General features: G+C 71.6%; 54 protein-coding genes (1 of these 54 running past the window's edge). 47 read left to right on the top strand and 7 right to left on the bottom strand.

All coding sequences use genetic code 11. The features are described 5' to 3' along the window. Positions 1-1,065, top strand: partial view of a signal peptide peptidase SppA gene (gene sppA / locus QC818_RS15855; protein ID WP_309653832.1) — the 3' portion only. Its footprint begins 24 nt before the window's first position; 1,065 of the gene's 1,089 nt are visible here — the last part of the coding sequence; its start codon lies off the left edge, out of view; the stop codon is at positions 1,063-1,065. Positions 1,066-1,142: 77 nt separating this feature from the next. Here the strand turns inward: sppA and QC818_RS15850 are convergent, their stop codons facing one another. After that, complete coding sequence (locus QC818_RS15850) at positions 1,143-1,730, bottom strand: Maf family protein (protein ID WP_309653831.1); 588 nt, start codon at positions 1,728-1,730, stop codon at positions 1,143-1,145. A 127-nt stretch (positions 1,731-1,857) separates the two neighbouring features. On the opposite strand from QC818_RS15850, the gene QC818_RS15845 reads away from it, so the two are divergent. The 16 genes from QC818_RS15845 to QC818_RS15770 all read left to right on the top strand — a co-directional run bounded on the left by QC818_RS15845 (position 1,858) and on the right by QC818_RS15770 (position 15,677). After that, positions 1,858-2,388, top strand: a complete 531-nt coding sequence (locus QC818_RS15845; protein WP_309653830.1) for a YceD family protein — start codon at positions 1,858-1,860, stop codon at positions 2,386-2,388. A gap of 29 nt (positions 2,389-2,417) precedes the next feature. After that, positions 2,418-2,588: a 50S ribosomal protein L32 gene (gene rpmF, locus QC818_RS15840; RefSeq protein ID WP_309653829.1), complete on the top strand. Its 171-nt coding sequence runs from the start codon at positions 2,418-2,420 to the stop codon at positions 2,586-2,588. Between the two features lie 40 nt (positions 2,589-2,628). Continuing rightward, entirely contained in the window at positions 2,629-3,747 is a 1,119-nt protein-coding gene (plsX, locus tag QC818_RS15835; RefSeq protein WP_309653828.1) for a phosphate acyltransferase PlsX, read from the top strand. A gap of 11 nt (positions 3,748-3,758) precedes the next feature. Beyond that, the gene (fabD, locus tag QC818_RS15830) at positions 3,759-4,730 is read left to right on the top strand and encodes an ACP S-malonyltransferase (RefSeq protein WP_309653827.1); all 972 of its coding nucleotides are present in this window, start codon (positions 3,759-3,761) and stop codon (positions 4,728-4,730) included. Between the two features lie 31 nt (positions 4,731-4,761). Beyond that, entirely contained in the window at positions 4,762-5,505 is a 744-nt protein-coding gene (fabG, locus tag QC818_RS15825) for a 3-oxoacyl-ACP reductase FabG (RefSeq protein ID WP_309653826.1), read from the top strand. A 126-nt stretch (positions 5,506-5,631) separates the two neighbouring features. Beyond that, on the top strand, positions 5,632-5,865 hold the full coding sequence (acpP, locus tag QC818_RS15820) for an acyl carrier protein (protein ID WP_008956801.1): 234 nt from the start codon (positions 5,632-5,634) through the stop codon (positions 5,863-5,865). A gap of 195 nt (positions 5,866-6,060) precedes the next feature. After that, positions 6,061-7,299 (top strand): beta-ketoacyl-ACP synthase II, encoded by a 1,239-nt coding sequence (gene fabF, locus QC818_RS15815; protein WP_309653825.1) that lies wholly within the window; start codon positions 6,061-6,063, stop codon positions 7,297-7,299. Between the two features lie 50 nt (positions 7,300-7,349). Beyond that, complete coding sequence (gene pabC / locus QC818_RS15810; RefSeq protein ID WP_309653824.1) at positions 7,350-8,153, top strand: aminodeoxychorismate lyase; 804 nt, start codon at positions 7,350-7,352, stop codon at positions 8,151-8,153. Then, positions 8,150-9,154 (top strand): endolytic transglycosylase MltG, encoded by a 1,005-nt coding sequence (mltG, locus tag QC818_RS15805; RefSeq protein ID WP_309653823.1) that lies wholly within the window; start codon positions 8,150-8,152, stop codon positions 9,152-9,154. The genes pabC and mltG overlap by 4 nt, the downstream gene beginning before the upstream one ends. Positions 9,155-9,182: 28 nt before the next feature. Next, positions 9,183-9,836 carry a dTMP kinase gene (gene tmk, locus QC818_RS15800; RefSeq protein ID WP_309653822.1) on the top strand — a complete coding sequence of 218 codons (654 nt, stop codon included), beginning with the start codon at positions 9,183-9,185 and terminating at the stop codon, positions 9,834-9,836. Then, on the top strand, positions 9,833-10,822 hold the full coding sequence (locus tag QC818_RS15795) for a DNA polymerase III subunit delta' (protein ID WP_309653821.1): 990 nt from the start codon (positions 9,833-9,835) through the stop codon (positions 10,820-10,822). Before tmk ends, QC818_RS15795 begins: the two co-directional genes overlap by 4 nt. 59 nt (positions 10,823-10,881) lie before the next feature. Further along, positions 10,882-11,217 (top strand): PilZ domain-containing protein, encoded by a 336-nt coding sequence (locus QC818_RS15790; RefSeq protein WP_309653820.1) that lies wholly within the window; start codon positions 10,882-10,884, stop codon positions 11,215-11,217. 65 nt (positions 11,218-11,282) lie between these two features. Then, the gene (locus QC818_RS15785; RefSeq protein ID WP_309653852.1) at positions 11,283-12,113 is read left to right on the top strand and encodes a TatD family hydrolase; all 831 of its coding nucleotides are present in this window, start codon (positions 11,283-11,285) and stop codon (positions 12,111-12,113) included. A gap of 29 nt (positions 12,114-12,142) precedes the next feature. Continuing rightward, positions 12,143-12,688 (top strand): DUF1285 domain-containing protein, encoded by a 546-nt coding sequence (locus QC818_RS15780; protein ID WP_309653819.1) that lies wholly within the window; start codon positions 12,143-12,145, stop codon positions 12,686-12,688. Beyond that, positions 12,679-14,856 (top strand): ATP-dependent helicase, encoded by a 2,178-nt coding sequence (locus tag QC818_RS15775; protein ID WP_309653818.1) that lies wholly within the window; start codon positions 12,679-12,681, stop codon positions 14,854-14,856. Before QC818_RS15780 ends, QC818_RS15775 begins: the two co-directional genes overlap by 10 nt. Continuing rightward, positions 14,853-15,677 carry a sulfurtransferase gene (locus tag QC818_RS15770; protein ID WP_309653817.1) on the top strand — a complete coding sequence of 275 codons (825 nt, stop codon included), beginning with the start codon at positions 14,853-14,855 and terminating at the stop codon, positions 15,675-15,677. Before QC818_RS15775 ends, QC818_RS15770 begins: the two co-directional genes overlap by 4 nt. Positions 15,678-15,881: 204 nt before the next feature. Here QC818_RS15770 and QC818_RS15765 read toward each other — a convergent pair whose 3' ends face one another. Continuing rightward, on the bottom strand, positions 15,882-17,549 hold the full coding sequence (locus QC818_RS15765; RefSeq protein ID WP_309653816.1) for an electron transfer flavoprotein-ubiquinone oxidoreductase: 1,668 nt from the start codon (positions 17,547-17,549) through the stop codon (positions 15,882-15,884). 356 nt (positions 17,550-17,905) lie between these two features. On the opposite strand from QC818_RS15765, the gene QC818_RS15760 reads away from it, so the two are divergent. After that, the gene (locus QC818_RS15760) at positions 17,906-18,658 is read left to right on the top strand and encodes an electron transfer flavoprotein subunit beta/FixA family protein (protein WP_309653815.1); all 753 of its coding nucleotides are present in this window, start codon (positions 17,906-17,908) and stop codon (positions 18,656-18,658) included. Then, positions 18,655-19,581, top strand: a complete 927-nt coding sequence (locus QC818_RS15755) for an electron transfer flavoprotein subunit alpha/FixB family protein (protein ID WP_309653814.1) — start codon at positions 18,655-18,657, stop codon at positions 19,579-19,581. Before QC818_RS15760 ends, QC818_RS15755 begins: the two co-directional genes overlap by 4 nt. Positions 19,582-19,808: 227 nt before the next feature. Here QC818_RS15755 and QC818_RS15750 read toward each other — a convergent pair whose 3' ends face one another. Beyond that, on the bottom strand, positions 19,809-20,207 hold the full coding sequence (locus QC818_RS15750) for a hypothetical protein (RefSeq protein WP_309653813.1): 399 nt from the start codon (positions 20,205-20,207) through the stop codon (positions 19,809-19,811). 151 nt (positions 20,208-20,358) lie between these two features. On the opposite strand from QC818_RS15750, the gene QC818_RS15745 reads away from it, so the two are divergent. From QC818_RS15745 to QC818_RS15720, 6 genes are read left to right on the top strand one after another with little or no spacing between them, the layout of a single operon-like run. Continuing rightward, positions 20,359-21,126, top strand: a complete 768-nt coding sequence (locus QC818_RS15745; protein ID WP_309653812.1) for a DUF3450 domain-containing protein — start codon at positions 20,359-20,361, stop codon at positions 21,124-21,126. Beyond that, complete coding sequence (locus QC818_RS15740; RefSeq protein ID WP_309653811.1) at positions 21,123-22,496, top strand: MotA/TolQ/ExbB proton channel family protein; 1,374 nt, start codon at positions 21,123-21,125, stop codon at positions 22,494-22,496. The genes QC818_RS15745 and QC818_RS15740 overlap by 4 nt, the downstream gene beginning before the upstream one ends. After that, positions 22,477-23,013: a MotA/TolQ/ExbB proton channel family protein gene (locus tag QC818_RS15735; RefSeq protein WP_309653810.1), complete on the top strand. Its 537-nt coding sequence runs from the start codon at positions 22,477-22,479 to the stop codon at positions 23,011-23,013. Before QC818_RS15740 ends, QC818_RS15735 begins: the two co-directional genes overlap by 20 nt. Further along, a complete protein-coding gene (locus QC818_RS15730; RefSeq protein WP_309653809.1) occupies positions 23,006-23,413 on the top strand; it encodes an ExbD/TolR family protein in 408 nt (135 codons plus the stop codon). The genes QC818_RS15735 and QC818_RS15730 overlap by 8 nt, the downstream gene beginning before the upstream one ends. Then, on the top strand, positions 23,413-24,147 hold the full coding sequence (locus QC818_RS15725; RefSeq protein WP_309653808.1) for an energy transducer TonB: 735 nt from the start codon (positions 23,413-23,415) through the stop codon (positions 24,145-24,147). The genes QC818_RS15730 and QC818_RS15725 overlap by 1 nt, the downstream gene beginning before the upstream one ends. A gap of 5 nt (positions 24,148-24,152) precedes the next feature. Further along, positions 24,153-25,319 carry a hypothetical protein gene (locus QC818_RS15720; protein ID WP_309653807.1) on the top strand — a complete coding sequence of 389 codons (1,167 nt, stop codon included), beginning with the start codon at positions 24,153-24,155 and terminating at the stop codon, positions 25,317-25,319. Here the strand turns inward: QC818_RS15720 and xthA are convergent. Continuing rightward, positions 25,286-26,101 carry an exodeoxyribonuclease III gene (gene xthA, locus QC818_RS15715; RefSeq protein WP_309653806.1) on the bottom strand — a complete coding sequence of 272 codons (816 nt, stop codon included), beginning with the start codon at positions 26,099-26,101 and terminating at the stop codon, positions 25,286-25,288. The two genes, QC818_RS15720 and xthA, sit on opposite strands and share 34 nt — an antisense overlap. Positions 26,102-26,104: 3 nt before the next feature. Next, positions 26,105-26,341: a hypothetical protein gene (locus QC818_RS15710; RefSeq protein ID WP_309653805.1), complete on the bottom strand. Its 237-nt coding sequence runs from the start codon at positions 26,339-26,341 to the stop codon at positions 26,105-26,107. Between the two features lie 167 nt (positions 26,342-26,508). Between QC818_RS15710 and rhlB the strand changes: the two genes are divergently transcribed. The 5 genes from rhlB (at position 26,509) to QC818_RS15685 (ending at position 31,968) form a co-directional block, all read left to right on the top strand. Continuing rightward, positions 26,509-27,789 (top strand): ATP-dependent RNA helicase RhlB, encoded by a 1,281-nt coding sequence (gene rhlB / locus QC818_RS15705; protein ID WP_309653804.1) that lies wholly within the window; start codon positions 26,509-26,511, stop codon positions 27,787-27,789. 140 nt (positions 27,790-27,929) lie between these two features. Then, on the top strand, positions 27,930-30,074 hold the full coding sequence (dinG, locus tag QC818_RS15700) for an ATP-dependent DNA helicase DinG (protein WP_309653803.1): 2,145 nt from the start codon (positions 27,930-27,932) through the stop codon (positions 30,072-30,074). Positions 30,075-30,130: 56 nt separating this feature from the next. After that, positions 30,131-30,580 carry a hypothetical protein gene (locus QC818_RS15695; RefSeq protein WP_309653802.1) on the top strand — a complete coding sequence of 150 codons (450 nt, stop codon included), beginning with the start codon at positions 30,131-30,133 and terminating at the stop codon, positions 30,578-30,580. 90 nt (positions 30,581-30,670) lie between these two features. After that, complete coding sequence (locus QC818_RS15690; RefSeq protein ID WP_309653801.1) at positions 30,671-31,540, top strand: Nmad3 family putative nucleotide modification protein; 870 nt, start codon at positions 30,671-30,673, stop codon at positions 31,538-31,540. Next, a complete protein-coding gene (locus QC818_RS15685) occupies positions 31,537-31,968 on the top strand; it encodes a GNAT family N-acetyltransferase (RefSeq protein WP_309653800.1) in 432 nt (143 codons plus the stop codon). Before QC818_RS15690 ends, QC818_RS15685 begins: the two co-directional genes overlap by 4 nt. Before the next feature lie 68 nt (positions 31,969-32,036). On the opposite strand, the gene QC818_RS15680 is transcribed toward QC818_RS15685, so the two are convergent. Beyond that, the gene (locus QC818_RS15680) at positions 32,037-33,116 is read right to left on the bottom strand and encodes a 3-deoxy-7-phosphoheptulonate synthase (protein WP_309653799.1); all 1,080 of its coding nucleotides are present in this window, start codon (positions 33,114-33,116) and stop codon (positions 32,037-32,039) included. A gap of 314 nt (positions 33,117-33,430) precedes the next feature. Here QC818_RS15680 and rpoE point away from each other — a divergent pair, with 314 nt between their 5' ends. The 12 genes from rpoE to acpS all read left to right on the top strand — a co-directional run bounded on the left by rpoE (position 33,431) and on the right by acpS (position 44,498). Then, positions 33,431-34,036, top strand: a complete 606-nt coding sequence (gene rpoE, locus QC818_RS15675) for an RNA polymerase sigma factor RpoE (RefSeq protein ID WP_309653798.1) — start codon at positions 33,431-33,433, stop codon at positions 34,034-34,036. 193 nt (positions 34,037-34,229) lie between these two features. Continuing rightward, the gene (locus QC818_RS15670) at positions 34,230-34,898 is read left to right on the top strand and encodes a sigma-E factor negative regulatory protein (protein ID WP_309653797.1); all 669 of its coding nucleotides are present in this window, start codon (positions 34,230-34,232) and stop codon (positions 34,896-34,898) included. Between the two features lie 23 nt (positions 34,899-34,921). Then, a complete protein-coding gene (locus tag QC818_RS15665) occupies positions 34,922-35,908 on the top strand; it encodes a MucB/RseB C-terminal domain-containing protein (protein WP_309653796.1) in 987 nt (328 codons plus the stop codon). Continuing rightward, the gene (locus QC818_RS15660) at positions 35,905-36,339 is read left to right on the top strand and encodes a SoxR reducing system RseC family protein (RefSeq protein ID WP_309653795.1); all 435 of its coding nucleotides are present in this window, start codon (positions 35,905-35,907) and stop codon (positions 36,337-36,339) included. Before QC818_RS15665 ends, QC818_RS15660 begins: the two co-directional genes overlap by 4 nt. A gap of 69 nt (positions 36,340-36,408) precedes the next feature. Then, positions 36,409-37,827: a DegQ family serine endoprotease gene (locus QC818_RS15655; RefSeq protein WP_309653794.1), complete on the top strand. Its 1,419-nt coding sequence runs from the start codon at positions 36,409-36,411 to the stop codon at positions 37,825-37,827. Between the two features lie 152 nt (positions 37,828-37,979). Beyond that, positions 37,980-39,800, top strand: a complete 1,821-nt coding sequence (gene lepA / locus QC818_RS15650) for a translation elongation factor 4 (RefSeq protein ID WP_309653793.1) — start codon at positions 37,980-37,982, stop codon at positions 39,798-39,800. 15 nt (positions 39,801-39,815) lie between these two features. Continuing rightward, positions 39,816-40,622 carry a signal peptidase I gene (gene lepB, locus QC818_RS15645; RefSeq protein ID WP_309653792.1) on the top strand — a complete coding sequence of 269 codons (807 nt, stop codon included), beginning with the start codon at positions 39,816-39,818 and terminating at the stop codon, positions 40,620-40,622. A 43-nt stretch (positions 40,623-40,665) separates the two neighbouring features. Next, positions 40,666-41,355 (top strand): ribonuclease III, encoded by a 690-nt coding sequence (gene rnc, locus QC818_RS15640; protein ID WP_309653791.1) that lies wholly within the window; start codon positions 40,666-40,668, stop codon positions 41,353-41,355. Continuing rightward, entirely contained in the window at positions 41,352-42,251 is a 900-nt protein-coding gene (era, locus tag QC818_RS15635; protein WP_309653790.1) for a GTPase Era, read from the top strand. The genes rnc and era overlap by 4 nt, the downstream gene beginning before the upstream one ends. A 195-nt stretch (positions 42,252-42,446) precedes the next feature. Beyond that, complete coding sequence (recO, locus tag QC818_RS15630) at positions 42,447-43,145, top strand: DNA repair protein RecO (RefSeq protein ID WP_309653789.1); 699 nt, start codon at positions 42,447-42,449, stop codon at positions 43,143-43,145. A gap of 172 nt (positions 43,146-43,317) precedes the next feature. Further along, the gene (gene pdxJ, locus QC818_RS15625; protein WP_309653788.1) at positions 43,318-44,124 is read left to right on the top strand and encodes a pyridoxine 5'-phosphate synthase; all 807 of its coding nucleotides are present in this window, start codon (positions 43,318-43,320) and stop codon (positions 44,122-44,124) included. Continuing rightward, the gene (gene acpS, locus QC818_RS15620) at positions 44,121-44,498 is read left to right on the top strand and encodes a holo-ACP synthase (protein ID WP_309653787.1); all 378 of its coding nucleotides are present in this window, start codon (positions 44,121-44,123) and stop codon (positions 44,496-44,498) included. The genes pdxJ and acpS overlap by 4 nt, the downstream gene beginning before the upstream one ends. Here acpS and QC818_RS15615 read toward each other — a convergent pair. After that, positions 44,438-47,146: an ATP-binding protein gene (locus tag QC818_RS15615; protein WP_309653786.1), complete on the bottom strand. Its 2,709-nt coding sequence runs from the start codon at positions 47,144-47,146 to the stop codon at positions 44,438-44,440. The genes acpS and QC818_RS15615 overlap by 61 nt on opposite strands. A 119-nt stretch (positions 47,147-47,265) precedes the next feature. Between QC818_RS15615 and cysM the strand changes: the two genes are divergently transcribed. The 5 genes from cysM to ppc are packed head-to-tail and all read left to right on the top strand — an operon-like array spanning position 47,266 to position 55,368. Next, positions 47,266-48,162: a cysteine synthase CysM gene (cysM, locus tag QC818_RS15610; RefSeq protein WP_309653785.1), complete on the top strand. Its 897-nt coding sequence runs from the start codon at positions 47,266-47,268 to the stop codon at positions 48,160-48,162. Position 48,163: 1 nt separating this feature from the next. Then, complete coding sequence (locus tag QC818_RS15605) at positions 48,164-49,597, top strand: TRAM domain-containing protein (RefSeq protein WP_309653784.1); 1,434 nt, start codon at positions 48,164-48,166, stop codon at positions 49,595-49,597. Next, complete coding sequence (relA, locus tag QC818_RS15600) at positions 49,590-51,869, top strand: GTP diphosphokinase (protein WP_309653783.1); 2,280 nt, start codon at positions 49,590-49,592, stop codon at positions 51,867-51,869. The genes QC818_RS15605 and relA overlap by 8 nt, the downstream gene beginning before the upstream one ends. Continuing rightward, positions 51,866-52,723, top strand: a complete 858-nt coding sequence (gene mazG / locus QC818_RS15595; protein WP_309653782.1) for a nucleoside triphosphate pyrophosphohydrolase — start codon at positions 51,866-51,868, stop codon at positions 52,721-52,723. The genes relA and mazG overlap by 4 nt, the downstream gene beginning before the upstream one ends. Next, positions 52,720-55,368, top strand: coding sequence for a phosphoenolpyruvate carboxylase (ppc, locus tag QC818_RS15590; RefSeq protein WP_309653781.1), 2,649 nt, complete (start codon positions 52,720-52,722; stop codon positions 55,366-55,368). Before mazG ends, ppc begins: the two co-directional genes overlap by 4 nt. Positions 55,369-55,664 lie beyond the last annotated feature (296 nt).

Below are 55,664 nucleotides of genomic sequence, written 5' to 3'. Positions count from 1 at the left end.
TGGACGCAGGGGCCGGAGCTCAGCGCCGAGCAGGCGCGACGCGAGCGGGAGCGGCGTCAGGCGTCCCCGGAGGCGGCGTCGCCCGAGGGAGGCGAGGACGCCGAGACGCTGCGCGAGCGCCAGCGCCTGGCCCAGCTGGCGATGCTCGATCGCTGGATCGACGGGGTGCTCGTCGAGCAGCGCCGTTCCCGGCGCTGGAAGCTGTTCTTCCGTTTCCTGCTGGCCTTCCTGATCCTGGCCTCGCTGACCACGACCCTGTACGGGCTCTTCGTGGTGCCCGGGAGCGGGGCGGTGGAAGGTCCCCACCTGGGCGTCGTGCGGGTCGAGGGCGTGATCGATCGCGAGTCCCGGGCCAGCGCCGAGCGTGTCATCGAGGGCGTCCAGCGCGCCTGGCGGGCGCCCGGGGCCGAGGCGGTGGTGCTGCACATCGACAGTCCCGGCGGCAGCCCGGTGCAGTCCCAGCGTATCCATGACGAGCTGATGCGGCTGCGCGAGCAGGGCGACAAGCCGATCATCGCCGTGGTCGAGGACATCGGCGCCAGCGGCGCCTACTATATCGCCGCCGGCGCCGACGAGATCATCGCCGCCCCGGCCAGCCTGGTGGGCTCGATCGGCGTCATTCATGCCGGCTTCGGCTTCCAGAAGGCCCTCGACGGCCTGGGCGTCGAGCGCCGGGTGTTTACCGCCGGCGAGAACAAGGCCTTCCTCGACCCCTTCTCGGAGATTTCCCCCGAGCAGCGCGACTTCTGGCAGCGGGTGCTGGCCACCACCCATCGCCAGTTCATCGAGGACGTCAAGGCCGGCCGGGGCGGGCGCCTGGCCGACGACGAGCGGCTGTTCAGCGGCCTGATCTGGACCGGCGAGCAGGCGCGCGAGCTGGGTCTGGTGGACGCCCTGGGCAGTCTGGATACCCTGGCCCGGGAGCGGCTGACCACGCCCCGGGTCCGGGACTACACCCCGCGGCTGGATCCCCTCGAGCGCCTGGCCCGACGCTTCGGCCGGGTCGCCGCCGAGTGGGCGGGGCTGCCCTCCGCCGCCTCGCCGGTGCGTTACCAGCTTAACTGAAGAGATCAGGATGAAGAGCGCCGCTTCGCGGCTGAAAGAGGGAAGACGGGTAGCCATCCTGTCTTCCCTCTTCCCTCTTACTGTTCGCCGAGCGGGTCGAGCCCGGCCTCGCGCAGCAGCTGGCAGAGCCGGATCAGCGGCAGGCCGATCAGGGCGTTGGGGTCGTCGCCCTCGAGGCGCTCGAACAGCGCGATGCCGAGGCCTTCCATGCGGAAGCTGCCGGCGCAGTCCAGGGGGCGCTCGCGATCCACATAGCGGGCGATCTCCGTCTCGCCGAGCTCGCGGAACACGACCTCGAAGCGCTCGTGGCAGACCCGGTGGCTGCCGTGGCGGGTGTCGATCAGCGCCAGCCCGGTGACGAAGCTCACCCGGCGGCCCGAGAAGCGTGCCAGTTGGGCGCGGGCGGCGGCCTCGTCGGCCGGCTTGCCGAGGGTCTCGCCCGCGAACACCGCCACCTGGTCGGAGCCGATGATCAGGTGGTCGTCCCAGTCGCCGGCCAGGCGCTCGGCCTTGGCCAGCGACAGCCGGTGCACCAGGGCCTCGGGGGATTCCCCCGGCCGGGGCGTCTCGTCGATGTCCGGGCTCTCCCAGGCGTAGGGCAGGCCCAGGCGGTCGAGCAGCTGGCGGCGATGGCGGGAGCCCGAGGCGAGGATCAGGCGGGGCATGGAGTCTCTCCGTGTGGGGGTGACGGGTGCGCTGGGCAGGCATTCTGCGCCGCTGCGCGCGCCCGCGCCACCCCCGGGCGATGGCGGCTTTGACAGGGGCAGGGGGAGTGCCTATCATTGCGCGCCTATGTTGACCTCACGACTCCCTGGCAGGGTCGAGCCCTACAAGCTCGCCGCCCATGCCGAGCATCTCGAAGGCCTGGTGACGCTGGATGACATGCCGCGCCTCACCGAGGAAATCGGCGCCCAGCAAGGCGAGGCTCGGGTGTGGCTGGACTTCGCCATCGATCCCCAGGGGCGTCGCGAGATTCGCGGCCACCTGGAAGCCGAGCTGCAGCTTCCCTGCCGGCGCTGCCTGTCGCCCCTGGCGGAGTCGGTGGCCAGCGACTTCCTGCTGGGCATGGTGACCAGCGATGCCCTGGCGGCCGACCTGCCGAGCACCCACGAGCCGGTGCTGGTGGAGGACGAACAGCTGAACCTGCTGGCGGTGGTCGAGGATGAGCTCATCCTCAGCCTGCCCCAGGTGGTTTACCACGACGAGGCCGACTGCGCGGTCTCGCGCGACCAGCTGAGCAGTGGGGCGGGCTCCGAGGCCTCGGACGCGCCCACCGCGAGCCCCTTCGAGGTGCTCAAGCACCTGAAGGGCAAGACCCGATAGTTCATCGTTTCACTCTGGAGTGACTTCCCATGGCAGTTCAACAGAACCGCAAGACCCGTTCCAAGCGCGGCATGCGTCGCAGCCACGACGCCCTGACCGGCCAGACGCTGTCCCAGGACAAGGAGACCGGTACCACCCACCTGCGTCACCATGTCTCCCCGGACGGCTTCTACCGCGGGCGCAAGGTCGTCGACGCCTGAGGCGACGACGACTCCTCTGCCGTGACGCCTGCCCGCTGACATGCGGATCGCCATAGACGCCATGGGCGGGGACCTGGGTCCTCGCGCCAGCGTGTCGGGCGCCGCCAGTGCCGTCATGGCCGACCCCGGTCTCGAGATCCGGCTGTTCGGCCCCGCCGCCCGGCTGGAAGACGAGATGTCCCGGCTGCCGCGGCCCCTCGCCGCGGCGTCGTCGCATCTGAGCATCGAGAACGCGCCCGGCGTGGTGCGCCAGGACCAGCGGCCGGCCCAGGCGCTGCGCCACGGCGGCGATACCAGCATGGCGGCCATGCTGGGCTGCCTGGCGCGTGGCGAGGCCGACGCCGGCGTCAGCGCCGGCAATACCGGGGCCCTGATGGCGCTTTCCCGGCGTGCCCTGGGCACCGTCGGCGGGGTGCCGCGCCCGGCCATCAGCACCGCCATCCCGACGCACCGGGAGGGGCGGTGCTACCTGCTGGACCTGGGTGCCAACGTCGAGGCGGAAGCGCCGCGGCTGGTCGACTTCGCCCTGATGGGCGAGGCCATGGCCCGCCACCTGGACGGGCTCTCGCGCCCGCGCGTGGCCCTGCTCAACGTCGGCGTCGAGGGCACCAAGGGGCCCGCCAGCGTGCAGCGGGCCGACGAGGCGCTTCGGCGCCTGCCCGCGGTGAACTACACGGGCTTCGTCGAGGGCGACGGCATCTTCGCCGGCGAGGCCGATGTCGTGGTCTGCGACGGCTTCGTCGGCAACGCCGTGCTCAAGGCCAGCGAAGGGCTGGCGAAGATGCTGGTGCGCCGCGTCCAGGCGACCTTCGAGGCGCACTGGACCAGCCGTCTGGTGGGCCTGCTGGCGCGTCCGGCGCTGGGGCGGCTGCGCCGGGAGCTCGACCCGGTGCGTTACAATGGGGCCAGCCTGCTGGGGCTCGACGGCATCGTGATCAAGAGTCACGGCGGCGCCGATGCCCGGGGCTTTCATTTCGCCATCGCCCGGGCCGCCGAGGAGGTGCGCCACGGCCTGCCCGGGCGGCTGGCCGCGGAACTCGAGCAGCGGCGGTCCGCCGCCGACTCGGCCGTCGCCGACGACCGACTCGACAGCGGATCGAGGATTCGCGCCGCCGCCGGCATGGAGCCGGGCGGCGACGCGACAAGCCAACAAGAGTAAAGGTGATCGACATGACACAATCCCTTGCCCTCATCTTCCCCGGGCAGGGCTCCCAGCAGATCGGGATGCTGCGCGAGCTGGCCGAGCGCTACAGCGTGGTGCGCACGACCTTCGAGGAGGCGGCCGATGCGCTGGGCTACGATCTCTGGCAGGTGGTCCAGGAGGGACCCGCCGAGGCGCTCAACGCCACCGCCTGCACCCAGCCGGCCCTGCTCACCGCCAGCGTCGCCATCTGGCGCGTCTGGCAGGAGCTGGAAGGCCCGCGCCCCGGTGCCATGGCCGGCCATAGCCTGGGCGAGTACAGCGCCATGGTCTGCGCCGGCACCCTGCCGTTCGCCGACGGCGTGCGGCTGGTGAAGCTGCGTGGCGAGGCCATGCAGGATGCGGTGCCGATGGGGCAGGGCGCCATGGCCGCCATCCTGGGCCTCGACGACGCCACCGTGGAGGCCTGCTGCGCCAAGGCCGCCGACGGCGAGGTGGTCGCCGCGGTGAACTACAATGCCCCGGGGCAGGTGGTCATCGCCGGCGGCAAGGCCGCGGTGGATCGCGCCATCGCCGCCTGCCAGGAGGCCGGCGCCAAGCGCGCCATGCCGCTGCCGGTTTCGGTGCCGTCCCACTGCGACCTGATGCGGCCGGCCGCCGAGCGCCTGGCCGCGGCCATGGACGAGATCGAGCTGAAGGCGCCGCGCTACACCGTGGTCCAGAACGTCGACGCCGAGGCTCACGCCGACGTCGAGACCCTGCGCACGCGCCTGATCGAGCAGCTCTACCAGCCGGTGCGCTGGACGGCCTGCATCGAGTCCATGGTGGGGCAGGGCGCCGAGGTCTTCATCGAATGCGGGCCGGGCAAGGTGCTCACCGGCCTGAACAAGCGAATCGCCCGGGGCAGCCGGGGGCTGGCGGTCAATGATCCCGACAGCCTCGCCTCGGCGCTGGAGCTGGCCCGCGAGGCGGCCGGCCTGTCACCGTCGGCCAACGGCTGACCCCCACTCCTGGACGAGAACGGAAGAGAGCATGTCAAGCGAGTCTAGAGTCGCCCTGATCACCGGGGCCAGCCGCGGCATCGGCCGCGCCATCGCCCACGAGCTCGGCCGCCAGGGTCGCATCGTGATCGGCACCGCCACCAGCGACGCCGGCGCCGAGCGCATCGATGCCGACCTCAAGGCGCACGGCTTCGAGGGCGCGGGGCGCCGCCTCGACGTCACCGACCAGGCCAGCGTCGACGGCCTGGTCAAGGCCATCAACGAGGAGTTCGGCGCCCCGACCATCCTGGTCAACAACGCCGGCATCACCCGCGACAACCTGCTCATGCGCATGAAGGAAGACGAGTGGGACGCGGTGATCGACGCCAACCTCAAGTCCGTCTACCGGGTCAGCAAGGCGTGCCTGCGCGGCATGACCAAGGCCCGCTTCGGGCGCATCGTGTCGATCAGCTCGGTGGTCGCCACCATGGGCAACCTGGGGCAGGCCAACTACGCGGCCGCCAAGGCCGGCATGGAGGGCTTCACCCGGGCGCTGGCCCGCGAGGTCGCGACCCGCGCCATCACCGTCAATGCCGTGGCGCCGGGCTTCATCGCCACCGACATGACCGAGGCCCTGCCGGAGGATCAGCAGAAGGCGCTGCTCGGCCAGATTCCCCTGGCGCGGCTCGGCCAGCCGGAGGAAATCGCCGCCGCGGTGGGCTTCCTGACCAGCGAGCCGGCGGGCTACATCACCGGCGAGACGCTGCACGTCAACGGCGGCATGAACATGCGCTGATGCCGCGTCATGCGGCGGTTGCGTCGGACCTGAGCGGTCTATAAACTACCCCGCAGCTTTTTGGCTTGCGGATCTGAAGCGGCTGGTTAGCAGTCGGCTTAACGTGAACGACTGGAGTACGTCATAATGAGCACCATCGAAGAGCGCGTGAAGAAGGTTGTGGCCGAGCGCCTGAACGTCAAGGAAGAGGACATCCAGAACTCTTCTTCTTTCACCGAGGACCTCGGCGCGGATTCCCTGGATACCGTCGAGCTGGTGATGGCGCTCGAAGAGGAATTCGACACCGAGATTCCCGACGAGGAAGCCGAGAAGATCACCACCGTTCAGGAAGCCATCGACTACGTCAACGCCCACCAGTAAGACGGGCGACAGACGCCGCTTGCTGAGGTGTTTCCGGGGCCGCCGAGCCCCGGTGGGAGCCGTCCTGCCGCGCAGGGCGGCTCTCGTGCTGTCTGGAGGCGGCCGCATCGACCACAGCCGGCGTCGACTCGGGTATAATGCGCGCAACGACGGCCCGCCGGGCCGTGCCACCATTCTGGATCTGGAGGAAAGCGGATGGCTCGTAGAAGGGTTGTGGTGACCGGGCTCGGCCTGGTCACGCCAGTGGGGAACACCGTGCAGGAGAGCTGGGACGGCATCCTGGCCGGCAAGAGCGGCATCGCCCCCATCGAGCACTTCGACGCCAGCAGCTTCAACACGCGGTTCGGCGGCTCGGTCAAGGACTTCGACATCAGCCCCTACCTGAACCCCAAGGATGCCAGGAAGATGGACCTGTTCATCCAGTACGGGATCGCGGCGGGCAGCCAGGCGATCAGCGACGCCGGCATCGAGTGCACCGACGACAACGCCCACCGCATCGGCGTGGCGATCGGCTCGGGCATCGGCGGCCTGCCGATGATCGAGCATAACCACAATGCCCTGCAGAAGGGCGGGGCGCGGCGCATCTCGCCGTTCTTCGTGCCGGGCTCGATCATCAACATGATCTCGGGCAACCTGGCCATCCAGCACGGCTATCGCGGGCCCAACATCGCCATCACCACCGCCTGCACCACCGGCACCCACAACATCGGCTACAGCGCCCGTACCATCGCCTACGGCGATGCCGACGTGATGGTCTGCGGCGGCGCCGAGATGGCCACCACCCCGCTGGGCCTGGGCGGCTTCTCCGCGGCGCGCGCCCTGTCGACCCGCAACGACGACCCGGCCGCGGCCAGCCGTCCCTGGGATCGCGACCGGGACGGCTTCGTGCTCTCCGACGGCGCCGGGGTGCTGGTGCTCGAGGAATACGAGCACGCCAAGGCCCGGGGCGCGACCATCTACGCCGAGCTCTCGGGCTTCGGCATGAGCGACGACGCCTACCACATGACCGCCCCGCCCGAGGACGGCAGCGGCGCCGCCCTGTCGATGGAGAACGCCATCCGCGACGCCGGCATCGATCCTGGCGCGGTGGACTACATCAACGCCCACGGCACCTCCACCCCGGCCGGCGACCTGGCCGAGAGCCGTGCCGTGGAGCGCGTGCTGGGCGAGGCGGCGCGTGACGTGGCGGTCAGCTCCACCAAGTCGATGATCGGCCACCTGCTGGGCGCGGCCGGCGCCGTCGAGGCGGTGTTCTCGGTGCTGGCGATCCGCGACCGGGTCGCGCCGCCGACCATCAACCTGGACAACCCCCAGGACGGCTGCCGCCTGGATTACGTGCCCCACAGCGCCCGGGAGATGGCGATCGACGTCAGCCTGTCGAACTCCTTCGGCTTCGGCGGCACCAACGGCACCCTGGTCTTCTCCCGGGTGTGAGCGGCGCCGCCGGCGACAGCGCCCTCCCGGGCGGCGCGCCGGGGGAGGGCGTGCCCTTCGACGACCGCGGGCTGGCCTACGGCGACGGCCTCTTCGAGACGGTGCTGGTGCGCGACGGCGTGCCCTGCCTGTGGGACGAGCACCTGGCCCGCCTGGCCCGCGGCGCGGCGGCGCTGGGCATTCCCATGCCCTCCCGCGAGATCCTCGAGGCCTTGCCGCCCCGCGCCGGCGACGGCCTGGCGGTGCTCAAGCTGGTGCTGACCCGCGGCAGCGGCGGCCGGGGCTATCTGCCCCCGGCGCCGGCCGAGCCACGGCTGCGCTGGCGGGCGGCGCCCTTCGCCCCGGCGGCGGAACGCTGGCGCGAGGGCGTGCGGGTGCGCCACTGCCGGCTGCGGCTCGGCGTCCAGCCGGCCCTGGCCGGGCTCAAGCACCTCAACCGCCTGGAGAACGTCCTGGCCCGGGCCGAGTGGTCGGCGCCGGACATCGCCGAGGGGGTGCTCTGCGACGCCGAGGGTCGGCTGGTGGAAGCCACCTGCATGAACCTCTTCTGGTGGCGGGACGGCGCCTGGTGGACGCCGCGGCTGGATCGCTGCGGCGTGGCCGGGACCCTGCGCGAGGCCCTGCTGGCCCGCGGCGAGATCCGCGAGACCGCGGCCGGCCCCGAGGCCCTCGACGCCGCCGAGGCGATCTGCCTGGGCAACTCGGTTCAGGGGCTCTGGCCGGTGGTGCGCCTCGACGACGCCGAAGGGCGCCCCCGGGGCCGCTGGCCGATCGGCGCGCGCCACCGGATGCTGCAGGCCCGGGCCCACGACCTGCTGGGCTATCCCGTTGACGCAATGAAGGACGTCCCATGAGGCGAGTGATCAAGTTCCTGCCGCTGCTGGTGATCCTGGCGGCCCTGGTGCTGGGCGGCGGGTACCGCTACTGGCAGTCGCGGCTCGAGGCGTCCTTGAGCCTGGAGGCCGCGACCCTCTACGAGGTGCCGGCCGGCGCCGGCTTCCACCGGGTGATCCATGAGCTCGACGATCGCGGCATCGTCGCCGACGGCTGGGCCTTTCGGCTGCTGACCCGGCTCGACCCGGAGGCCGTGCCCGACCTGCGGCCCGGCGAGTATCGCCTGACGCCCGGCATGAGCGGCCGGGACCTGCTCGAGCGCCTGGACCGCCACGAGGTGGTCACCTACCCGTTGACCGTTCCCGAGGGCTGGACCTTCGCCCAGATGCGCGCGGCCCTGAACGCGGCGGAAAAGCTCGAGCATCGCACCGCCGGGCTGTCCGACGCCGAGATCATGGCGCGGCTGGGGCGCGAGGGCGAGCATCCCGAGGGCCGCTTCTTCCCCGATACCTACCGCTACCGCAAGGGCGTCAGCGACCTGCAGATCCTGCGCCAGGCCATGGAGCGCATGGACGCCCTGCTCGCGGAGGCCTGGGCCGAGCGCGACGAGGGCCTGCCGATCGAGACTCCCTACGAGGCGCTGATCCTGGCCTCCCTGGTGGAGCGCGAGACCGGGGCGCCCGAGGAGCGCGAGCGCATCGCCGGGGTCTTCGTGCGGCGCCTGGAGCGCGGCATGCGCCTGCAGACCGACCCCACCGTGATCTACGGCATGGGCGAGGACTACGACGGCAACATCACCCGCGCCGACCTGCGCGAGGCCACCCCCTACAACACCTATGTGATCGACGGCCTGCCGCCGACCCCCATCGCCCTGCCGGGGCGGGCGGCGCTGGAGGCGGCGGTGACGCCCGCCGAGGGCGAGGCCCTGTACTTCGTGGCCCGGGGCGACGGCACCCACCACTTCTCCCGCTCGCTGCGCGAGCACAACAACGCCGTCAACCGCTACATCCGTAATCGCTGACTCACTCACCAACCACCGGGACACCATGATGTCGAGGCGCGGACGCTTTATCACCCTGGAAGGCGGCGAGGGCGTGGGCAAGTCCACCAACCTGGCCTGGGTCGCCGACCACCTGTCGGCCCGGGGCCTGGAGGTGGTGCGCACCCGGGAGCCGGGCGGCACCCCGCGGGCCGAGGCGATCCGGAGCCTGCTGCTCGACCCCGCCGACGAGGAGCCGCTCGACGTCGACGCCGAGCTGCTGCTGGTGTTCGCCGCCCGGGCCCAGCACCTGGCCCGGGTGGTGCGCCCGGCGCTGGAGCGCGGCGCCTGGGTGGTCTGCGATCGCTTCACCGATGCCACCTTCGCCTACCAGGGGGGCGGGCGCGGCATCGCCGCGGCGCGCATCGCCGAGCTCGAGGCCTTCGTGCAGCAGGGCCTCCAGCCCGACCTGACGCTGCTGCTCGACATGCCCATGGCGGCCGCCCAGCGCCGGCTGGAGGGGCGCCTGGACCGCGACGGCGGCGCCCGGGATCGCTTCGAGCGCGAGCGCGGCGCCTTCTTCGAGGCCGTGCGCCGAGCCTACCTGGCCCGGGCCGCCGAGGCGCCCCGGCGCATCGCCGTGGTCGATGCCGACCGCCCCCTGGCGCAGGTACAGGCCGAGTTGGCGCGGCGCCTCGACGCCTGCCTGGAGCGTTGGGGATGAGCGAACAGGCGCGTCCGCTGCCCTGGCTCGCGCCACGCTGGCGGGAGCTCGTGCGCCTGGCCGATGCCGGGCGCCTGCCCCATGCGCTGCTGTTCTCCGGCCCCCACGGTGTCGGCAAGGCCTCGCTGGCCGAGGCGCTGATCGCCCGCACCCTGTGCCAGGCGCCCGGCGAGGTCGCCTGCGGCACCTGCCATGCCTGCCAGATGCTGGCCGCCGGCTATCACCCTGACCTGCTGCGGGTGGCGCCGGAAGACGGCAAGCGCCAGATCCGCATCGGCCCGATCCGCGAGATCAACGCCTTCGTCTCCCAGACCGCCCAGCAGGGCGGCCATCGGGTGATCGTCATCTCGCCGGCCGAGGCCATGAACGTGGCGGCCTCCAACGCCCTGCTCAAGAGCCTCGAGGAGCCGGGCGGCCGCACGCTGTTCGTGCTGATCTCGGACATTCCCTCGCACCTGCTGCCGACCATCCGCTCCCGTTGCCAGCAATGGGGCCTGAGCGTGCCCGACGAGGCGGCCTGCCTCGACTGGCTGGCCGAGCGGCTCGGCGGGGAGGAGGACGCCCGCTTCTGGCTCAGGGCCGCCGGCGGCCTGCCGCTGCAGGCCCTGGAGCTGGCCGACCCCGAGGCCAGGGCGCTGCGCCAGCGGCTCCACGAGACCTTCGACGCCCTGGTGCGCGGCGCCGAGCCGGTGAGCGAGGCCGCGCGGCTCGATCGCCAGTCCCTGGACGCCATCCTGTGGTACGGTATCGCCTGGCTCGAGGACCTGATCCGGCTGGGGCTGTCCGGCGGCGCCGAGGCGCTGCGCAACCCGGACCTGCTGCCGCTGTATCGCCAGGCGGTCAAGAACGGCCGGGTCCGGGACTGGTTCCGTCTCCTGGACTATGCTCGCGAACAACGTCGCCTGCTGGCCGAGGGGGGCAACCCCAACCCGCAGCTGGTGCTCGAGGCCTGGCTGGTGCGCTGGTCGGCGCTGCTGCGCTCCTGACGCGCCCGCGAGATGGCCCGCGCCCCGGTCCGTCCCGGCTACCACCCGAGGAGATCCCCATGCCCGCACAGAAAGCCCTGTCCCTGACCATCCAGGATGTGCCCACGCTGCTCTCGGCCTACATGCCGCAGCTGGAGCGCGGCGGGATCTTCGTGCCGACCCGAGAGCGCTACGAGCTCGGCCAGGAGGTCTTCGTGCTGCTGACCCTGCCCGAGGGCAGCGAGCGGCTGCCGGTCACCGGACGGGTGGTCTGGGTGTCCCCGGAGGGCGTGGCCGGTCGCCGGGTGCCGGGGATCGGCATCCACTTCAGCGCCGAGGACCAGGGCGTGCGCGACCGCATCGAGGCGTTGCTGGCCGGCCAGCTCGACAAGGGCACCCCGACCTATACGCTCTGACGAGCTTCGAGCTTCGAGCTTCGAGCTTCGAGCTTCACTCTCTTTCCCCTGACCCGTAAATGCCGATGTTTGTCGATTCCCATTGCCATCTCGATCGCCTCGATCCCCGCACCCACGGCGGCGACGTCGCCGCCGCCCTGGACGCCGCCCGGGCCCGGGACGTGCGCCAGTTCCTGGCCATCGCCGTGACCCTGGAGGAGGTGCCGGGCATCGCCGCCCTGGCCCGCGACCACGACGACGTGGTGATCTCCGCCGGGGTGCACCCGCTCCACGAGGTGGCCGAGGAGCCCGACGTGGCGGCCATCAAGGAGTGCGCCGAGCGCTTCGAGGCGGTCGCCATCGGCGAGACCGGCCTGGATTACCACTACGACGGCGTGCCCCGGGCGGTGCAGCACGAGCGCTTCCGCCGCCACCTGATCGCCGCCGCCGAGCTCGAGCTGCCGGTGATCATCCATACCCGCGAGGCTCGGGAGGATACCCTGGCGCTGATCCGCGAGCATGTGGATCCGCGCGTGGGCGGCGTGCTGCACTGCTTCACCGAGGACCTGGACATGGCCCGGGAGGCGGTGGCCCACGGCTTTCACATCTCGCTGTCGGGCATCGTCACCTTCCGCAACGCGGCCTCGATCCGCGAGCTGGCCCGGGCCCTGCCGCTGGATCGCCTGCTGATCGAGACCGACAGCCCCTACCTGGCGCCGGTGCCCCATCGCGGCAAGCCCAACGAGCCGGCCTGGGTGGTCGAGGTCGCGGAATGCATCGCCGCCGAGCGGGGCATCAGCGTCGAGGAGGTGGCCATGCAGACCACCGCCAACTTCTATCGCCTGTTCAAGGCCGCCGCCCCCGAGGCGCCGGCCGAGGTCCGCGAGGCCCTGGTCCAGGCCGGGCTGGTCCGCTAGCGGCGGGGCGCCGCGAGGAGGTTCCCGAGATGCACCTGGATACGCTGTTGGCCGGCATCGAGCCCGAAGGCGAGATCCCGCCGGTGGACCGCTGGGCCCCCGAGCATGAGGGCGAGATCGACCTGACCATCGCCGCCGACGGGCGCTGGATCCACGAAGGCGGCCCGATCCGGCGCCCGCGCCTGGTGCGGTTGCTGTCCACCATCCTGCGCCGCGACGACGACGGCGAGTATTATCTGGTGACGCCGGCCGAGCGGCAGCGCATCCGGGTGGAGGATCGCCCCTTTCTGATCGTCGATGCCGAGCGGGACGACGCCGGCGACTGGTGGCTGACCACCAACGTCGGCGACCGGCTGCGCCTGGATGACCGCCACCGGCTGGCGGTCACGCCCACCCCCCGGGGCGAGGTCGTGCCCGAGGTGGCGGTGCGCTTCGGGCTGGCCGCCCGGCTGGGGCGCAACGTCTTCTATCGGCTGGTCGAGGCCGCCGAGCCCCGAGACGGCGAGCTCGGCCTGGTGAGCGGCGGCGCCTGGCAGCCGCTGGGTCGCCTGGACGATGAGGCGCCATGCGACTGACCGCCGAACAGCATGCCGTGGTCGGCCACGACGCCGGCCACGCCCGGGTCGCCGCCGTGGCCGGCGCCGGCAAGACCACCACCCTGGTGGCGCGGGTGCTGCACCTGCTCGAGCGGGGCGTGAAGCCCGGGCGCGTGCTGGTGCTGATGTTCAACCGCTCCGCCCGGGAGGACTTCCAGTCCCGCCTCGCCGCCACCGCCCCGGCGGGGCAGGCCCTGCCCGACGTGCGCACCTTCCACTCCCTGGGGCACCGCCTCACCCAGAGCCTGACCCGCTGGGGCGTGCTGGCGCCACGCCGCCTGCTGACCGCCGACTGGCAGCTGGAGCGGCTGCTGCGCCAGGCCACCCAGCAGGCCCTGGGCGAGGTGCCGGATGCCGGCGAGGCGGCCCTGGAGGCCGACAAGCTCGAGGCGCTGGCGCACTTCTGCGGCCTGGTGAAGGCGGAGATGGCCGAGCCCGCGGAACTCCATGCCCGGCTCGACTTCGGCGAGGACACCGGACACTTCGTCGCCGCCTTCGAGCACGCCGAGGCCCTGCTGGCCGACCAGGGGCTGATGACCTACGCGGACCTGCTCTATCGCCCGCTCGCGGCCCTGGAGGCCGATCCCGCCCTGCGCGCGCGGGTGCAGGGGTTCCTCGACCACGTCATCATCGACGAGTATCAGGACATCAACCCCGTCCAGCAGCGCCTGCTGGCCGTGCTGGCGGGGCGCGAGGCCGCGGTGATGGCGGTGGGCGATGCCAACCAGTGCATCTACGAGTGGCGCGGGGCCCGGCCCGACACCATGCTCGACGACTTCACCGCCACCTTCGGCGCCGCCCGGGACTACCCGCTGTCCACCACCTTCCGCCATGGCCATGCCCTGGCGCTGGCCGCCAACCACGCCATCGCCGCCAACCGCCGCCGCCCGGACCAGCTGTGCCTGGCCGCGCCGACCAATCCCGACACCCGGCTGGCGGTGGGGCAGGGCGGCCAGGGGCTGCTCGATGCCCTCGCCAGCTGGCAGGGGCAGGGCCGCCGCCTCGACGAGGCCTGCCTGCTGGTGCGCAGCTGGGCGCTGTCGGTGCCCCTGCAGCTGGGGCTGCTGCGCGAGGGGATCCCCTTCCGGCTATCCCGGGAGGACCGCTTCGTGTTCCGCCTGCCGCTGGTGGAGGCCCTGGCGGGCTATCTGATGCTGGCCCGGGACGCCGGCCTGCTGCAGGATCCCGGCCACCTGTCGACCCTGCTGGCCCAGCCCACGCCCTTCGTCGCCCGGGAGCGGCTGGCCGCGCTGGCCACCCGGCTGGCCGAGACCCAGCGCTGGCCGGAGCGCCACGACCCGCTGCTCGCCGCCCTCAAGCCCCACCAGCGGCGCACCCTCAAGCGCCGCTGGGCGCTGCTCTGCGAGCTGCCGCGGCTTGCCGGCTGGTCCCCGGCGCGGCTGCTCGAGCATGTCATCGAGGCCGTCGAGGCGGAGAAGGTGCTCAAGCGCGCGGCCGCGCGCCGCGACAAGGGCGAGGAGGACGTGCGGCTGCTCGACGTGCTGGTGGAGCAGGCCCGCCAGGCCGAGGGGCTCGACGCCTTCATCGAGCTGCTGCGCCGCCCGGTGGAGAACCGCGACGACGGCGTGCTGATCACCACCGTGCACGGCGCCAAGGGCCTGGAGTGGCCGCTGGTGGTGCTGGGCGGGGTCAACGAGGAGGACTTCCCGCACTACACCCGCGACAATCCGCTGACGCCACCGCGGCTCGAGGAGGAGCGGCGGCTGTTCTACGTGGCCATCACCCGGGCCCGGGAACGCCTGGTGATGCTGCACGACGGCGGCGACCATCGGCCCAGCCGCTTCCTGGCCGAGACCGCCTGGGAGGACGGCCAGCGGGTGGCCGAGCGCCTGGCCGCCGGCGACGAGACGCCGCTGCGGGTCGCCCGGCCGGCGCTGGTGCGCCGCTACCTGGCGGCCCTGGGGCGGTCGCTGCCGGTGGAGGCCGGCGAGGCGAGCCCTGCAACCGCCGCCGACTATCGGGTCGGCCAGCGGCTGACCCATGCGGTCTTCGGCGAGGGCGAGATCCGCGTGGTGGAGGGCGACCCGGCCAATCCCGTAATCGAGGTCGGCTTCGGCCAGGCCGGCCGCCGGCGGCTGATCGCCCGCCGGGCCCCCATCGAACTGCTGGAAGGAGAAGGCCGATGAACGAGGTGCTGATCGAGGCCGCCGCGCTGCGCCGCGAGCTGGACGGCGAGGCCCCGCCCCGGGTGCTGGACTGCCGGGCGCGGCTGGGCGACCCCGATGCCGGCGACCGGCTGTGGCGCGAGGGCCATGTGCCGGGCAGCCATCACCTGGACCTGGACCGTGACCTGGCCGGGCCGCCGGGAGAGGGCGGCCGGCATCCGTTGCCGGAGCCGGCGGCCTTCGCCGCCACGCTCCGCCGCCTGGGCCTCGACCCCGCGCGGCCGGTGGTGGTCTATGACGACATGGGCGGGCAGCTGGCCGCGGCCCGAGCCTGGTGGATGCTCGCCCGCTGGGCCGGCCACCCGGACGTGCGCGTGCTCGATGGCGGCCTGCGCGCCTGGCAGGACGCCGGCGGGGCGCTGCCGCTGGGGCGCGAGCCCCTGCCCGCGGCGAGCGACTGGAGGCCGGCATTTCGCGGCGAGGACCTCGCCGACGCCCGGGAGGTGTTCTCCGGCCGAGCCCTTAAGGTGGATGCTCGGGCCCGGGCGCGCTTCCGCGGCGAGAGCGAGCCGGTGGATCCGGTGGCGGGGCACATTCCCGGGGCGGTGTGCCGGCCGAGCGCCGACAATCTCGACGCGCACGGCCGCTTCAAGGCCCCCGAGCGGCTGGACGCGGAGCTGCCCCACGGCGAGTCGCCGATCGCCTATTGCGGCTCGGGCGTCACCGCCTGTCACGACATCCTCGCCTACGCCGTCGCTGGCCGGCCCCTGCCGCGGCTCTACCCCGGCTCCTGGAGCGAGTGGATCCGCGACCCGGCCCGCCCCGTCGCCACCGGCGACTGAGCCGGGCTGTGCCCGGACTCCGTTCGGGAGCAGGAAGAACGCCGCTTCGAGCCTGGAAGCTTGAAGCTGGAAGAGAAAACGCCCCGCAGGCCGAGGCCTGCGGGGCGTTTCTGTTTATGCTGGCTTCGAGCTTCGAGCTTCGAGCTTCGAGCTTCGAGCTTCGAGCTAAGCTTCCTGGCATCGCCCGTAGCCCGTAGCCCGAGCTTACATATTGGGATAGTTCGGTCCCCCCCCACCTTCCGGCGCTACCCAGGTGATGTTCTGGGCCGGATCCTTGATGTCGCAGGTCTTGCAGTGCACGCAGTTCTGGAAGTTGATCTGGAACTGCGGCTTGCCCTGATCGTCCTCGACCACCTCGTAGACCCCGGCCGGGCAGTAACGGCTGGCCGGCTCGGCGTACTCGGGCAGGTTGTCGCGGATCGGCAGCTCCGGGTCGGCCAGCTTCAGGTGGCAGGGCTGATCCTCCTCGTGGTTGGTGTTGGACAGGAACACCGAGGAGGGCTTGTCGAAGGACAGCTTGCCGTCCGGCTTGGGGTAGTCGATCTTCTCGCACTCGGACGCCTTCTTGAGGGTGGCATGGTCCGGCACGCTGTCGTGCAGGGTCGGCAGCTTGCCGCCCACCAGCTGGTCGAGGAAGTTGTAGGCGCCGCCGACCACGGTGCCGTACTTGTGGATCGCCGGGCCGAAGCTGCGGGTCTCGTCGAGTTCCCGATAGGCCCAGCTGGCCTGCCACCTGTCCTCGAAGGCGGTCAGGTCGGCGCCGCCCTCGTCGCCGGCGGCCAGCGCCTCGAACACGCTCTCGGCGGCCACCATGCCGGACTTCATGGCGGTGTGCAGGCCCTTGATCTTGGCGAAGTTCAGGGTGCCGGCGTCGCAGCCGATCAGCAGGCCGCCGGGGAAGGTCATCTTCGGCAGGCAGTTGAGCCCGCCCTTGGCGATGGCCCGGGCGCCGTAGGCGACCCGCGAGCCGCCCTCCAGGTGGCGGGCCAGCACCGGATGGTGCTTCATGCGCTGGAACTCGTCGAAGGGCGACAGCCAGGGGTTCTGGTAGGACAGGTCCATGATCAGCCCGACCACCGCCTGCTGGTTGTCGGTGTGGTAGAGGAACCAGCCGCCATGGGTGTGCTTGTCCAGCGGCCAGCCGGAGCCGTGCAGCACCAGGCCGGGCTCGTGCTGGTCGGCCGGGATATCCCACAGCTCCTTCAGGCCGATGCCGTAGTGCTGGGGATCCTTGCCCGCGTCGAGTTCGAAGTCGCGGATCAGGCGCTTGCCGATATGGCCCCGGGCGCCCTCGGCGAACAGGGTGTAGCGGGCGCGCAGCTCCATCCCCGGCATGTGGCCGTCCTTGGGCTGGCCGTCGGCGCCCACGCCCATGTCGCCGATCAGGATGCCCTTGACCACCTCGTCCTCGATGATCGCCTCCTGTGCGGCGAAGCCGGGAAAGACCTCCACGCCGAGCGCCTCGGCCTGCTCGGCCAGCCAGCGGCACAGGTTGCCGGCGCTGATCACGTAGCGGGTGATGTCGCCGCCGGTGTTGTGCATGGTCTTGGGCACCAAGGCATTGGGCAGCTTGCGGGCCTTCTCGGCGTCCTGAAGCAGGTAGAGCTCGTCGCGGGTGGCCGGCGTGGTCAGGGGCGCGCCGCGTTCCTGCCAGTCGGGGAACAGCTCCTGCAGGGCGCGGGGCTCGAAGACCGCCCCGGAGAGGATATGCGCGCCCACCTCGGAGCCCTTCTCGACCACGCACACGGTGAGCTCCCGCTCGGCCTCGTTGGCCTGCTGCATCAGCCGGCAGGCCGCGGCGAGGCCGGAGGGCCCGGCACCGACGATCACCACGTCGAATTCCATGCTGTCGCGCTCGATTTGTTCTGTCATAGGTCTGTCTCCTCCCGCCGCGACGTCGTTCGGCCCCGGGGTACCACCAACGTCGAAAGGTTTTAAAACGGTCGTTTGCTTCTAGGCATGTCTCATGATAGGCATAATAGCCGCAAAGGGTCACCCCTTACGATGGGCGCAGCCCCGTGAGGAGGGATTCCCGGCATGGCGGGGATTGTTGCCGCAGGTCGGGCTGTGGCACATTGAAAGCGTTTTCCGGTGCGGGCCTATCAAACGCTTGCATGAAACGCATAAAAGCATGCCGGTCGGTTCTATGAAGGCGGTCGTCGCGTCCCGGCGGCGTGATGCCGGCCTCCATTACCCACGGTTCCGAGACTGAACCAAGCGAGGGCAATATGAAGGTACTCGTCGCGGTCAAACGCGTCATCGACTACAACGTCAAGATCCGGGTCAAGCCGGATCACTCCGACGTCGACCTCACCAACGTCAAGATGGCCATGAACCCCTTCTGCGAGATCGCCGTGGAGGAAGCGGTGCGCCTCAAGGAGCGGGGCGTGGCCAGCGAGATCGTCGCGGTGACCGTCGGCCCCAAGGCCGCACAGGAGCAGCTGCGCACCGCGCTGGCGCTGGGCGCCGATCGCGCCATCCACGTCCAGACCGACGAGCGCGTCGAGTCGCTGGGCGCCGCCAAGGCGCTGGCCAAGGTGGTCGAGGACGAGCAGCCGGAGCTGACCATCCTCGGCAAGCAGGCCATCGACACCGACAACAACCAGACCGGCCAGATGCTCGCCGCCCTGACCGGCCGGCCCCAGGGCACCTTCGCCTCCGAGGTCGCGGTCGAGGACGGCACGCTCAAGGTGACCCGCGAGATCGACGGCGGCCTGCAGACCGTATCGCTTGCCCTGCCGGCCATCGTCACCACCGACCTGCGCCTCAACGAGCCGCGCTACGCCAAGCTGCCCGACATCATGAAGGCCAAGAAGAAGCCGCTGGACACCAAGACCCCGGAGGAGCTGGGCGTCGAGGTGGCCAGCCGGCTCAAGCTGGTCAGCGTCGAGCCGCCGGCCGAGCGCCAGGGCGGCGTCAAGGTGGGCTCGGTCGATGAGCTCGTGGACAAACTCAAGAACGAAGCCAAGGTGATCTCATGAGCATTCTGGTCCTTGCCGAACATCACGACGGTCAGCTGGCCGGCGCCACCGCCCATGTGGTCGCCGCGGCCCGGGAAATCGGCGGCGACATCGACGTGCTGGTGGCGGGCGAGAACGTCGTTGCCATCGCCGAGGCGGCCGCCAAGCTCGAGGGGGTGAGCAAGGTGCGCGTCGCCGACGCCGCCGTCTATGCCCATCAGCTGGCCGAGCCCATGGGCGACCTGCTGGCCGGCCTGGCCGATGCCTACGGCCACGTGCTGGCGGCGGCCTCCACCCATGGCAAGAACGTCATGCCGCGGCTGGCCGCCCTCAAGGACGTCAGCCAGATCTCCGAGATCATCGCCGTGGAGAGCGCCGACACCTTCAAGCGCCCGATCTACGCCGGCAACGCCATCGCCACGGTGCAGAGCGAGGAAGCGCTCAAGGTGATCACCGTGCGCGCCACCGCCTTCGAGGCCGTGGCCGAGACCGGCGGCGCCGATATCGAGGCCGTGGAGGCCGGCGCCGACAACGCCCTGTCGTCCTTCGTCGACGAGCAGCTCGAGCAGAGCGACCGCCCGGAGCTGGGCGCCGCCAAGGTGGTCGTCTCCGGCGGCCGCGGCATGGGCAGCGGCGAGAACTTCCAGCTGCTCGACGGCATCGCCGACAAGCTGGGCGCGGCCATCGGCGCCTCCCGCGCCGCGGTGGATGCCGGCTTCGTGCCCAACGACATGCAGGTCGGCCAGACCGGCAAGATCGTCGCCCCTGAGCTGTACATCGCCGTGGGCATCTCGGGTGCCATCCAGCACCTGGCGGGGATGAAGGACTCCAAGGTGATCGTGGCGATCAACAAGGACGAGGAGGCGCCGATCTTCCAGGTCGCGGACTATGGCCTGGTCGCCGATCTCTTCGAGGCGCTGCCGGAGCTGGAGCAGAAGCTCTAAGCCAGCGGAGCAGGGCGCGACCTTACCGGTCGCGCTCTCGACAGCCACCGGTCTCGTCGCCGATCCCTTCGAGGCGCCGCCGGAGCTCGAGAGCAAGCTCCAAGTGGCGGCGTGGCGATCGAGCCGTCGGCGCCGTGTCAGGCGACGGGCCGGCCCCGGGAGGGGTCGGCCCGTTGTCATCGGGGCGCGGGCATCGTCCGGCGGGCCGTGTCGCCCTTCCCGGGGCGCTATCGGCGTCCCCGGCCGCCCAGCAGGCGGCGCGCCGCCTGCCAGGGCGTCGCCGCGCGGGTTGGGGCGGCCAGCCGGGCGATGGCCTCCTTGAGCGGCGCCTGAATGGCCTCGAGATGGTGCTCGCACAGCCGGCGATTCAGGGCCGCGGGGCACTGGGCCAGCAGTAGCCCGCAGTGATAGATGGCGCTGTCAAGCGCCTGCGCCACCTCCTCGAAGGGCGCCGCCTCCCGTCGGCAGCGTTTCAGCTCCCCGGACAGCATCTCGATCAGCCGGGCATCCAGCCAGCAGGGGCCGGCATCGTCCTGCCGGCCGCTCTCTAGCGTCCCCCGGATGGCCTGGAAGGACACATGCAGGAAGGTGCAGGTGTAATACAGCCGTGAGCGTTCCGCCTTCATGTGCATCGCAGTTTTTGGTGAGAATGTGTCGCATTCTTGTGCAGGGGCCGCGACCTGTCAAGGCGGAGCGGGCCGGATGCGCCAAGCATTGATAATTATTCTTGTTACAGGTAGCGTACTTCGCGTTTCGAGCACCTTTCGGGAGAAGCCTGTGCCTCATCCACACCCCTGGCTCCGTCGTGGCCTCGCCGGGCTGTCGCTGGTGCTGGCCACCGCGGCGATGGCCGAACCGACGCTTCGCGGGGAGACCCTCGACGCCCAGCGTACCCAGGCCGAGCTGCAGGCGCGCATCGATGCCGCCGACGAGGCGGTGCGCGACAAGCTGCAGGCGCTGCGCGAGGCGCGGGAAGCCGCGCGCCGCCTGACGACCTACAACGCCGAGCTGGCGCCGCTGGTGGAGCGCCAGGGCGAGACGCTGGCGAGTCGCCGCGAGGCGCTCGACACCCTGTCCGAGACCCGTGAGGCGCTGCCGGGGCTGATGCGCGGCATGGTCGAGCGGCTGCGCGCCTGGGTGGAAGCCGATATGCCTTTCCTGCGCGACGAGCGCCTGGCCCGGGTGGAGGGCCTGGAGCGGCTGCTGAGCGATCCCGAGCTCGGGGCCGCCGACAAGCTGGAGCGGGTGCTGGCCGCCTGGCGCGCCGAACTCGACTACGGCCGTGGGCTGGATGCCTGGCGCGGCGAGCTGGACGGCGACACGCCCCGTGAGGTGGATTTCCTGCGCCTCGGCCGGGTGGGTTGGTATTACCTGACCCCCGACGGGCATCGCGGCGGCGTCTGGCAGGCCGATGTCGACGCCTGGCGCCCGCTGGCGGAGCCGGCCCTGGCCGAGGTCCGCAAGGGGCTGGCGATCGCCCGCGAGCAGCGCGCCCCCGCGCTGCTGGACCTGCCCGTCTCGCAACCCCGGGAGGATGCCCGATGATCCGTCACCTGACCCTGTGCGCCGCCCTGGCGGGCACGCTGCTGGCGGGCCTGCCGGCGCCGTCCCAGGCCCAGGAGGCGCCTCTCGAGACCCTGCGCGCCGAGCGCGAGGCCGCCGAGGCCCGGGATCGGGCGCGCCTGGCCGAGCTGGTCGACGACGAACAGGCCCTCGACGCCGCGCTCGCCCAGGCCCGCGCCGAGCGCGACGCGGCACGGCAGCGCCGCGAGGAACTGGAAGATCGCCAGCAGGCGCAGGCCGAGGCCCTCGCGGCGCTGCAGGCCCGCCGCCGGGAGCAGGGCGGCGACCTGGACGCCGTGTTCGACGAGGTGGCCGGCCTCAGCGGCGAGCTGCGCGACGACCTCGCCGGGAGCTGGCTGACCCTGGGCGCCGAGGCGGCGCTGCCGCCGCGCCTGGAGGCCGACGGCATCCTGCGGGCCGAGCAGCTCTCGACCCTGGCCGACAGCCTGATGGGGCTGAGCGCCGAGACGGCCCGGGTGGTCGCGCTGGAGGCGCCGGTGGCCGGCGCCGAGGGCGAGGTCGCCGAGCGCCCGGTGGTACGCCTGGGCGACCTGCTGGCGGCCAGCGACGGCCGCCTGCTGGAGCGCCGCGGCGACCAGGGGCGCCTGGCGGTGCTGCCGCATACCCCCGAGGCGGTCGCCGAGCGGCTGCGCGCCTTCCAGGCCGGCGAGGGCGACACGGTCGCCTTCGACCCCGCCGACGGCCGGGTGCTCGAGGCCCTGGCCCGCCAGCCGAGCCTCTGGGAGCGCTTCCGCCAGGGCGGTGCCGTGGGCTATGTGGTGGTGGCCCTGGGCGTCGGGGGGCTGCTGGTGGCCCTGGGGCAGTACCTCTACCTGTTGCGGGTCACCGCGACCCTGCGTCGCCAGCTCGCCGACCTCGGCCGGCTGCGCGACGACAATCCCCTGGGCCGGGTGCTGCAACGCTTCCATGCCCTGGGCGCCGACCATGCCCCCGAGGCCCTGGAGGCCCGGCTCGACGAGGCACTGCTGGCCGAGCAGCCGCGCCTGGAGCGCGGCCAGGGGCTGGTCAAGATGCTCGCCGCGGTGGCGCCGCTGCTGGGGCTGCTGGGGACCGTGACCGGCATGATCGTGACCTTCCAGTCGATCACGGTGTTCGGCACCGGCGACCCGCAGCTGATGGCCGGCGGCATCAGCCAGGCGCTGGTCACCACGGTGCTCGGCCTGATCACCGCCGTGCCGCTGCTGTTCGCCCAGACGGCGCTGTCCAGCCGCAGCCGGGCGCTGGTCGGCACCCTGGAGGGCCATGCCAGCGCCGCCCTGGCCGACACCCTGGAGGCCGCCCGCACGCCCGCCTCGACCCAGGCTCCGCGCCATGCCGATGCCCTGGCTTGATCCGCTGGCCTGGCTCGTCGAGGCCGGCGGCCCGGTGCTGCTGGTCATCGTCGCCGTGGCCGTGCTGCTGTTCTCGCTGGGCCTGGAGCGCTGGTGGTTCTTCCGCTTCCACTATCGTCCGGCGCGCCGGGCGCTGGTGGCGCGCTGGGTGGCCCGGAACGACCATGCCAGCTGGAGCGCGTTGACCCTGCGCGAGGTCTGGACCCGGGAGCTGATCGCCCGTCTGCGCGCGCCCTTGCCGTGGTTGAAGCTGCTGGTGGTGGTCTGCCCGCTGTTCGGCCTGCTGGGCACCGTCACCGGCATGATCACGGTGTTCGACAGCCTCTCGGTCACCGCCGTCAACCAGGCGCGAGCCATGGCCGACGGGGTGGCGCGTGCCACCCTGCCGACGCTCAGCGGCATGGCGGTCTCGGTGGTGGGGCTGTTGTTCGTCGCCCGTCTCGAACACATCATCCGGCGCGAGGATCAGCGGCTGCACGACCGCCTGGCCCGCGCCGCGGAGGACGCCCATGCGTAGACGTCGACTGGCCACCGCCGGCGAGGAGACCAGCGAGGTCAACCTGACCCCGATGCTGGACGTGGTCTTCATCATGCTGATCTTCTTCATCGTCACCACCAGCTTCATCAAGGAGAGCGGGGTGGAGATCGAGCGCCCCGAGTCCAGCGCGGCGACCCCGCGCCCGGACGTCCAGGTGCTGGTGGCGATCACCCCCGAGGGCGCCGTCTGGGTCGACGGCGAGCCGGTGGACCTGCACCGGGTCGGTCCGCGGGTGGCGAGCCTGGTCAGCGACGACGGCTCGGTGGTCATCCAGGCCGACCGTGAGGCCGCCACCGGGGTGCTGATCGAGGTGATGGACCGGCTGCGCGAGGCCGACGTCGAGCAGGTGGCCGTGGCCGCCCAGCGGAGCGGCGCCTGATGCGCCTGCCGATCTCGCTGGTCGCCGGCACGGCGCTGGCGCTGGGGCTGTTCTGGCTGCTGGCGCTGCTGGTCGCACCCCCGGAGGCGGAACCGGAGCCCCGCCAGGAGCTGACCATGGCGCTGGCCGAGGTGCCCGCCGAGCCGGCCCCGGAGCCCGTGCCGGCGGCAGCCGCGCCCCCGCCGCCGCCCAGCGCCCCCACGCCGCCGCCCGAGCCGGCGCCGGCCCCGTCGGTAGACAGCGCCATCGCCCTGCCGGAGCCGGAGCTGCCGCCCATGGACATGCCCGAGGTGCCCCTCGACGAGACCCTGCCGGACCTCGTCGAGACGCCGCCGGACCCCGAACCCGAGCCGCGCCCGGACCCCGAGCCGACGCCCGAGCCGGCCCCGGAGCCGAGCCCCGAGCCGGCGCCCGAACCCGCCGCGGCGCCGGCGGCCTCCGCCGAGCCGGTGTCCCGGGAGCCGGTGGACGTGGGGCGCTCCGCCCAGGCGACCCGCCGCGTGCCGCCCGAATACCCGTCCCGCGCCCGTCGCCGGGGGCTGGAGGGCCACGTGGTGGTGCAGTTCATCATCGCCTCGGATGGCCGGGTCGAGCCGGGCAGCATCGAGGTCGTCGAGGCGAGCCCGCGCGGCGTCTTCGACCGGGTCGCCCGCCGCGCCATCGCCGACTGGCAGTTCGTGGCGGCCGAGGGTCGCCGCCGGGCGCGCCAGCGCCTGGAGTTTCAGCTGAGGTGAATGCCATGCGTCGACGCACTCGACTGGCCGGCCTGCTGGCCGGAGCCTGGCTGGGCCTGGCGGGCCCGCTGCAGGCCGCGCCGTCCCTGCCGGGCGGCATCATTCGCGACCTGGAGGCGCTGGAGCGCCAGCTGCAGGCCGGGCAGGGCGAGGCGGTCCGTGATCGGGCCCTGGCCCAGGCCGGGCGACTGGCCGGGGGCAACGCCGCCGATCGCTGGGCGCGGGCCCTCTACCTGCAGCTGGCCGCCGGTGCCGAGGCGCGGCGCGGGGACCCTGCCGCCGCCGCCGAGCACCTGGCCGAAGCTCGGCACATCGAGGGCATCGACCGCGACCAGGCCGATCGCTGGCAGCGCCAGGAGGCCGGGCTGCGCGGCCGGGCCGGTCAGGCCGAGCGGGCGCGGGCCTTGCTGGGCGACTGGCTGAGCCGTCACCGAGGCGAGCCCGAGGATCACTGGCGGATGGCGCAGTGGCTGGCCGAGGCGACGGACTGGGAGGCCGCGGCGCACTGGGTCGAGCGTGCCCTGGCGGCCGGCGGCGATCCGCAGGGCGCCCGGGCCCGGTTCGCCGCCGGCGTGCTGCAGCGCGCCGGCCAGACGGCCGAGGCCCTGGGGTTGATCGAGCGTCGGCTGGAAGGCGCCGGTGACGATCCCGCCGCCTGGCGACGGGCCGCGGGCCTGGCCCAGCGGCTCGGCGATCCCGGCCGGGCGGCGGCCATCTGGGAGGCCGGCTGGCATCGCGGCGTGCTCGGCGGCGCCGAGGACCTCGAGCAGCGCATCCGCCTGCACCTGGCCGGCGGCACCCCGGCCCGGGCCGCCGAGCTGCTCGCCGAGGCCCTGGAGGAGGGTAGGCTCGCCGATGATCTCGCCAACCGCCGGCTGCTTGCCCGGGCCTGGCAGGCGGCGCGGGATCGCGACCGGGCGCTGGCCGCCTGGGAGGTCGTGGCGGAGCGGGGCGGCCAGGGCGAGGACTGGCTACGGCTGGGCCGGCTGGCCCATGGCTGGGGCGAGTGGCGGCTCGCCGAGCGGGCCCTGTCGCGGGCCCTGACGCTCGGCGAGCGGGCGGCCGAGGCCTGGCTGGCCAGCCTGCCGGGGCAGGAAGGCCGCGGCGTGGCCGGTGAGGCCGGCGCCGCCGAGGGGAATCAGTCGTCCAGTTCGGTCCACACCGGGGCGTGATCCGAGGGCTTCTCCATGCCCCGCAGCGCATAGTCGATCCCGGCCTCGCGGACCCGCGCGGCCAGCGGCTCGGTCACCAGGATGTAGTCGATGCGCAGGCCGCGCTTGGGGTCGCGGTCGAAGCCCCGGGAGCGGTAGTCGAACCAGCTGAAACGATCGCTGACCTCCGGATGGCAGAGCCGATAGCTGTCGGTCAGCCCCCAGGCCTTGATGCCCTCGAGCCACTCGCGTTCCACCGGCTGGAAGCTGGTCTTGCCCTCCCGCAGCCAGCGCTTGCGGTTGGCCTCGCCGATGCCGATGTCGATGTCCTCGGGTGAGATGTTGAAGTCGCCCATGATCGCCAGGCGCTCCTCCGGGGAGTGCCGTTCGTCGAGCAGCCGTGACAGCTGGGCGTAGAAGGCCCGCTTGTGGGGAAACTTCACCGGGTGGTCGACGTTCTCGCCCTGGGGGAAGTAGCCGTTCCACACCGTCAGCGGCTCGCCGTCGGCACCGCGCAGGCGCACCCCGATCCAGCGCCGCTGGGCGTCCTCGCCGTCGTCGGGGAAGCCGCGGTAGACCGCCTCCGGCTCGTCGCGGCACAGCAGCGCCACGCCGTAGTGGCCCTTCTGGCCGTGGAAGTAGACGTGATAGCCCATGGCCTCCACCGCGGCCAACGGGAACTCGCTGTCCTGGACCTTGGTCTCCTGCAGGCCGATCACCGCCGGGCGGTGCGCCTCGATCAGCGTCTCGAGCTGGTGGAGGCGGGCGCGTATGCCGTTGATGTTGAATGACACCAGGCGCATCGGTCAGTCGTCCTTGTCGTCGTGGCGGTCGGGGTGGATGGCGATCGGCTGGCCGGCCTCCTGGCGGGCCTGCTTGCGGGCCGCCTGCAGCTTGCGCTGCTGGCGCTTCTTCTGCGAGTAGCGGGTCGACGAGGTCACCTGGTCGGGATTCTCGTGGCGCCACTTCTTGTAGTCCTTGCGCCGGCCGGTGCGGATGGTCACCTTGTCGGCCAGCGAGCGGGTCTTCTTCTTGCGTGTCATGACGCAGGCTCCTTGGGCAATGCCGGACATTCTACCAGCCCGGCGGCCCCGGCTTCGACTGCGAGCGCGCCCTCGGCGCGCGAGACTGGTACAATGGCCGTTTGCGTCACGCATTCATCCATCTATCGACGCTTTCCATCCACCCCATGGACGAGACAGCACAGCCTATGAGCGAGTCGGAACAGACCACAGCACCGGCCAAGACCGAGAACCGCAAGCCCAAGCGTCGCCGCCGCAAGCCGCGCCGTCGTCAGTCGAACTGGGATCTGCGCCAGTTCCAGGTCCCCGCCGTGGCGGGCAAGTGGCGCTTCCACGACTTCGATCTGCCGCTGCCGCTGATGCGCGCCATTCACGCCCAGGGGTTCGAGTACTGCACGCCGATCCAGGCCGAGGCCCTGACGCACACCCTGCTGGGCGGCGACGTGGTGGGCAAGGCCCAGACCGGCACCGGCAAGACCGCCGCCTTTTTGATCTCCATCCTCGCCTACTTCCTCGAGGAAGAGGCCCCGGACGGCCAGAAACCCGGCGCCCCGCGGGCGCTGATCGTGGCGCCGACTCGCGAGCTGGCCCTGCAGATCGAGAAGGACGCCAAGGCGCTGGCCCGCTTCACCCAGCTCAACGTGGCCAGCGTGGTCGGCGGGATGGACTACCAGAAACAGCTCGAGGGGCTGGGCAAGACGCTGGATATCCTGGTCGCCACCCCGGGGCGCCTGCTGGACTTCCACCAGAAGCGTGACGTGGATCTCACCCAGGTCGAGGTGCTGGTGCTCGACGAGGCGGACCGCATGCTGTCCATGGGCTTCATCCCCGACGTCAAGCGCATCATCCGTCACACGCCGAAGAAGGAGGAGCGCCAGACCTTCCTGTTCTCGGCCACCTTCACCGAGGACATCCTCAACCTGGCCAGCCAGTGGACCCAGTCCCCGGCCCACGTGGACATCGAGGTCACCGTCGACAACGCCGCCGACATCGATCAGCGGGTCTACCTGGTCAGCGACGAGGACAAGCAGCGCCTGCTGGTCAATCTCCTGCAGCAGGAGAGCTTCGAGCGGGTGATGGTGTTCGGCAACCGCCGTGACCTGGTGCGCAAGCTCGACGAGCTGCTCGGCAAGGCCGGCATCAACGCTGCCATGCTGTCCGGCGACGTGCCCCAGAACCAGCGCATCCGCACCCTGGAGCGCTTCCGCGAGGGCGAGATCCAGGTGCTGGTGGCCACCGACGTGGCCGGCCGCGGCATCCACATCGAGGATGTCAGCCACGTGATCAACTACACCCTGCCCGAGGATCCGGAGGACTATGTCCACCGCATCGGCCGCACCGGCCGCGCCGGCGCCAAGGGCACCTCGATCAGCTTCGTGGGCGAGGAGGACGCCTTCTCGCTGCCCGAGATCGAGCGTTTCATCAACGACAAGCTGCCCTGCGAGCATCCGCCCGAGGGGCTGCTTTAACGGCAGCTGTAAGCTATAAGCTGTAAGCCTGAAGTAGAGGGCTTGCAGCTTTGGCGGAGCCGCCCATGGAGCCAGGTTGGGCTCAGCTGGAATGTTTTTCTCTTACAGCTTACGGCTTAAGGCTTACAGCTAGGACGGATATGCTTGACGAGGCCCTGAAGGGCGAGATCCAGGGCGCCTACCGCCGGGTCCTCGAGGGGCTCGAGCTGACGCCCCGCTACGGCCAGCGGCTGATGATCGCCGAGATCGCCCGCACCCTGGCGGGCATCGAGACCGACGAGGCCGGCCGGCGCACCAGCGACGAGCACGTCTGCGTGCTCGAGGCCGGCACCGGCACCGGCAAGACCCTGGCCTACCTGCTGGCCGCGCTGCCGGTGGCCAAGGCTCGCGGCAAGCGCCTGGTGGTGGCCACCGCCACCGTGGCCCTGCAGGAGCAGGTATTGCACCAGGACCTGCCGGCCCTCAAGGCCCACAGCGGCCTGGCCTTCGACTACGCCCTGGCCAAGGGGCGGGGCCGATACGTCTGCGTGGCGCGCCTCGACCAGGCCATGGACGGCGGCGAGGACAATCCCACCCTGTCGCTCTTCGAGCAGGCACTCGACAGCGGCGGCGACGACTTCCAGAAGCTCGTCCAGTCGCTGGGCGAGGCCTACGGCAACGGCCGCTGGGCCGGCGACCGCGACAGCTGGCCCGAGGCCATCGACGACGCCCACTGGCGCAAGCTCACCGTCGACCATCGCCAGTGCACCAATCGCCGCTGCGGCCATTTCGGCGCCTGCGCCTTCTTCCGTGCCCGCCGCGACCTGGACAGCGCCGACGTCATCGTCGCCAACCACGACCTGGTGCTGGCCGACCTGGCCCTGGGCGGCGGCGTGGTGCTGCCGGACCCCGGCGACTGCCTCTACGTCTTCGACGAGGGCCACCACCTGCCGGACAAGGCGCTCAACCACTTCACCCACCGCTTCGCCGTGGGCGGCGCCCTGCGCTGGCTGCGCACCCTCAAGAAGTCGCTCACCGAGCTCAACCAGGCGCTGGCCGTGCAGCCCACCCTGGCCCGGCTGCTGGCGAGCCTGCCCCAGCTCTTCGAGGCGGTGGAGCCGCGGCTCGGCGAGGCCTTCGCCCTGGGCCACCAGCTCGCCGGCCGCCCGGAAGGCCTGGGCGACGGCGAGGACGGCGCCCAGCATCGCTTCGAGGGGGGGCGGGTGCCGGACGCCCTGCGCGAGCAGGCCGACGGCCTGGTGACGCTGTTCGCCGAGCTGTCGCGGACGATGGAGTCGATGGCCGACATCCTCCGCGAGAGCCTGGATCCCGAGAAGTCCACCGGCCTGCCGCGCGAACAGGCCGAGCCCTGGCTGCCGCTGGTGGCGCTGCTGCACGGCCGGGCGCTGGAGGCCCACGCCCTGTGGCAGGCCTTCGCCGAGGCCGACCCCGAAGGCGAGCCGCCCCGGGCCCGCTGGCTGACCCTGGAGCGCTTCGGCGGCGAGCCGGAGCTGACCTTCTCGGCGAGCCCGGTGTCCGCCGCCCACACCCTGGCGAAGTCGCTATGGGGGCGCTGCCATGGCGCCGTGGTGACCTCGGCGACCCTCACCGCCCTGGGCCGCTTCGAGCGCCTGCAGGAACGCGCCGGCCTGGCCAACCGCTACCGCTATCAGCGCCTGCCGAGCCCCTTCGACTATTCCCGGGCGGTGCTCAGCGTGCCCCGCGAGGCGGCGGATCCCGCCGACCGCGAGGGCCACGAGCGGGCCATCGTCGACTTCGTCGAGGCCCTGGGCGAGGACGAGGCGGTGCTGGCGCTGTTCTCCTCCCGAGCCCAGCTGCGCGCCGTGGAGCGGGCGCTCTCCGACGACACCCGCAAGCGCGTGCTGGCCCAGGACCGGATGCCCAAGCGCGAGCTGGTGGAGCGCCACCGCGCCCGGGTCGACGCGGGGCAGGGCAGCATCCTGTTCGGCCTGGCGAGCTTCGCCGAGGGCATCGACCTGCCCGGCGACTACCTGACCCATGTGGTCATCACCCGGCTGCCCTTCGCAGTGCCCGACGATCCGGTGGGGGCGACCCTGGCCGAGTGGATCGAGCAGCAGGGCGGCAACCCCTTCATGCGCATCAGCGTCCCCGACGCCTCCATCAAGCTGGTCCAGGCCTGCGGCAGGCTGATCCGCAAGGAGGCCGACCGCGGGCGCATCACCCTGCTGGATCGGCGCGTGCTCACTCGCCGCTACGGCCGTGCCCTGATCGATGCCCTGCCGCCCTTCGTCCGCGAGATCGACGGGGTGGTGCAGGGCGGCTAGGATGCGGTCATGTCACCGTCCGGCCTCGCGCGGGGCCCGCGATAAGGAGAGTCGCCATGTATGTTGCCCTGAAATGGGATCACAAGATCGGAGCCCACTTCGTCGCCTGGATCGTCGTGGAGTGTGCCGAGCTGGGGGAGGCGTTTGGCCTGCCCCAGGCCCTGCCGCCGCGTCGCGACGTGGCCTACTTCGTCGATCCCGAGACCGCCGAGCGGGATGCCAAGGCCTTCGCCCGCTACAAGAACGGCGAGTCGGCGGTCGTGCCGCACCAGGAATACAGCCCCTACCTCTCCGCACACCATGGCTATTGCCACTATGCCTGGGATCATGACTACCTCGCCGAGCTGGTCCGGCATGCCGTCCTCTACTGGGAGGACGGCCGGCACGTCAAGGACGCGCCGGTGCGTGATGATCTGGCGTATTTCGTGTGCCCCGAGGCCTCGGAATCGGACAGCCGCTTCTTCGTGCAGTATCGCCTGGGACTGTTGAGCGACGATGTCGCCTGAGCGGTCTCCGAGCTTCGGTCGAGGGCGGGCCTCGGCGGCGCGCCAGGCCGTCGTCCCGCGGGAGGCGATGATCGGGCGCGGAGGCGACCGTTGGCGAAGCTGATCCTGAGCCGCAAGGGCTTCGACACCGCCGCCGGCGGCGTGCCGAGCCCCGTCCTGCCGGACGGCCGGCTGATCAGCCTGCCGATCCCCGACGAGCGCTCGACGCTGTCCTACGGCGACATCCGTCACGCCGGCCAGGCGCTGGGGCCGCTGGTCGACGATCTCACCCGCGGCCGAGTCACCGCCACCACCCGCGTGCACCTGGATCCCGACCTCGCGGCGGACAGCCTGTCGCGCCGGCCGGGCTGGCGTCCGCTCTTCGGGCAGATGGGCCAGGCCCAGAGCCACCTGCGCAACCAGGGCGTGGGCCCGGGGGATCTGTTCCTGTTCTTCGGGCTCTTCCGCGCCGCCCGGCGGGTCGAGGGGCGCTGGCGCTTCGTGCCGGGCTCCCGCCCGCGCCACCTGCTCTGGGGCTGGATGCAGGTGGCGGAGGCGTGGTCCCTGGGCGAGCGCGCCGGCATCCCCGAGTGGGCGCGCTACCATCCCCACTGCCGGCGCCCCGAGGCGCGTCACAACACCCTCTACATCGCCGCTCCCGGGCTGACGATCGAGGGGGCCGATACCGGGCTGCCGGGCGCCGGGCTCTTCGCCTACGACGCGCCCTGCCAGCGGCTGACGGCGCCGGACGCCGAGCGGGTCTCCGACTGGCGCTTGCCGAGCTGGTGCCACCCCGGCGAGGGGCGGGCCCCGCTGAGCTACCATGCCGATCCCGGGCGCTGGCGGCGGCGGGCGGATCACACCGCGCTGCGGGCCGTGGCCCGCGGCCAGGAGTTCGTGCTGGATGGCGCCCAGTATCCCGAAGCCCTGCCCTGGGCGCGGGCGCTGATCGCCGGCCGCGGCGCGCAGGGGGCGGGATGACGGCGCGTATTCGGATGGCGAGCGCGGCGGATGCCGAGGCGCTGGCCGGCCTGATGGCCGAGCTGGGCTATGCGCATACCGCCGAGGGGATTCGCGACCTCCAGGCCGAGATCGTCGCCCGAGGCGGGGCGGTCATCGTCGCCGAGGGCGAGGGGAGACTGCTGGGCTGCGTGTCGGCGCTGCTCGACGTGCGCCTGGCGGAAGGGCGCTGCGGCGAGGTCGCGAGCCTGGTCGTCGCGGAGGCCTATCGGGGGCAGGGGCTGGGAGCCGAGCTGGTGGCCGCCGCCGAGGCCTGGTTGGGGCCGCTCGTCGACCGGGTCCGGGTTCGGGCCCATGTCGGGCGCCGGGAGGCGCACGCCTTCTACTGCCGGCGGGGCTATCGGGAAGTCAAGGATCAGCGCCTGTTCGCCAGGTCGACACCGGCCTGATCGGCCGGCGGTTCACACGACCAGGGCCCGCCGATCGGCGGGCCCTGTCACGTCATCGACCGCGGGGCTCAGGCGGCCTGGCGGCGCTTGGCCAGCACCGGGGCCAGCTTCTCGTTCATGGTGGTGAAGGCGTCCTCGGTGGTGTCCCAGTCGATGCAGGCGTCGGTGATGGACACGCCGTAGGCCAGCTGGCCGTGATCGTCGGGAATCTTCTGGTTGCCCCAGCCGATGTGGGACTCGACCATCAGGCCGATGATCGAGCGGTTGCCCTCGAGGATCTGGTTGGTGACGTTCTCCAGCACCAGCGGCTGCAGCCCCGGGTCCTTGTTGGAGTTGGCATGGGAGCAGTCGATCATGATGTTGGGCGTCACGCCGGCCTTGTGCAGCTCCTGCTCGGCGAGCGCCACGCTGACGCTGTCGTAGTTGGGCTTGCCGTTGCCGCCGCGCAGCACCACATGGCCGTAGCGGTTGCCGCGGGTGCGGATGATCGCCACCTTGCCGGCCTGGTCGATGCCCAGGAAGTTGTGCGGGTGCGCCACGGATTGCAGGGCGTTGACCGCCACGTCGAGGCTGCCGTCGGTGCCGTTCTTGAAGCCCACCGGGCAGGAAAGGCCGGAGGCCATCTCGCGGTGGGTCTGGGATTCGGTGGTCCGCGCGCCGATGGCCGACCAGCTGATGCAGTCCTGCAGGTACTGGGGCGAGATCGGGTCCAGGGCCTCGGTGGCCAGCGGCAGCCCCATCTCGGCCAGTTCCACCAGCAGGCGACGGGCGATGTGCAGGCCCTCCTCGATCTCGAAGGAGCCGTTGAGGTGGGGGTCGTTGATCAGCCCCTTCCAGCCCACGGTGGTCCGCGGCTTCTCGAAGTAGACGCGCATCACGATATACAGGCTGTCCTTGACCTGGTCGGCCAGGCGGCGCAGGCGGCGGGCATAGTCCAGGGCCGCGTCGACGTCGTGGATCGAGCAGGGGCCGACCACCATCAGCAGGCGGGGGTCGCGGCCGTCGAGGATGTTCTGGATGGTCTCGCGCCCCTCGATGACGGTGCGCTCGGCCTCCTCGGACAGGGGGATCTCCTGCTTGAGGGCGGCCGGGGTGACGAGGACGTCCTCGGAGAGGACGTTGAGGTTGTTGACCTGTTGCTCGGACATTGTGCTTCGCTACCTGTGTCGTGTCAGCGCTGATTCGGCGTCAAGCGACTACTATCGCGCGCGTGCCGGGCAAATTCAATCGGCGGGGAACCCCGTGCCGCGCGGCGCTGTCATAGCGCCTCGCCGCGCTCCGGCCCCGTATCCACGGGCGCGGCGCTTGATGCGGGCACCAGAAACAGGAACACTTGAGCACCCGCCGATACCGGCGCACGCTCATCCCAGGGTCTAGGTTGATACATATGGAAGCGACACCCGTCTCATCGCGACGTTCCACCCCGGCGTCGCGGCAAGTTCCCGCCACGGGGAGGCGTTGAATGGGCACCCGGGAAACCGATCAGCAACTCGTCGAACGCGCCCAGAAGGGAGACACCCAGGCCTTCGACCTGCTGGTCAAGAAGTACCAGCACAAGATCATCGGCCTGATCGGGCGCTACGTGCACGACCACGCCGAGGTTCAGGACGTGGCCCAGGAGGCGTTCATCAAGGCCTATCGGGCGCTGGGCAAGTTTCGCGCCGAGAGTGCCTTCTACACCTGGATGTACCGCATCGCCATCAATACCGCCAAGAACCACCTGGTGTCCAAGGGGCGTCGCCCGCCGGGCAGCGACCTGGACATCGTCGATGCCGAGGTGGTCGACCACAGCGGCCGGCTGGCCGACATCGAGACGCCGGAGGCGGCGATCGCCCGCGACCAGCTCCAGGCCGCCGTCTTCGAGGCCATCGAGGGGTTGCCCGACGACCTGCGCACGGCCATCACCCTGCGCGAGCTGGACGGCCTGTCCTACGAGGACATCGCCAACATCATGGACTGCCCGGTGGGCACGGTGCGCTCGCGCATCTTCCGGGCCCGCGAGGCCGTGGACCAGCATATCCGGCCCCTGGTCACCACCGCCCGCAACCAGGAAGCGCTGACCGAGTAGAAGGGATTTGCATCGTTTTTGCGGAATCGCTGAACTGTCGGCCGTCGATGACGTCATATGCGGTGACCGACTCGTGCACGGCGGGTCAGGGGCCGTCCCAGGCGGCCGGCAGCACGGATATCGAGGTCGGAAGACCGGGCTTCCAACAGGATGCAAGGCGGCATTGCCTTGCCCAGTGTGAGGGTGAGAAGAAATGAGTCAGAACGCACGGGAATCGCTTTCTGCGCTAATGGACCACGAGGGGGACGAGCTCGAGCTGCGACGGGTGCTCAAGTCGCTGGACGACGAGCCGGATGCGGCGGACGCCTGGCGCCGCTATCACCTGATGCGCAGCCTGATGCGTCGCGAACCCGAGGTCGATGTCGCCACCGACCTGTCCGCCGGCGTCATGGCTCGCCTCCGTGAGGAGCCGGCGCCCGCCGCGGCCGAGGCGCCCGCCCACCGGCGCTCCCTGCCGCTGGCGCGCAGCGCCGGCATCGCCGCCGCGGTGTCGCTGATGGTGATCACCGGCGTGCAGTTCTACAACGGCGCCTCTCCCCTCGGGGGCAACGAGGCGCCCGTGGCCACCCGGGCCGGCGGCGAGGCCGGTGCCGGCGCGCCGGCCTCGCTGGTCGACATGCCGGTGTTCCAGTCGCAGGTCGCCGGCCAGTCGCCCCAGGGCCTGATGACCGTCGGCGCGGGCGGCGGCGCGCCGAGCATGCTCACTCCCTCCCAGCGCCAGTCGCTGCGCATGGATCGCCAGCAGGCGCTGCTGCTGCAATCCTACCTGGACCGCCACGCCGAGGGCGCCGCCGCCAGCGGCGGTGACGTCTGGATGCCGCTGCTGCGGGCCTCCGGAAGCGAGTCGCTGGGGTCGCGCTGATGGCGGGGCGGCCAAGGCGCCCGGTGCGCCTGATCGCGGCGATGCTGGCCGGCGCCGCCCTGGCGTCTTCCTCGCTGGCCGCCGCGACCGGAGTGGCGCCGGATCAGTCCCACTTCGACTGCGGCCAACTGGCCGAGGCCCCGTCCCCCGAGTCCGCCGAGGGATGGTACGAGCGAAGCCTCTGGGCCAATCACTGCTACGTCTTCCAGGCCCGTGCCGTGCGCATCGGCGCCGACGGCGTGCGCACCCTGGCCCTGTCCCACGAGATCCAGGAGGGCATCGAGCGCGAGGTCGCCCGCTTCCTGGACGGGCCGGCCGTGATGTTCGAGCGCCAGGGGCGCATCGCGCGGCTCGGCGACATGGCGCAGGAGGGCGCGCTGTCGGCGTCGCCGGCGGCCATCGTCAACCATCTCGACGGCCTCTACCGCCTGCAGCTTTCCGGCGAGGACCGCATCGCCGGCCGGCGCGCCACCCGGCTCGACATCGAGCCCCTGGACGACCGCCGCTACGGGCATCGCCTGTGGCTCGACACGGCCACGGCCCTGCCCCTCAAGCAGATGCTGCTCGACCGCCAGGGCCGCGCCATCGAGACCTTCCAGATCACCGAGCTGCGCGCCCCGCGGCTGCATCGCGGCCGGGTCGGGTTGGCTCCCGGGAAGGCCGTGAGCGACACGCCCTGGCGGCCGGGCTGGCTGCCCGAGGGCTTCGTGGCTCAACCGGTCACCACCCACGGCCGGCAGCGTCCCGGCGTAAGCCACCGGGTCTACGGCGATGGCCTGGCGACCCTCAGCCTGTTCATCGAGCCGCTGGAGGCGCGGGAACTGCTGATCCCCGGGATCCATCGCCTGGGGGTCTCTCACGCCGCGGTCCTGCATCGCGAGCTCGGCGGTCGGCCGCGCCAGGTGATGGCCATGGGCGAGCTGCCTCCCGACGTGCTGCGCCGGGTGGTGGAGTCCGTGGAGTGGCCGGCCCCCGGGGCCGCCGCCGAGGCGGGGGAGGGCGCGCCATGAGCGACCCGCTGGTCGAGAGCGCGCGGGTGATCGAACCCTTCGACGGCGGCGCCTGGGTCGAGGTGCTGCGCCGCCCCGCCTGCGGCGGCTGCGCGGCCCGCGGCGGCTGTGGGACCCGCACGCTGGCTCGCTGGGGCGCCGCCCGCCCGCTGCGCCTGGCGGTATCCAGCCGGCAGCCGTTGGCCATCGGCCAGGAAGTGCGCCTCGCCCTGCCGGCCCGGGCGCTGACCGGGGCGAGCCTCTGGGCCTATGGCCTGCCGCTGGCGCTGGCGCTCGCCGGCGCCTTGCTGGCCGAGGCGCTGGGCGGCGACGATCCCGTCGTGGCGCTGGCCTTCGCCGCGGGGCTGGGGGCCGGCCTGCTCGGCCTGGGCGCCCACGCTCGCCGAGCCTCGGGCCGCTACCGCCCGCGGCTGCTCGAACCGCCCTGCTGAACCGTCCGGCCTCAGGCGAGGCAGGCTCCGGGATCCTTACACCCATTGCCCTTGTCACAGGAGTCTTTCATGACACGCATGATGCGCACGCTATCCCTCTGGGCGCTCCTGGTCGCGGCGCTGCTGGCCGCGCAGTCCGCCATGGCGCGCGAGCTGCCGGACTTCACCGAGCTGGTGGAAGACGCCGCGCCCGGGGTCGTCAACATCTCCACCTCGCGGATGGTCGAGCGTCGCGAGTCGCCGTTCCACGGCTTCGGCAACCAGGAGATCCCCGAGATCTTCCGGCACTTCTTCGGCGATCGCCTGCCGATGCCCCCGGGGGACGGCCGGGGGCACAGCGAGGAACGCCAGTCGCTGGGCTCGGGCTTCATCTTCGATGAAGACGGCTACATCATGACCAATGCCCACGTCGTCGACGGCGCCGACCAGATCCTGGTGCGCCTCAACGACCGCCGCGAGCTGGAGGCCGAGCTGGTGGGCGCCGACGAGAAGACCGACGTGGCGGTGCTCAAGGTCGAGGCCGAGGACCTGCCGACCCTCGACCTGGGGGACTCCGATCGCCTCCAGGTGGGCGAGTGGGTGGCCGCCATCGGCTCGCCGTTCGGTTTCGATCACTCGGTGACCGCCGGCATCGTCAGCGCCATCAACCGCACCCTGCCGCGGGACGTCTACGTGCCCTTCATCCAGACCGACGTGGCCATCAACCCGGGCAACTCCGGCGGGCCGCTGTTCAACCTCGACGGCGAGGTCGTGGGCATCAACTCCCAGATCTTCACCCGCAGCGGCGGCTTCATGGGGCTGTCCTTCGCCATCCCGATCAACGTGGCCATGGACGTGGCCGACCAGCTGCGCGCCGACGGTTCCGTCACTCGCGGCTGGCTGGGGGTGATGATCCAGCCGGTGTCCCGGGAGCTGGCCGAGTCCTTCGGCATGGACAATCCCGAGGGCGCGCTGATCGCCGACCTCGACCCCGAGGGGCCGGCGGCCCGTGGCGGCCTGGAGGCCGGCGACATCATCCTCGAGGTCAACGGCCAGGAGGTGGCCCGCTCCAGCAATCTGCCGCGCCTGATCGGCCGAGTGGCGCCGGGCGGCGAGGTGTCGCTGACCGTGCTGCGCGGCGGCGAGCGGGAGACCCTCGACCTCGAGGTCGGCGAGTGGCCCGACAGCGCCGCGGCCGGCCGCGGCGACGATGGCGAGGCCTCTCCGGCCCGGCTGGGCGTGGTCGTCCAGCCCCTGGAGGAGGTCCAGCGTCGCAAGCTGGGGCTCGATCACGGCGTCCGGGTCGCCGACGTCGATCCCGCGGGCATCGCCGCCGCGGCGGGCGTGCGTCCGGGCGACATCCTGGTGAGCATCGCCCAGCAGAGGGTGGAGAGCCCGTCGCAGCTCGCCGAGTTGATCGCCGACCTGCCCGAGGGCAGCGTGGTGCCGGTGCGGCTCTACCGCGACGGTCGCTCCTACTACGTCGCCATGCGCCTGGCCGGCGACTGAGTCCCGCACGCCCGGCGTGAACCGCGACCCGGCGGCGATGGCCGCCGGGTCGCTGTATCTGTCCGGCGCATCCCGCTACAATGCCGCCATCCTTCACGCTGCACAGAGCCGCCTGGCCGCATCGGGCGCGCACACGACACGGATCATCCTGAATGGCAGAAAGCGACAACCGTAAAGTTATCGACGGAATACGGAACTTCTCGATCATCGCCCATATCGATCACGGCAAGTCGACCCTGGCCGACCGCCTGATCCAGACCTGTGGCGGCCTCACCGAGCGCGAGCTCAAGGAACAGGTCCTGGACTCCATGGACCTGGAGCGCGAGCGCGGCATCACCATCAAGGCCCAGTCGGTGACGCTGGACTATCACGCCCAGGACGGCAACGTCTATCAGCTGAACTTCATCGACACCCCGGGGCACGTGGACTTCTCCTACGAGGTGTCGCGCTCGCTGTATGCCTGCGAGGGTGCGCTGCTGGTGGTCGACGCCGCCCAGGGCGTCGAGGCCCAGTCGGTGGCCAACTGCTACACCGCCATCGAGCAGGGCCTCGAGGTGCTGCCGGTGCTCAACAAGATGGACCTGCCCCAGGCCGACCCGGACAAGGTGGGCGAGGAGATCGAGGAGATCATCGGCCTCGACGCCACCGACGCCTGCCAGGTCTCGGCCAAGAGCGGGCTCGGCGTCGACGCCCTGCTCGAGCGCCTGGTGCGCGACATCCCGCCGCCCAAGGGCGATCGCGAGGAGCCGCTGCAGGCGCTGATCATCGACTCCTGGTTCGACAACTACCTGGGCGTGGTCTCGCTGGTGCGGATCTTCGACGGCACCCTGAAGAAGAACGACAAGATCCGCATCACCTCCACCGGCCGCGACTGGCAGGCCTCCCAGGTGGGCATCTTCACGCCCCAGCGTCGCGAGACCGGCGTGCTGCGCGCCGGCGAGGTGGGCTTCGTGGTGGCCGGCATCAAGGACATCCACGGCGCCCCGGTGGGCGATACCATCACCCACGCCAAGACCCCGGACGTCAAGCGCCTGCCGGGCTTCCAGAAGGTCAAGCCCCAGGTCTACGCCGGCATGTTCCCGGTCAGTTCCGACGACTACGAGGACTTCCGCGACGCCCTGGAGAAGCTGGCGCTCAACGACGCCTCCCTGGACTACGAGCCGGAGAACTCCGATGCCCTGGGCTTCGGCTTCCGGGTCGGCTTCCTCGGCACCCTGCACATGGAGATCATCCAGGAGCGGCTGGAGCGCGAGTACGACCTGGACCTGCTGACCACCGCGCCCACCGTGGTCTACGAGCTGCTGATGAAGGACGGCGAGGTGCGCTACGTCTCCAACCCGTCCAAGCTGCCCGACATGGCGGACGTGGAGGAGATGCGCGAGCCCATCGTGCGGGCCAGCATCCTGGTGCCCCAGGACTTCGTCGGTAACGTCATCGCCGAGTGCGAGCAGCGCCGCGGCACTCAGCTCGACATGCTGTTCCTGGGCAGCCAGATCCAGCTCACCTACGAGCTGCCGATGTCCGAGGTGGTGATGGACTTCTTCGACCGCCTCAAGTCCATCTCCAAGGGCTATGCCTCGCTGGAGTACAACTTCGAGCGCTTCGAGGCGGCCAGGCTGGTGCGCCTGGACGTGCTGATCAACGGCGACCGGGTCGACGCCCTGGCGGTGATCATCCACCGCGATCACGCCCATTCCCGCGGTCGGGTGCTGGTCGAAAAGATGAAGGAGCTGATCCCGCGGCAGATGTTCGACGTGGCCATCCAGGCGGCGATCGGCGGTCAGGTGGTGGCGCGCTCCACCGTCAAGGCGCTGCGCAAGAACGTCACCGCCAAGTGCTACGGCGGCGACACTACCCGCAAGAAGAAGCTGCTCGAGAAGCAGAAGGCGGGCAAGAAACGCATGAAGCAGGTCGGCCGGGTGGAGATTCCCCAGGATGCCTTCCTCGCCGTGCTCAAGGTGAACGACGACTAGGGAAGGGCGAGGACGATGGACTTTGCACTCTTGCTGACGCTGGCCGTGGCGGTCACCGGCGCGATCTGGCTGCTGGACCTGGTATGGTGGCGGCCGGCGCGCCGGGCCCGGCTCATGGCCAGCGTCGAGGCCGGCACCACCGAGGGCCTGGAGCCCGCCGCCCGGGAGCGGGCGCTCAAGGAGCCCTGGCCGGTGGACTATGCGCGCTCCTTCTTCCCGGTGCTGCTGGTAGTGCTGGTGCTGCGCAGCTTCCTGGTCGAGCCCTTCCAGATCCCCTCCGGGTCGATGCGCCCGACCCTGGAGGTGGGCGACTTCATCCTGGTCAACAAGTTCGCCTACGGCCTGCGCCTGCCGGTCGTCGACACCAAGGTCGTCGACATCGACGAGCCCGAGCGCGGCGACGTCATGGTGTTCCGCTTCCCCGACGAGCCCTCGGTGAACTTCATCAAGCGGGTGGTGGGCCTGCCCGGTGACCGCATCCGCTACGAGGACAAGCAGCTCTACGTCAACGGCCGGCCGGTGCCCAAGGCGCTGCTCGAGGCCGGCCCCGAGGGGGCGCCGGACGAGCTGCTGTTCGAGGAGCGGCTGGGCGAGGTGGCGCACCCCATCTACAATAATCCCCGTGACCCCGGTCCGCAGATGCGCGAGATCGTGGTGCCGCAGGGCCATTACTTCACCATGGGCGACAACCGCGACCACTCCAACGACAGCCGCTACTGGGGCTTCGTGCCGGAGGAGAACGTCGTGGGCAAGGCCTTCGCCGTCTGGATGCACTGGGACGGCGGACTGCCGAGCTTCACCAGTGTGCGCCGTATCCAATGAATGCCGGGACCGGCATTCCTGTGCATGACATAGCAGGAGCTTCGTGAGCAATTCCCTGACCCTCTTCAGCCGCCGCATCGGCCATGACTTCGCGCAATCGGATCTGCTCGAGCTGGCCCTGACCCATCGCAGCTACGGCGGCCGCAACAATGAACGCCTGGAGTTCCTCGGTGACTCCATCGTCAACTTCGTCATCGCCGAGGACCTCTTCCAGCGCTTTCCCCAGGCCCGGGAGGGCCAGCTGTCGCGCCTGCGGGCCCGCCTGGTCAAGGGCCAGACCCTGGCCGAGCTGGCTCGGGAGATGGACTTCGGCGAGCACCTGCGCCTGGGCTCCGGCGAGATGAAGAGCGGCGGCCACCGCCGCGACTCGATCCTCGCCGACGCCGTGGAGGCGGTGATCGGCGCCATCTACCTGGACGCCGGCATGGAGACCGCCCGGGCCCGGGTGCTGGCCTGGTACGCCGAGCGTCTGGAGGCCATCGACCTGCAGGACACCCAGAAGGATCCCAAGACCCGGCTGCAGGAGTTCCTGCAGTCCCGCCAGGCGGCGCTGCCTCGCTACGAGGTGATCTCGGTGGAGGGCGAGGCGCATGCCCAGACCTTCACCGTGGAATGCCATGTGGAGATGCTCGAGGAGCACACCCGGGGCATCGGCTCCAGCCGCCGCCACGCCGAGCAGCAGGCCGCCGAGCGCGCCCTGGCCCGGCTCGACGCCCGGGGAGGTCGCTCATGACCCAGCGCTGCGGTTTCGTGGCCATCGTCGGCCGGCCCAACGTCGGCAAGTCCACGCTGATGAACCGGATCCTCGGCCAGAAGATCTCCATCACCTCGCGGCGGCCCCAGACCACCCGCCATCAGGTGATGGGCATCAAGACCGAGGACGAGGCGCAGTTCGTCTACGTCGACACCCCGGGCATCCATATCCTCGAGAAGGATCGCAACAAGGCCATCAACCGGTTCATGAACCAGGCCGCCACCCAGGCCCTGCGCGACGTGGACTGCGTGGTCTTCATCATCGACCGCACCCGCTGGACCGACGAGGACCAGGTCGTGCTGGATCGCCTGGCCGGCATCGAGGCGCCGGTGATCCTGGCGGTCAACAAGGTCGATCGCCTCAAGGACAAGACCGAGCTGCTGCCCTGGCTCGAGTCGGTGGGGGCGCGGCGCGACTTCGCCGCCATCGTGCCCATCGCCGCCAAGCACGGCACCAACGTGCCCGAGCTCGAGGCCGAGGTCGCCAAGCACCTGCCGGAGAGCGTGCACTTCTTCCCCGAGGACCAGGTCACCGACAAGAGCCAGCGCTTCCTGGCCGCCGAGCTGGTTCGCGAGAAGGTCATGCGCCAGCTCGGCGACGAGCTGCCCTACCAGATGACCGTGGAGATCGAGGAATTCCGCGACGAGGGCAAGGTGGTGCACATCAGCGCCTTGATCATGGTCGAGCGCCAGGGCCAGAAGAAGATCCTGATCGGCGAGCGCGGCGAGCGGATCAAGAAGATCGGTCGCGAGGCCCGCCTCGACATGGAGCGCGCGCTGGACGCCAAGGTGATGCTCAACCTCTGGGTCAAGGTCAAGCGCGGCTGGTCCGACGACGAACGGGCGCTCAAGAGCCTGGGTTACGATCTGGATTGATAGGGACGAGGGGCGAGGTTCGAGGGACAAGGGGGAAGGAGAGTAAGGGGTAAGGAGTGAGGGGGTGGCATGGAGCGCCATGACAAGCTCCTGGCATCTCACACCTCACGCCTCACACCTCACACTGTTTCCTCGCCCCTCGCCCCTCGCCCCTCGCCCCTCGCCCCTCGCCCCTCGCACTGTGAGCCTCGACCCATGACCCCCCAGCCGGCCTATCTGCTGCACAAGCGTCCCTATCGCGAGACCAGCGCCCTGGTCGAGCTGCTGACCCTCGACCACGGCCGGGTGCGGGCCGTGGCCCGCGGGGTGCAGCGCCCGGGCAGCCGCTCCCGGGCGGCCCTGCAGCCCTTCGCGCCGCTGCACCTGACCTGGAGCGGGCAGGGCGAGCTCAAGCGACTTTCGCTGATGGAGACCCGGGCCCCGGCGGCGATGCTGGCGGGGGAGGGGCTCTTGTGCGGGCTCTACGCCAACGAGCTGCTGACCCGGTTGCTGCCGGTGGAGCTGCCGGTGGGCGACGTCTTCGCCTTCTACGCCGCCGCCCTGGAGGCGCTGCCGCGCCCCGAGGCACGGGCCGGCGCCCTGCGCAGCCTGGAGCGGGCCCTGCTCGAGGCCCTGGACGCCGAGCCGCGCTTCTGCACGCCGGACGGCCAGGCCCTGGATCCCCAGTCCCGCTACGTCTTCGTTTCGGAGGAGCGCGCCTTCGTGCCGGGCGAGCCCGGCATCGACGGCCGAACCCTGAAGCTGCTGGCCAACGGCGACTGGCGCGAGCCGGGCCTGGCCGGGCCGGCCAAGGCGGTCGCCCGGGCGGCCCTGGCGCCGCTGCTCGGCAGCCGGCCGCTGCGTTCCCGGGAGTGGATGCGCCAGCTGGCGGCTCGGCGGCGCCGGGAGTCATAAGACGTGGCTTCGCCACTCGAAGAGGGAAGAACGGCGCTGCGCGCCTGGAAGAAGGAAGAAAACACCTATCCTAGCTTCCCTCTTCCCTCTTCCCTCTTCCCTCTTCTTTCTTGTCTCGTCTCTCTTTACCCTTACCCCTTGATTCCTTGACCCTCGTTTCCTGGAGAGCTCCATGCATCCCCCCCGCATCCTGCTCGGCGTCAACATCGACCACATCGCCACCCTGCGCCAGGCGCGCGGCACCCGCTATCCCGATCCCGTCCAGGCCGCGCTGCTGGCCGAGGAGGCCGGGGCCGACGGCATCACCGTGCATCTGCGCGAGGATCGGCGCCATATCCAGGCACGCGACGTGCGGCTGCTGGCCGAGGTGCTCAACACCCGCATGAACCTGGAGATGGCGGTCACCGAGGAGATGCTGGCGCTGGCCGAGGAGATCCGGCCGGCCCATGTCTGTCTGGTGCCGGAGAAGCGCGAGGAACTGACCACCGAGGGTGGGCTGGACGTGGCGGGGAGCCTCGAGGACGTGACCGAGGCCTGCCGTCGGCTGGCGGCGGTGGGCTGCGAGGTGTCGCTGTTCGTCGATGCCGAGCCGGCCCAGCTCGAGGCGGCGGCGAAGGCCGGCGCGCCGGTGGTCGAGCTGCACACCGGCGCCTATGCCGAGGCGACCGGCGAGGCCGCCGCCCGGGAGCACGCCCGCCTGGTGGCCGCCGCCGAGATGGCCGGCGAGCTGGGCCTGACCGTCAACGCCGGCCATGGGCTGCACTACCACAACGTCGAGGCCATCGCCGCCATCCCCGGCCTGCACGAGCTCAACATCGGGCACGCGATCATCGCCCGGGCGCTGTTCGTCGGCCTCAAGGAGGCGGTGGTCGAGATGAAGCGCCTGGCGATCGCCGGTCAGGAGGCCGGCTTCGTGGCCGCCCTGGACGAGCACGACCACGACCACGACCACGATGCCGACGGCAGCTGCTGCGCATGATCCTCGGCATCGGCACCGACATCGCCCGGGTGGCGCGCTTCGAGGCCGCCCAGGCGCGGCACGGCGAGCGCTTCGCCGAGCGGCTGCTCGGCGCCGACGAGCTGGCCCGCTACCGTGACCGGGGCCGGCCCGCGGCCTATCTGGCCAAGCGCTTCGCCGCCAAGGAGGCCTTCGTCAAGGCGCTGGGCACCGGGCTGCGCCGCGGCATGCGCTGGCCCGAGATCCAGGTCGACAACGACGCCCTGGGGCGGCCGACCCTGAGCCTCTCCGGGCGCGCCCTGGAGCTGGCCCAGGCCGAGGGCGTGCGGAGCCTTCACCTCTCGCTGTCGGACGAGGCGGCGTTCGCCGTCGCCTTCGTGGTGCTGGAGGGCTGAGCCGCCTGCCAGTCGCGCAGCGCGGCCATGGCCGCGTGGAGGTCCGGCAGCAGCGGCGTCACCGCCTCGAGGCCCCGGGAGCGCAGCCGCGTCTCCAGGGTCTCCGCCAGCAGCCCCAGGCGCGGCACGCCGCAGTAGCGGCAGGCGCCGTTCAGGGCATGAATGGCGTCGAGCAGCGCCTCGGCGTCGCCGGCCTCCATCGCCTCCCGCACCTGCGCCTCGGTCTCGTCCAGGGAGTCGATCAGCTGGTCCAGCAGCCGGCGGGCCAGGCTCTCGCGGCCGCCGGCCAGCTGGGCGCCCAGCGCCAGGTCCACCGAGGCCAGCTCGGCGTCGCCGGCCGGATCGTCCTCCGGCGATTCCCCGGTCTCCTCCAGCGCCAGCCCCACCCCCAGGTGATGGCGCAGCAGGCTCGACAGTTGGGCGGTGTCCAGCGGCTTCTCCAGCACGCCGTCCAGGCCGCTCTGCAGCAGCTGGCGGCGCTGCTCGCTCTGCACATGGGCGGTGACGGCGATGATCGGCACGTGCCGCCAGGGGCCGCCCAGGCCGCGCAGGGCCCGGGTCGTCTCCACGCCGTCCATGCCCCGCATGCGGATATCCATCAGCACCACGTCGAAGCGCGTCTCCTGGGCCATGGCCAGGGCCTCCTCGCCGCTGGCGGCCAGGCCCACCTCGAGCTGCGGGCCGCCGATCAGCTCCTTGAGCAGCAGCCGGTTGGACTCGGTGTCGTCCACCACCAGCAGGCGCAGCGGGCCGCGCGGCTGGCCGGGGGCCTGGAGGCGCGCCGGGGCCTGATCGCGGCGCGCCCGGGTCAGGGCCCGGCTGATCGCTTCCACCAGGGTGCGGCGCGACAGCGGCTTGCTCAGCACCTCGCCGCCATGGGGCAGGGGCAGGTCCGGCAGGTCCGGCGGACTGACGTTGACCAGCAGCAGGGCCGGGCAGGCCAGGCGCTCCAGGCGCGCCTGCAGGGCCGCCTGGCCGGTCCGGGTCAGGTCCTCGTCGTCCAGGCCGATCACCGCCAGGGCCGCCTCGGGGGAGGCCGGATCGACCAGGCGGGCCTCCCAGCGCGACAGCAGGTGGCGCAGCGCGGAGCGGGTCGGGCCATGGGGCTCGGCCAGGATCACCCCCTGGCCCTCCAGCTGCATCTCGGGGGCGCGTTCGGCGTCGTTCTGGCAGGCCAGGGGCAGGGTGAAGGCGAAGGTCGAGCCTTCGTCCGGGACGCTGTCGACGCGGATCTCGCCGCCCATCTGCTCCACCAGCTGGCGGCTGATGGCCAGCCCCAGGCCGGTGCCGCCGAACTCCCGCTGGTGGCTGGCGTCGGCCTGGCGGAAGGCCTGGAAGAGCCGCCGCTGGGCCTCGTCGCTCATGCCGATGCCGGTGTCGCTGACCGCCACGCGCAGTACCACATGGCCACCGGCCTGCTGATCGACCATCACCCGCACGATGACCTCGCCGTGCTCGGTGAACTTCACGGCGTTGCCGACCAGGTTGGTCAGCACCTGGCGGATGCGCAGCGGGTCGCCGTGCAGCGCCTCGGGCACGTCGTCGTAGACCAGGCCCAGCAGCTGCAGCCCCTTCTGCTGGGCCTGGGGCGCCTGCAGGCCCAGCACCTCGTCCACCAGCGCCACCATGTCGAGCTCGGTGTGCTCGAGTTCCAGGCGGCCGGCCTCGATCTTCGAGAAGTCCAGCACGTCGTTGACCAGCATCAGCAGGTTGTCGCAGGCCCGCTGGACGTGGTCCAGCCACTCGCGCTGGCGCGGCGCCAGCTCGGTGCGGTGCAGCAGCCGGCAGAAGCCGATGATGCCGTTGAGTGGGGTGCGGATCTCGTGGCTCATGTTGGCCAGGAACTCCGACTTGGCGCGGTTGGCCTCCAAGGCGCGGCGGTGGGCCAGATCCAGCTCGATGTTCTGGACCTCGATGGTCTCCATCGACTCCTGGAGTTCGCCGGTGGCCTGCTCGATCTGGGCCTGGAGGTCGTCCCGGGCGGTGGCCAGGTGATCCCCCATGTCGTTGAGCCGCCCGGCGAGGCGGGCGAGCTCGGGCTCGGGGGGCGCCGCCAGGGGGCGGGGCTCGCCGCCGGCCACCAGCCATTCGAGGGTCTGGGCCGCCTGCTCCAGCGGCTGGGTCAGGCGTCGGCCCAGGCCGTAGGCCACCAGGAACAGCAGCATCCCCATGATCAGCAGGATCAGGGCCCCGCTGGCCAGCTGGCGGTAGAAGGCCAGCGGCAGCACCGAGGCGTCGATATCGAGCACCAGCCGGGCCTCCGGCGCCCCGGGCAGCGGCGTCTGCAGCCACCAGCGGCGGCCGTCCTCCTGCAGCCGGACCCCGGCCGTGGCCGAGGCGCTCGCCGGCGGCTCGCGCAGCCGGCCGAGCTCGAGGCGCTGGTGCCCCGCGGCGTCGCGGATGGCCAGGGCGCGCACCTCCTCCAGCGCCAGCAGGCGGTCGGCGGCGTCCTCCAGCGTCCGGCGATCGCCCTCGGCCAGGGCCCGGCCCAGGGTCGGCGCCAGAAGGTCGGCGGCCTGGGTCAGGCGATCGCGGAGCTCCCGATGGTGGTGACGATCCTCGAGCAGCGTCGCCGTGGTCAGCACCAGCGTCATCAGCAGCAGCGGCAGGGCGAGGATGGCCAGCATCAGGCGGGTCTTCAATGACATCGGCAGGGCTCGTCGGCTGGGGTGTCGTCCCCCAGTATGCCACAGCCGGCGGGCATGCCTGTCCACTGGGGTCGGGCACGGATATAATGCCGAAAAGACGTTTCCAGAAGGAAGGTTGCATGCAGTTCCCCACCCTCGAGGAGACCGTCGGCCAGACGCCGCTGGTCCGCCTCAAGCGCATCGCCGCGGGGCGCAACAACACCCTGCTCGCCAAGCTCGAGGGCCACAACCCGGCCGGCTCGGTCAAGGACCGCCCGGCGCTGTCGATGCTCGAGCAGGCCGAGGCGCGGGGCACCATCGCACCGGGCGACACCCTGGTCGAGGCCACCTCCGGCAACACCGGCATCGCCCTGGCCATGGCCGCCGCCATCAAGGGCTATCGGCTGGTGCTGGTCATGCCCGAGAACGCCTCCGCCGAGCGCAAGCAGGCCATGGCCGCCTACGGCGCCGAGCTGATCGAGGTCAGCCAGGCCGGCGGCATGGAGGAGGCGCGGGACCTGGCCGACACCCTGATCGCGCGGGGGGAGGGCAAGCCCCTGGACCAGTTCGCCAACCCCGACAACCCCCTGGCCCACTACCGCGGCACCGGCCCCGAGCTGTGGGCCCAGACCGGCGGGACCCTCACCCACTTCGTCAGCTCCATGGGCACCACCGGCACCATCATGGGGGTCTCCCGCTACCTCAAGGAGAAGAACCCCGAGGTGCAGATCGTCGGCCTGCAGCCCGAGGACGGCGCCAGCATCGCCGGCATCCGCCGCTGGCCCGAGGCCTACCTGCCGCGGATCTTCGATCCCGCCCGGGTCGACCGGGTGCTCGACATCGGCCAGCACGAGGCCGAGGCGGCCATGCGCCGGCTGGCCCGGGAGGAGGGCATCCTGGCCGGGGTCTCCTCCGGCGGCGCCCTGGCGGGCGCGCTGCGCATCGCCGAGCAGGTCGAGGACGCGGTGATCGCCTTCATCGTCTGCGACCGCGGCGATCGCTACCTGTCCACCGGCCTGTACGCCCCGGAGGCCTGAGGTGGGTCTCGGCACGCGACGCCCCCGCCGGGCGCGCTCCGGCGTCTCCGGGCTGCAGGAGCCGCGCTCCCGGGCCGCGCCCCGGTCGTCGAGCCCGCACGACGCCTCGACCCTCGAGATCGAGGGCCTGGCCCATGACGGCCGCGGCGTGGCGCGGACGCCGGCCGGCAAGGCCGTCTTCGTCGAGGGGGCGCTGCCCGGCGAGACGGTGCAGGCGGCGGTGCACCGTACGCGCAAGCGCTTCGACGAGGCCCATGTGCGGGAGGTGCTCGAGCCCTCAGCGGAGCGGGTCACGCCGCCCTGCGCCCATTACGGCAGCTGCGGCGGCTGCGACCTCCAGCACCTGAGCCTGGCCGGCCAGCGCCGCCACAAGCAGGCGGTGCTGCGCGAGCTGCTGGCGCGCCAGGGCCTGACTCCCGAGGGCGAGCCCGAGCTGCTGGTTGATGCCGGCGAGGGCTATCGCCGCCGTGCCCGGCTGGGCGTCAAGGTGGATGCCGACGGCGGCGTGCACCTGGGCTTCCGGACCCGGCACAGCCATCGGCTGGTCGATCTCGACGCCTGCCCGGTGCTGCTCCCCGAGCTCTCGGCGCTGCTGGCCCCGCTGCGCGACTGCCTCGAGACCCTCGAGGCACCGCGGCACGTGGGTCACCTGGAGCTCACCGCCAGCGACGCCGGGGTGAGCCTGGTGATCCGGCAGCTGCGCGAGCATTCCGCGGATAACCGGCGCTGGCGGGCGTTCGCCGAGGCCCGGGGCGTCCACCTGGCGCGCTGGCTGGGCCGCGAGGCACCGGCCCTGGAATGGCTGACGCCGGCGCCGGCGCTGCGCTACCGCCTGCCGGCAGGGGGGCGCGAGCTGGCGCTGGGCTTCGCGCCGGGCGACTTCCTGCAGGCCAACGAGGCCGTCAACGCCCGCCTGGTGGCCGCCGCCCTGGACTGGCTGGCGCCGCTGGCGCCCGGCGAGCCGGTGCTGGACCTGTTCGCCGGGGTCGGCAACTTCAGCCTGCCGCTGGCGGCCCTCGGCGCCCGCATCGTCGCGGTGGAGGGCGGCCCGGCGATGGTCGAGCGCCTGGCCGGCAATGCCCGTGCCAACGGCCTCGATGTCGAGGCCCGTCAGGGCGATCTCGGCGATGCCGCGACCACCCGGGCGCTGCTCGCCGAGCAGGCGCCGGGCTGCGTCGTGCTGGACCCGCCCCGGGACGGCGCCGAGGCGGTCTGCGCGGCGCTGGCCGAGCGCCCGGTGCCGCGGGTACTCTACGTCTCCTGCGATCCGGCCACCCTGGCCCGGGACGCGGCCCGCCTGGCACAGGGCGGCTATGTCATCCAACGCTGGGCGGTGGCCGACATGTTCGCCCATACCGCCCACCTGGAATCCATGCTGCTGTTCGTGCACCAGGACGCCGGACAGCGGCGCGAAGGAGCCTCACGCGATGGTTAAAGTGCGGGAAGACCAGCCCCTGACCGAGGATGGCCGGGTCGATATCCCCCGCTGGGTCGAGCGCCTGCAGGAAGACGTCAAGCTACGCGCGCCGGACCAGGTGCGCGCCGCCTGCGAGCTGGCCGAGCGGCTGGATCGCGAGTCGGGCCGCATGCACAAGGCCTGGCTCAAGGACGGCTCGAGCTTCCGCATGGGCCTGGAGATGGCCGACATCCTCGGCGAGCTGCGCCTGGATCAGCCGGCGCTCGAGGCGGCGGTGCTCTATCGGGCGGTGCGCGAGGGGCTGATCGGCCGCGAGGAGATCGCCAAGCGCTTCGGCCGCGAGGTCGCCGGGCTGATCGACGGCGTGCTGCAGATGGCCGCCATCAGCACCTCCCAGACGCCCAGCCAGGGGCTCAGCCAGCACGACCAGCAGGACAACCTGCGCAAGATGCTGGTCAACATGATCGACGACGTGCGGGTGGCGCTGATCAAGATCGCCGAGCGCACCTGCGCCCTGCGTCAGGTGCGCGATGCGCCGCGGGAGAAGCGCATGCAGGTGGCCCGGGAGGTGTTCGACATCTACGCGCCCCTGGCTCACCGGCTGGGCATCGGCCACCTCAAGTGGGAGCTCGAGGACCTGTCCTTCCGCTACCTGCACGAGGAGGACTACAAGGCCATCGCCCGCCAGCTGGCCGAGAAGCGCCTGGACCGGGATCGCTACATCCACGACGTGGTCGAGACCCTCAAGGGCCTGATGGAGGCTCAGGGCATCCACCGCTATCAGGTGGACGGCCGCGCCAAGCACATCTACTCGATCTGGCGGAAGATGCGCCGCAAGCGCATCGACTTCTCCCAGGTCCACGATATCCGCGCGGTGCGCATCCTGGTCCCCGAGGTCGCCGACTGCTACACGGTGCTGGGCATCGTCCACTCCCGCTGGCACCACGTGCCCCAGGAATTCGACGACTACATCGCCAATCCCAAGAAGAACGGCTACCAGTCGCTGCACACCGCCGTGTTCGGCCCCGAGAGCAAGGTACTGGAGATCCAGATCCGTACCTTCGCCATGCACGAGGAGGCCGAGCTGGGGGTCTGCGCCCACTGGCGCTACAAGGGCCACGACACCAACGCCCGAAGCGCCAGCTACGAGGAGAAGATCGCCTGGCTGCGCCAGGTGCTGGAATGGCAGGAGGAGGTCGGCGACTTCGGCGACATCCGCGAGGGGCTGTCCAGCGACGTGGCGCCGGACCGCATCTACGTCTTCACCCCGGACGGCCACGTCATCGACCTGCCCCGGGAGGCCACGCCCATCGACTTCGCCTACCGGGTGCACACCGAGGTCGGCCACCGCTGCCGCGGCGCCAAGGTCAACGGGCGCATCGTGCCGCTGACCTATCGCCTGGGCACCGGCCAGCAGGTCGAGATCCTCACCGCCAGCAAGGGTGGCCCCAGCCGCGACTGGCTCAACCCCAGCCTGGGTTACGTGTGCACCTCCCGGGCCCGGGCCAAGATCCAGTCCTGGTTCAAGCACCAGGCTCGGGACCGCAACCTGGAGGAGGGCCGGGCGCTGTTCGAGCGCGAGATGAAGCGCCTCGACGTCGGCGACATGGACCTCGTCCGGCTGGCCAACAAGGTCAACTACGCCTCGGCGGACGACATGTACGCCGCCCTCGGCGCCGGCGACCTGCGCATCGGCCAGGTGCTGCACCAGGCCCAGCAACTGTTCGGCGAGACCGACGACCAGGAACAGCTCGACAAGCTGCTGGCCAAGCCGCGGCGCTCCCAGGACAAGGGCGAGGGCGACGGCATCACCGTGCTCGGGGTCGGCAACCTCAAGACCAGCATGGCCAACTGCTGCCACCCGGTGCCCGGCGAGGCCATCGTCGGCTTCATCACCCAGGGCCGCGGGGTCACCGTGCACCGCGAGGACTGCCCCAACATCCTGCAGCTGAGTATCGACGAGCCCCAGCGGGTGATCGAGGTGGAGTGGGGCGAGCGCGCCCGCACCCAGTACCCGGTGGACATCGAGATCCAGGCCTGGGACCGCTCCGGGCTGCTGCGCGATGTCACCGCCCTGCTCGGCCACGAGAAGGTCAACGTGCTGTCGGTGAACACCCTCACCGACACCGAGGACGGCATCGCGCGCATGCAGATCACCGTCGAGGTGGACGGCCTGGAGACCCTGGGGCGGCTGTTCTCGCGCATCCAGCAGCTGTCCAACGTGATCGAGGTGCGCCGCCTGCGCAGCGGCGGCAAGGGCCGGAAGAAGCGTGGAGGCAAGCGAGCATGAGCGATCCCCGGTACGGCCTCGACGACCTGCTGACGCTGATGGCGGTGCTGCGCGACCCCGACCAGGGCTGCCCCTGGGACGTGAAGCAGGACTGGGACAGCATCGTGCCGCACACCCTGGAGGAGGCCTACGAGGTGGCCGACGCCATCGAGCGCCGGGCCTTCGACGAGCTGCCCGGCGAGCTCGGCGACCTGCTGTTCCAGGTGGTGTACTACGCCCGCTTCGGCGCCGAGGAGGGCCGCTTCGACTTCCACGACGTGGTCCACACCCTCACCGCCAAGATGCTGCGTCGCCATCCCCATGTCTTCCCCGACGGCACCCTGGCCTCGCGCCGCCGGGCGCAGAGCGCCGCCGAGGTCGAGACCCGCCAGGTGCATTCCCGCTGGGAGTCCCTCAAGGCCGAGGAGCGCGAGGCCCGGGAGGCCCGCTCGGTGCTCGACGACGTGCCGCGGGCCCTGCCGGCGCTGTCCCGGGCCGCCAAGCTGTCCAAGCGCGCCGCCCGGTCGGGCTTCGACTGGCCGGACACCCGCGGGGTGATCGCCAAGCTGCGCGAGGAGCTCGACGAGGTCGAGGCCGCCCTGGCCGAGGGCGATACCGCCCATGCCGCCGAGGAGGTGGGCGACCTGCTGTTCGCCGCCGTCAACCTGGCGCGCACCCTGGGCGCCGACCCGGAGCGCTGCCTGCGCGGCACCAATGCCAAGTTCGAGCGTCGCTTCCGTCGGGTGGAGGCCGCCCTGGCCGAGGAGGGCGTGGCCCTGTCGGACGCCGGCCTCGAGCGCATGGAGCGGCACTGGCAGGCCGCCAAGCGCCGCGATCCCCATTCCCCCGCATCGCAAGGAGACCCCCGGTCATGAGCCACGACCTGCACGAATCGCTGCGCGACAACGTCCGCATCCTCGGCGACAGCCTGGGCCGCACCATCGCCGATGACCTGGGGGAGGGCTTCGTCGATCGCATCGAGGCCATCCGCGGGCTCGCCAAGCAGGGCCGGCAGGGCGAGGCCGACAGCCAGCGCCAGCTGATCGAGTACCTGCGCGGCCTGCCCGACGACGACCTGCTGCCGGTGACCCGGGCCTTCAACCAGTTCCTCAACCTGGCGAACATCGCCGAGCAGCACTACCGCGCCCGCTTCCGCCGGGTGGAGGACTACAAGCCCGGCGCCCAGCCGGCGCTGGGCGAGCTGCTCCGGCGCGCCCAGGGCGAGGGGCACTCGCCGCGCAAGCTGGTCGAGACCCTGGCGCGGATGCGCGTCGAGCTGGTGCTCACCGCCCATCCCACCGAGGTCATCCGGCGCACCCTGATCCAGAAGTACGACGCCATCGACGACTGCCTGACGGCCATCGAGTCCTCCGGCGGCTATCCCGAGCGCGCCGCCCGGGCCCAGGGGCGGCTGGAGGAACTGATCGGCCAGGCCTGGCACACCGACGAGATCCGCCACGAGCGCCCGACCCCGGTGGACGAGGCCAAGTGGGGCTTCGCGGTGATCGAGAACTCGCTGTGGCAGGCGGTGCCGGACTTCCATCGCGACCTGGACAACCTGCTGCTGGAGACCGCCGGCGAGCGCCTGCCGCTGGACGCCGCGCCGCTGCGCTTCGCCTCCTGGATGGGCGGCGACCGCGACGGCAACCCCAACGTCACCGCCAAGGTCACCCGCGAGGTGCTGCTGCTGGGCCGCTGGATGGCCGCCGACCTCTACCTGCGCGACCTCGAGCAGCTCAAGATCGAGCTGTCCATGTGGAAGGCCAACAGCGCGCTCAAGGCCGAGGTGGGCGATGTCGCCGAACCCTACCGGGAGCTTCTCCGGCGGCTGCTGGCGCGGGTCGAGGCCACCCGCGACTGGGCCAAGGCCCAGCTCGACGGCAAGCCCTTCGACGGCGGGCCGATCATCGAGACCCGCGACCAGCTCTACGCGCCGCTGCTGACCTGCTATCGCTCGCTGTGCGACGTGGGCCTCGACACCATCGCCAATGGCGCGCTGCTCGACACCCTGCGCCGGGTGGCGGTGTTCGGGGTCACCCTGACCAAGCTCGACCTGCGCCAGGAGGCGGGCCGCCACGAGCAGGTCCTCGAGGAACTCACCGACAGCCTGGGGCTCGGCCACTACCGGGAATGGAGCGAGGCCGAGCGCCAGGACTTCCTGCTCACCGAGCTGGCCTCCCGGCGGCCGCTGATCCCCCGGCGCTGGGAGTGCTCGGCGGAGACCCGCGAGGCGCTGGACACCTTCCGGGTGGTGGGCGCCGAGCACGCCGAGGCGCTGGGCACCTACATCATCTCCATGGCCGCCCAGCCCTCCGACGTGCTGGCGGTGGCGCTGCTGATGAAGGAGGTGGGCGGCGACGCGACCCTGCCCATCGCCCCGCTGTTCGAGACCCTGGACGACCTCAACCGCGCCGGCGACGTCATCGACCGCCTGCTGGCGCTGCCGGGCTACCGCGAGCTGGCCGGCGACCGCCAGGAGGTGATGATCGGCTATTCGGACTCCGCCAAGGACGCCGGCCAGCTGGCCGCCGCCTGGGCCCAGTACCGGGCCCAGGAGGCGCTGGTCGAGGTCTGCGAGCGCCACGGCGTCGACCTCACCCTGTTCCATGGCCGCGGCGGCACCGTGGGCCGCGGCGGCGGCCCGGCCCATGCCGCCATCCTCTCCCAGCCGCCGGGCTCGGTGAACGGCAGCCTGCGGGTGACCGAGCAGGGCGAGATGATCCGCTTCAAGTTCGGCCAGCCCGATATCGCCCTGCGCTCCATGGAGATCTACGCCTGTGCGGTGCTGGAGGCCTCGCTGCTGCCGCCGCCGGCCCCGGAGCCGGCCTGGCGCGACGAGATGGACCGCCTGGCCGAGGTGGCCCATGGCGCCTACGTGAGCGTGGTGCGCGAGGATCCGGACTTCGTGCCCTACTTCCGCTCGGTGACGCCGGAGTCGGCCCTGGGGCGGCTGCCGCTGGGCTCGCGGCCGGCCAAGCGGCGCCAGGACGGCGGCGTCGAGACCCTGCGCGCGATTCCGTGGATCTTCGCCTGGACCCAGACCCGGCTGATGCTGCCGGCCTGGCTGGGCAGCGGCGAGGCCTTCGCCCGGCGCATCGAGGAGGAGGGCGGCCTGGAGGTGCTGCGCGAGATGCGCCGCCGCTGGCCCTTCTTCGGCACCTACCTGGACATGCTGGAGATGCTGCTGGCCAAGGCCGACGTGGGCATCGCCGCCTACTACGAGCATCGCCTGGTCGACGAGCCGGCGCTGCAGGCCCTGGGCGCTCGGCTGCGCGAGCGCTTCGGCCGCCTCAACGCCTCGCTGCTGCAGATCCTCGACCAGGACGAGTTGCTGGAGAGCACGCCGCTGATCCGCCAGGCGGTGGAGGTGCGCAACCCCTACATCGACCCGCTCCACGGCCTGCAGGCGGAACTGCTGCAGCGCAACCGGGACGCCGACGGCGCCATCAGCGCCGACCTCTCCCGGGCGCTGATGGTGACCATGGCGGGGATCGCCGCCGGGCTGCGCAACACCGGCTAGGCCCGGGCTCCGCCCGGGAGCCGTAAGCCATAAGCTTGAAGAGAGACACCCCGGGGGAAACCTCGGGGTGTCGTCGTTCGAGAGTAAGCTATCACGCTGAATTCGAGGTTCGAGGTTCGAGGTTCGAGGTTCGAGGTTCGAGAGAAAAGCCCGCAATCTTGTTGCGGGCTTTTCGGTTCCGATCATTATCCTGCTCGCGCCTCGCGCCTCGCGCCTCGCGCCTCGCGCCTCGCGCCTCGCGCCTCGCGCCTCGCGCCTCGCGCCTCGCGCCTCGCGCCTCGCGCCTCGCGCCTCGC

The organism is Halomonas koreensis (genome assembly GCF_031451675.1).
Classification (GTDB): domain Bacteria; phylum Pseudomonadota; class Gammaproteobacteria; order Pseudomonadales; family Halomonadaceae; genus Halomonas; species Halomonas koreensis.
The sequence above is the reverse complement of the archived record's forward strand: the minus strand, read 5'-3'. Positions and strand labels throughout refer to the sequence as shown.

Excerpts from the sequence above, each read along its gene's own strand:
- QC818_RS15850 (WP_309653831.1), bottom strand. The coding sequence starts at position 1,730 with ATGCCCCGCCTGATCCTCGCCTCGGGCTCCCGCCATCGCCGCCAGCTG.
- QC818_RS15845 (WP_309653830.1), top strand. The coding sequence starts at position 1,858 with ATGTTGACCTCACGACTCCCTGGCAGGGTCGAGCCCTACAAGCTCGCC.
- rpmF (WP_309653829.1), top strand. The coding sequence starts at position 2,418 with ATGGCAGTTCAACAGAACCGCAAGACCCGTTCCAAGCGCGGCATGCGT.
- plsX (WP_309653828.1), top strand. The coding sequence starts at position 2,629 with ATGCGGATCGCCATAGACGCCATGGGCGGGGACCTGGGTCCTCGCGCC.
- fabD (WP_309653827.1), top strand. The coding sequence starts at position 3,759 with ATGACACAATCCCTTGCCCTCATCTTCCCCGGGCAGGGCTCCCAGCAG.
- fabG (WP_309653826.1), top strand. The coding sequence starts at position 4,762 with ATGTCAAGCGAGTCTAGAGTCGCCCTGATCACCGGGGCCAGCCGCGGC.
- acpP (WP_008956801.1), top strand. The coding sequence starts at position 5,632 with ATGAGCACCATCGAAGAGCGCGTGAAGAAGGTTGTGGCCGAGCGCCTG.
- fabF (WP_309653825.1), top strand. The coding sequence starts at position 6,061 with ATGGCTCGTAGAAGGGTTGTGGTGACCGGGCTCGGCCTGGTCACGCCA.
- mltG (WP_309653823.1), top strand. The coding sequence starts at position 8,150 with ATGAGGCGAGTGATCAAGTTCCTGCCGCTGCTGGTGATCCTGGCGGCC.
- tmk (WP_309653822.1), top strand. The coding sequence starts at position 9,183 with ATGTCGAGGCGCGGACGCTTTATCACCCTGGAAGGCGGCGAGGGCGTG.
- QC818_RS15795 (WP_309653821.1), top strand. The coding sequence starts at position 9,833 with ATGAGCGAACAGGCGCGTCCGCTGCCCTGGCTCGCGCCACGCTGGCGG.
- QC818_RS15790 (WP_309653820.1), top strand. The coding sequence starts at position 10,882 with ATGCCCGCACAGAAAGCCCTGTCCCTGACCATCCAGGATGTGCCCACG.
- QC818_RS15785 (WP_309653852.1), top strand. The coding sequence starts at position 11,283 with ATGTTTGTCGATTCCCATTGCCATCTCGATCGCCTCGATCCCCGCACC.
- QC818_RS15780 (WP_309653819.1), top strand. The coding sequence starts at position 12,143 with ATGCACCTGGATACGCTGTTGGCCGGCATCGAGCCCGAAGGCGAGATC.
- QC818_RS15775 (WP_309653818.1), top strand. The coding sequence starts at position 12,679 with ATGCGACTGACCGCCGAACAGCATGCCGTGGTCGGCCACGACGCCGGC.
- QC818_RS15770 (WP_309653817.1), top strand. The coding sequence starts at position 14,853 with ATGAACGAGGTGCTGATCGAGGCCGCCGCGCTGCGCCGCGAGCTGGAC.
- QC818_RS15765 (WP_309653816.1), bottom strand. The coding sequence starts at position 17,549 with ATGACAGAACAAATCGAGCGCGACAGCATGGAATTCGACGTGGTGATC.
- QC818_RS15760 (WP_309653815.1), top strand. The coding sequence starts at position 17,906 with ATGAAGGTACTCGTCGCGGTCAAACGCGTCATCGACTACAACGTCAAG.
- QC818_RS15755 (WP_309653814.1), top strand. The coding sequence starts at position 18,655 with ATGAGCATTCTGGTCCTTGCCGAACATCACGACGGTCAGCTGGCCGGC.
- QC818_RS15750 (WP_309653813.1), bottom strand. The coding sequence starts at position 20,207 with ATGAAGGCGGAACGCTCACGGCTGTATTACACCTGCACCTTCCTGCAT.
- QC818_RS15740 (WP_309653811.1), top strand. The coding sequence starts at position 21,123 with ATGATCCGTCACCTGACCCTGTGCGCCGCCCTGGCGGGCACGCTGCTG.
- QC818_RS15735 (WP_309653810.1), top strand. The coding sequence starts at position 22,477 with ATGCCGATGCCCTGGCTTGATCCGCTGGCCTGGCTCGTCGAGGCCGGC.
- QC818_RS15730 (WP_309653809.1), top strand. The coding sequence starts at position 23,006 with ATGCGTAGACGTCGACTGGCCACCGCCGGCGAGGAGACCAGCGAGGTC.
- QC818_RS15725 (WP_309653808.1), top strand. The coding sequence starts at position 23,413 with ATGCGCCTGCCGATCTCGCTGGTCGCCGGCACGGCGCTGGCGCTGGGG.
- QC818_RS15720 (WP_309653807.1), top strand. The coding sequence starts at position 24,153 with ATGCGTCGACGCACTCGACTGGCCGGCCTGCTGGCCGGAGCCTGGCTG.
- xthA (WP_309653806.1), bottom strand. The coding sequence starts at position 26,101 with ATGCGCCTGGTGTCATTCAACATCAACGGCATACGCGCCCGCCTCCAC.
- QC818_RS15710 (WP_309653805.1), bottom strand. The coding sequence starts at position 26,341 with ATGACACGCAAGAAGAAGACCCGCTCGCTGGCCGACAAGGTGACCATC.
- rhlB (WP_309653804.1), top strand. The coding sequence starts at position 26,509 with ATGAGCGAGTCGGAACAGACCACAGCACCGGCCAAGACCGAGAACCGC.
- dinG (WP_309653803.1), top strand. The coding sequence starts at position 27,930 with ATGCTTGACGAGGCCCTGAAGGGCGAGATCCAGGGCGCCTACCGCCGG.
- QC818_RS15695 (WP_309653802.1), top strand. The coding sequence starts at position 30,131 with ATGTATGTTGCCCTGAAATGGGATCACAAGATCGGAGCCCACTTCGTC.
- QC818_RS15685 (WP_309653800.1), top strand. The coding sequence starts at position 31,537 with ATGACGGCGCGTATTCGGATGGCGAGCGCGGCGGATGCCGAGGCGCTG.
- QC818_RS15680 (WP_309653799.1), bottom strand. The coding sequence starts at position 33,116 with ATGTCCGAGCAACAGGTCAACAACCTCAACGTCCTCTCCGAGGACGTC.
- rpoE (WP_309653798.1), top strand. The coding sequence starts at position 33,431 with ATGGGCACCCGGGAAACCGATCAGCAACTCGTCGAACGCGCCCAGAAG.
- QC818_RS15670 (WP_309653797.1), top strand. The coding sequence starts at position 34,230 with ATGAGTCAGAACGCACGGGAATCGCTTTCTGCGCTAATGGACCACGAG.
- QC818_RS15660 (WP_309653795.1), top strand. The coding sequence starts at position 35,905 with ATGAGCGACCCGCTGGTCGAGAGCGCGCGGGTGATCGAACCCTTCGAC.
- QC818_RS15655 (WP_309653794.1), top strand. The coding sequence starts at position 36,409 with ATGACACGCATGATGCGCACGCTATCCCTCTGGGCGCTCCTGGTCGCG.
- lepA (WP_309653793.1), top strand. The coding sequence starts at position 37,980 with ATGGCAGAAAGCGACAACCGTAAAGTTATCGACGGAATACGGAACTTC.
- lepB (WP_309653792.1), top strand. The coding sequence starts at position 39,816 with ATGGACTTTGCACTCTTGCTGACGCTGGCCGTGGCGGTCACCGGCGCG.
- era (WP_309653790.1), top strand. The coding sequence starts at position 41,352 with ATGACCCAGCGCTGCGGTTTCGTGGCCATCGTCGGCCGGCCCAACGTC.
- recO (WP_309653789.1), top strand. The coding sequence starts at position 42,447 with ATGACCCCCCAGCCGGCCTATCTGCTGCACAAGCGTCCCTATCGCGAG.
- pdxJ (WP_309653788.1), top strand. The coding sequence starts at position 43,318 with ATGCATCCCCCCCGCATCCTGCTCGGCGTCAACATCGACCACATCGCC.
- acpS (WP_309653787.1), top strand. The coding sequence starts at position 44,121 with ATGATCCTCGGCATCGGCACCGACATCGCCCGGGTGGCGCGCTTCGAG.
- QC818_RS15615 (WP_309653786.1), bottom strand. The coding sequence starts at position 47,146 with ATGTCATTGAAGACCCGCCTGATGCTGGCCATCCTCGCCCTGCCGCTG.
- cysM (WP_309653785.1), top strand. The coding sequence starts at position 47,266 with ATGCAGTTCCCCACCCTCGAGGAGACCGTCGGCCAGACGCCGCTGGTC.
- relA (WP_309653783.1), top strand. The coding sequence starts at position 49,590 with ATGGTTAAAGTGCGGGAAGACCAGCCCCTGACCGAGGATGGCCGGGTC.
- mazG (WP_309653782.1), top strand. The coding sequence starts at position 51,866 with ATGAGCGATCCCCGGTACGGCCTCGACGACCTGCTGACGCTGATGGCG.
- ppc (WP_309653781.1), top strand. The coding sequence starts at position 52,720 with ATGAGCCACGACCTGCACGAATCGCTGCGCGACAACGTCCGCATCCTC.